The following is a 53,866-nucleotide window of genomic DNA, read 5'->3' as shown; positions in this document are numbered from 1 at the left end:
CGGCGTCGATCGCGTGCACCGAGTCCGTCATGGCCGGGCCGTCCGGGTCGGTGCGCTGTGCGTAGTAGTCGAGGGTGCCGGCCGCGGCGCCCTCGGGCATCCGCCACTCCAGCGGGTACATCAGCAGGACCGTGTCGGCCTGCTTGATGGTGCTGCCCTTGTAGCCGTCGTACTGCTGGAAGACCTTGCGCTTCGCGTCGTACGGGATGCGGACGCGGTCGGCGATCGACGTCCAGGCGGCGGGGGCCCGCTCGCCGAGGAGCTCGGCGGCGCGGGTGGCGTGGCGCAGCGCGGTGACGGCGCCGGCGTTGGTGAACACCGCGTCGTCGACACCGTTGCTGTACTCGTCGGGTCCCGCCGTGTCCTTGATGGAGTAGCTGCCGTCCTTGTTGCGGCTGACGCGGTCCGCCCAGAACTCGGCGATGCCCTTCATGACCGGCCAGCCGCGCTCGCGCAGCCACTGGTCGTCCTTGGTGGCGAGGTAGTACTGCCAGGTGGCCAGGGAGATGTCGGACTGCAGGTGGATCTGGGTGCGGCAGTGCGGCGGGTCGACGCTGTGGCACTCCTTGGCCAGGTCGCCCGAACTTCCGCTGTTCCAGGGGTAGAAGAGCCCCTTGTAGCCGAGCTCTCGGGCGTTCGCGCGGGCCCCGGTGCGCGTCCGGTAGCGGTAGTCGACGACGGACTTGGCGAGTTCGGGGCGGGTGGCGAGCAGCCCCGGGTACATCCAGGTCTCGGCGTCCCAGAAGACGAGACCGGCGTAGTTGTCGCTGGTCAGCCCGGCCGGGGCGATGCTGTTCGCGGCGCCGGCGCGGGTGCTGGAGTACAGCCCGTACTGCGCGGACCGTACCCATGACTGCATGTCCCGCCGGCCGTGCACCTCGATGTCACTGCGCCACAGCCGCGCCCAGGCGGCGGTGTGGGAGCGCAGCAACCCCGCCCAGCCACGGTCGGCGGCGCGCCGCGAGGTGGCGGTGGCGTCCCGGCGCGGCGAGCGTGAGGTGAGGGCGGTGTCGACGCCCACGTACTTCGTGAAGTCGTACGACCGTCCGCGCTGGACCGGCAGGTCGAGGGACTGGCGGACCGTCAACTTCGCTGCGTCACCTGCCCTTTGGTGCTTTACGCCGTGGGTTCCGGCTTCGGCGCGGAGCGTGGAGGCCACGGCGCCGTCGACCTTCGTGCCGTCCGTACGGAAGGCGACGTCCATGCTCGTCCCGGCCGGTCGGCCACCACGACGCTCGGTGGTGCGGTCGCCGCCGCCGGTCTGCCGGATGCGCCGCGCGCCGCGGCCGTCCAACACGTCCGCAACGGTCGCCTTGCCGCTCCAGTGCGGCGTCATGCTCATGCGTACGGCGCCCGCGTGCGGGTGGGCGCGGTCGGCGAGCACCTCGTACACGAGGTCGGTGCGGCGGCCGTCGGCGGCGGTCCACGTCAGGGAGGTCCGGACGACGCCGCAGTGGAGGAAGAGTGTCTGCCGGTAGTGGGAGATGCGGCCGGACGGTGTCGAAGAGTTGAAGGTATCGCCGTGCGCGCCGCCGGTGCTGACATTGAGCGCGGACCAGGTGGGCAGCGCGGCGACGGCCTGACGGTCCTTCGCTGTCTGCTTGTTGTGCGCGTACAGGCCCGACACGAAGGAGCCGTCGTAGCGCGGGGTGAACAGCGGCCAGCCCGTCTTGATCTTGCTGTCGGCGTAGCCGGCGCCGTTGGGCGGTACGCGCTGGCCCAGGTAGCCGTTGCCGACGAAGGCGTCATGGGTCTCTGTGGCATCCGGGCTGGTGGTGCCGAGCGTCCAGCCGTCGCTCTTGCGGCAGTTCGTGTCCGTGGGGGTGGCGGCGGCCGGGCTCGCGGTGGCGATGTCCTGTGCCGCCTGCGAGGCCGCGGGCGGCACAGCGGCGACGAGCGCTCCGGCCAGGAGGACCGCGGTCAGTCGGGCGGCACGCGGCCGTGCGCCGAGGGAGTACGTCATTGTTCTCCGTCACTCTGGTTCGCCTGTGAGGGTCCAGGGACCATAAATTTCCTGAACGATCCACGTCAATAGATGCACAGTATCGATCAAGTCCCGAACACAAAGCAGCCCCCAGGTGGGCGAGCGGTCGGCATCCCGGCCCGCAGCACCCTGGGGAGAAAACACCCCGGGCATGGCAAAAAGGGAGGGAATACCCGTGCACGGGTATTCCCTCCCTGCGCCTTCAGCGGCCCGTCAGGGGGCGCTCAGCGCGGCGACGGCTCGGGCGTCGGCGTCAGTGGCTCGGACCCTGCTTCCGGTCGCGCCAGTTCTCGCCCTTCGCGTCACGGCCACGCTCGCCCTTGGCGCGGTCGTACTCGATCTGCTCCTTGCGCACCTGGTCGGAGACCTCACGGGTCTCGGTGACCTTCTCGGTCTCCAGGCGGACCCGCTCGACCGGCACCGCTTCCTTGCGTACCACCGGCTTCTCGGCGTGCAGGGTGACCTCGGCCTCTTCCTCGCCGATCCTGGCGCGCGTGCCGTCACCCTCGCGGATGGGCTCGCGGACGACGCGCACCTCCTCGTGCGAGACGGGCACGGACGTCGTCACGTCCTCGGTCACGACCACCTTGCGGAGCCGGGCCTGGCCGACGGTCTCCTCTTCGGTGCCGACGCGCAGCCGCTCCTCGGAGCGCACCATCTCGTCGCGCTTGCGGTCGCGGTCTTCGGCTCCGGCACGCGTCGCGAACTCGCGTCCGGCACCCGCGCCCGCACCGGCGCCGGCCATGTCGCCTCGCCCGCGACCGGTACCGGGCCGCATGCCGCCACCCATGCCACCGACGGCGTCCGCGGGGCGCTCGAGACCGTAGTGACGGTAGAGCTCGTGCTCCTGCTCCGGCTCGAGGTGCTGGTCGGCGTCCACGCGCGGGGCGTCCTTGACGGCTTCCTTGGTGGTCGCGACGTGCAGCTGGTCCTCCTGGCGACGGGCGCCGGCGAGCGGGACGAAGCTCTGCTTCATCCCGAAGAGACCGGTCTTGACGGTCACCCACTCGGGACGGCCGCTGCGGTCGTCGAGGTAGATCTGCTCGACACTGCCGATCTTTTCGCCGGTCTGGTCATAGGCCGTCAGGCCCGCAAGCCCGTCGGGATTGGTGAAGGCCTCGCCCTGCGTCATGGGTGATCACTCCCTTGGAGCGCGCGACGGGCAGAATCGACTCTCGCCACGGACGACGCACGCCTCCCCTCCATCGCGCGCCGACCCGCTGCACTCCGCAACCAGGAGAGTCACGGAACGTGTGCGGATCGCCCGGCGAGGGGCGTTCGGCGGCGCGGTTACGGCGATCGAGGCGATCTGGGCCGCTCCCCCGCCCGCTAGCCCATTCGGGTCACCCGGAGAGGGCACCTCGACCGGGGTTGGGGTGTCGGGCGGGATGGGCCGGGGCGGTACGGAGCGGAGCGGAACCGTAGCCGGACGGGTGAAGGCCGGGGACGCCTGCCGCTGGGGCACGCCCGCAGGCTAGGTTGAGCGGCATGAGCAACCTTGACCGTCAGGCGGTTCCCTCGCTGTGCGGCGGACGCGGATTCGTCGTCGCCGAACCCGTACGCGAGCTGCTGAGCCCCCGCCGCGTCCAGCTCGGCGCGTCGACCGAGGTCCGCCGGCTCCTCCCGAACCTCGGGCGTCGCATGATCGGGGCGTGGGCCTTCGTCGACCACTACGGCCCCGACGACATCGCCGACGAACCGGGGATGCAGGTGCCGCCGCATCCGCACATGGGGCTGCAGACGGTCAGCTGGCTGCATGACGGCGAGGTGCTGCACCGCGACTCCACAGGCAGCCTGCAGACGATCCGGCCGCGCGAGCTCGGCCTCATGACGTCGGGCCGGGCGATCTCGCACTCCGAGGAGTCACCGAAGTCGCACGCCCGCTTCCTGCACGGCGCCCAGCTGTGGGTGGCGCTGCCGGACGAACACCGGCACACGGAGCCGAAGTTCGAGCACCACGCCGACCTGCCGACGGTCACCGCCCCCGGCCTTGAGGCGACCGTGCTCCTCGGCGCCCTCGACGGCGCGGCGTCGCCCGGCTCCACGTACTCACCGATCGTCGGCGCCGACCTCGCCCTGACGGCGGGCACGGAGACCCGCCTGCCGCTCGTCCCCGACTTCGAGTACGGGGTCCTGTCGATGTCGGGCGAGGCGCACGTCGACGGTGTGCCCCTACTGCCGGGATCGATGCTCTACCTCGGCTGCGGACGCGACGAGTTGGCCTTGCGGGCGGTGTCCGACGCGGGCCTCATGCTCCTCGGCGGCGAACCCTTCGAGGAGGAATTGATCATGTGGTGGAACTTCGTTGCCCGCTCCCGGGACGAGATCGTACAGGCTCGCGAAGCCTGGATGAAGGGGTCTCGATTCGGCGAGGTGAAGGACTACGACGGGGCGCCTCTACCCGCACCGAAGCTGCCCGACCTCCCTCTCAAACCACGTGGAAGGACGCGCTGACCTGGGAAGAGACGGCCCGTCGGACCAAGAACCAACGAGGCTCCGACTGTTCACGCCATGCCGAAGGTATCGGTCGCCATGGACGCCAGAGCGCGTGCCTGAGCCCGTCCCGGGTGGGCTTGCAGGTTCCCAGGCTGTGAGCATCTGTAGGCAGCTTTGACTGGACGAATGCTGACCTGATGCTGACTTTCCTGACTGGCCGTCAAGTGCTGTCGGAGGTCGGGCCTCAACCTGGATGACGTGAAGCAGAGGAGAAAACGCACGCCCCCCTCGCGACTCTGGCTGCGCCGGAAGCCGATCACCCCAGGGACACAGTCTTGAGGGCGGGAGCACATCGGCCATTGTGGGAATCCGACATCGCTTGACGCAGTGACCGCCACTTCCGGCCCCGGGAGGCCACTTTCAGGCACGACGCCGGTATCGAGCGCGACCACGAAGTCGATCCCGATCCTCGCGGCCGCGCCTGCGACGCGGGCAGCGACTAGCCTGGAGCGTCCCGGCCGCCGCCGAGCAGGCCGTGGACGCTTTCGCCGAGGGCTATAAGCGCGCTCAGCGCGTGGCGATCCGGCAAGAGATCTCCGCGTGCCGGGAGTTCATCGACGATCTGCTCTACGGCCGCAGCGATCTCGGCCTGCTCGCCGGGCGGGCCGAACGCTTCGGACTACGGTTGTCCCATACACACGCGGTAGCCGTCGCCCACGGCGGGACGGCGTACGACGAGACCCGCGCCGTGCTACGTGAGGTCGAGAGCGCCCTGCTCGGTTGGTTCGGTGACCGCAACATTCTGCTGGCCGCCAAGGACGGCCGGCTCATCTGCATCGCCCCGGGTGACCAGAGTGAAATCTTGGCCTTCTTCGCTAAGCAGTCATACGCCGCCACGGAGGGCGGACAGATCGCCATCAGCCGCCCGAAGGGTAGTCGCCGACGTAGGCCACGACGGACACGAACCCTGGCTTGCATCCGTGCCGGTCCAATCACTCGCCGAACCCGGTAACTCGGCAGGTGCAGCGCCGTGGCACGCACCGACCTTACACGTCGAGCAGCTTGCCGCGGCTGGCGTCCAGCTCGTTATGCGTGCGGAGATCCGTGGCGAATGCCGACGCCATACTGAAGCCCTCCAAGCAGCAGTGTGTGCAGACCGCATATCTGCGCCGGTACTTGCTCAGCGGCAGCCCCGCAGCGGGCAGCGACCCGAGCGACCGGGCTCCAGAGAGAGCCTTTCCTCCATGAACTGGTGCGACTTCCCGCGAGCACGGATCGCTGTCAAGTGGGCCTTCCTCAGAGAATGTGCCAACGCATGCTCAGGTCTTCGTCTTCAAGGCCGTGTACGCGGCGCAGCACTTCGTGGACGCTTTCCGGAGCATGGTGCACTTTGCGCGCGTTCGTTGTGATCATGCGCAATTCGCGGAGGTCCCGCATGCAACGTCCACGCCGCGATCAACTATGGCCCGGAGCATGTCGCGTGCCCGTCGGTCCAGCTCGGTGACGTGGCGACCTCCGCGTTGTCGGACCGGTGAGAGATCGCTCTGGATGCGGACTACGACGTCATGCGTCCGGCCGAACTGGACACCCGCCATGGCGTCGAGCGCTTCGCTCCAGGTTGCGCATGCCTCATCGAGGTTCCCTCGCTGCACCTGGACGGCGCCGTGGTGTGTGGTGAGGCACCATGGCGTGGCGCGCGACGGACTGGGGTCAGCACAGTCTCGGTCCTCCTGGCGGCGCTACATCAGATCGTGGCCGTCCACGGCTGGCCGCGTTGTATGGACGCTGTTATGTCGTCAGGCGTTACACCGCAAGCCGATGGTGCTCTCGCCCCAGAGACGAGCAGCGGCTCCTACTTAAGGGCGAGGAGCCGCGAGGTCTGTCTCGTGGCGTTAGGGTTGCGGTGCCGGGGATAGGTCCCTGGCTGCGATCCGCGCCAGGTGATGAGCCAGTACGGACGGCGCCTCGGGGTTGAGCCGCAGCAGGGCGACCATGCCGGTCACGATGACGTCGCAGACTTCCGCCTCTACGTCCTCCCATGTGTGGCTGGATCCCTTGCGGGGGTTCTGCCCCATGGCGCCGATCACCGCCTCGGCTACCTCTCCTGTCTCCTCCTGGATCTTGAGCAGTTGGAGGAGGAGCCGCTGCTCGCGCGGCAGTTTGGAGTGCTCTTCGAGACGGTTTACCAGGCCCTCGATCGTCGGCCACGGATCAAGCATGTGAGTCCTCGCTATCTGTAGGGCGGGGCATCTTGGGATCGCACGTCCTCGATGCGCGATATCTGCCCATCCCGCAGGTGGAGCACCGCTCCGATCTCCGCGGCTTGGAGGCCGAGGAACGCCCTCAACTTCCCTTTGCGTGCGAGGGAGGAGAGCGCATGTCGTTTGGGCAGCACGAGCATGTCCGCGCGCGGGTCGCGGTAGACCAGTGCGCATGCCTCGCGTGGGGTCAGCGGCTCTGTGATGACGACGTAGGTGATGACCCTTCTGCGCCGCATCTGTACTTCGTCCACCACGACTCGCCGTTGGATGGGGAGTTCGTCCGCCAGTCCGGTGAGTACGGCCTGCCCGGCGGCCTCGGGGCTCTGGCCGTTCTCGACAGCCCCCGTCGGCAGGGCAATCGTGCCGTCTTGGAACCAAGGAAGCACGAGGTCGGAGTTGCCTACGAGGGCAAGCACGGAGACGCCGATGATCGGCGGCCGCCAGTTCTCATACGGCGCCCGGCGCCGCGCTGATGGGGCGGCGAACGGTGCGATTGCCGTCACGGGAATTCGCCCCCCAGCCACTGCCTGGACTATGGCGTTGAGGTGGTGCGGGTTCCCGGTCCCGGGGATGGACGCGGTGTGCGGTCCGCGGGCGAGCAGCCAGGACAGTGCGGACCTCAGCCCGTGTCCCATCGTTGCGGCGCCGGCGTCGAGCGGCCGGTAGGGGACGTACGGGATCTCATGGGCGAGGCAGAGTTCCAGGATGGGGTCGTATCGATCGTTGATGTTGAGGACGTTCTGCACGGCGCCGATGGGGACTTCCTTCTGGGCGAGAAGGAGGTCTTCGGGGGTGACCTTGGAGACGCCGATGGAGCCGATCTTGCCCTCGTCGCGGAGCCCGGCCAGGGTGCCGAGCTGGTCGGCGAGGGACACCGCTGGGTCGATGCGGTGCAGGTAGCACAGCTCCAAGCGCTCGACGTTCAGGCGGCGCAGGCTCGCTTCGATGCTGGCGCGCAGGTACACGGGGTGGCCGTGCGGCGCCCACATGCCGGCGGCGGGGCGGACGAAGCCGACCTTGGAGGCAATGAGGAGTTGGCCGGGGTAGGGGTAGAGAGCGTCCTTGATCAGGTGCTCGACGGTGTGAGGACCGTAGGCGTCAGCGGTGTCGATGTGAGTGATGCCGTGGGTGTGGACGGCCTGACGCAGGACCGTGAGGGCTTGATCGCGGTCGACGGGGTCCCCCCAGGTGCCGGGGCAGGTCAGGCGCATGGTCCCGAGCCCGAGGCGGGGGACAGTTCTCCCGACGATCTCGATGCTGCCGCCGGGCGGGCTGGTGGTCATACCGGCGCCTCCGTGCAGCAGAGCCGAAGGGCGAGTTCGATGGCGTGGGCCTGGTTGCCGTCGCTGCTGGTGACGCGGGTGTGCGGCAGGTGTTCCTCGCGCAGGAGCGCATGGGTGTGCTTCTCGACCAACCGCCGGTATCGGTCGTCGTAGTCGTGCTTGGGCCGGACCGGCACGTCGGGGTCGAGGATGGTGGCGAGCAGAAGGTCGTAGGGGATGTTGGCGGCGGCGAGCCGGTGCAGGGCCTCACGGTCGGTGCGCGCGATGGGTTGGCCGCGCCACTCCACGGCAGCCCGGTGGTAGGCGAGCGCGTCCCAGCAGGCGCGGTCCGCGAGGACGACGCGCGTGGGGGCGGTGGTGTCCAGGCTCGCGGAGGCGGCGACCTCGTCGGCGATGCCGCGGGCGAGGACCCAGCGGGTGGACTCCACCGTGTGGTGCTGCATCTTGGGCAGGGGAACGCAGGCGGCACGGCGGCCTAGACCGCCGGTGCGCGCGACGGGGATGTCCCGGCTGCGCAGTTCCATCTCGATGCGGCGCATCAGCAGTGTTTTGCCGGTGGAGTGGGTACCCATCACGCCGATGCGGATGAGGTTCGGTTGCGTCACCACAGGGTGGGCTCCTGTTCGGGTTCGGGAGCGCCGGGCAGGCCGGGTGGGACGGCAGCGGCCACGAGCTGTTCCCAGCTCTCGTACCGCGCGGCCATCGTGATGAGGAGCTGGGCGGTCGCGTAGGCGTCAAAGGTGGCGCGGTGGCGCTGCCCGGGTGCCTGGCTCAGGTCCGGCGTCATGTATTTGATCAAGGCGTCGAGGGTGTACTTGGGCAGGTCCGGGTAGGTGGCCTTGGCCAGTCGGAGGGTGTCGATGACCCCGGCCGGCTGCCACTGCGGCAGGTGTGCGGACAGGACGCGGTAGTCGACGTGCGCGTTGTGGGCGGCGATCCATGCCGTGCCGAGCAGTTCGTGGACTGCGCTGCCGATCTCCTCCCAGCCCGGTTGATCGGCGAGGACCTGGTTGGTGAGGCCGTGCACGCGGGCGGCGAACGGCGTGACGGGCCGCTTCGGCTTGGTCAGCCACGCGCCGGCGGTGCTCTTGTCGGGCTGTCCCTCGCGCACGGGGAGCGCGGCTACCTCGACCAGGTCGGGCGGGTTGGTGCCGTTGCCCTCGACATCGACAACGAACAGCGCGGGCCAGGAGGAGAAGTTCATGCGGTCTGTGTTCCGTCCTCCGCCTTCCAGCCGATGTCGGCGCGGCCGTGCTGGCGGTAGTGGTGGGGCTTGGCTCGGTCGTGGCACTGGTAGCCGAACCCGTGCTGGAGGTAGTAGCGCGGCGGCTCGTCCAGTCCCTCAACGACGATGGCACGCTCAGTGACATCGATCGGGCCGGTCGCGCCGAGTCCGCGGGCCTCCTGCGTGACGGCGTTCGCGTCCGGCCGGACCCAGGCCGCCTTGCACTTCGCGATCTGTTCCGGAGGGCAGATGTCGCACAGTTCACGGATGCCGTAGTGACCGTTGTAGTCAGCTTCCCCGTGCGCGTACGCGACACCGCAGGAGGTCTTGCGGAACAGCGCTCCCCACGAGGTGTCCTCCTCGAAGGCGCCGAGTATCCGCTGCTCGGCGGCCTCGGGCATGATCTTGCGCCGGGCGGTGTCCTCGTAGGGCATTTCCAGACCGTGGGCCTCGTAGTACGCGGCGATCTCCTGGCGGAAGAACAGGCCGGTGAAGACGGTGGCGTGCGCGTACTGGGAAAGCTCCTTGGCACGGGCAATGTCAGCCGCGGAGTCGTTCAGGCCCGGCACGATGGGACGCCAGTACAGGACGGTGCGGTACCGCTCGGCGTTCTCGTAGAGGGTGCGCAGGCTCGCGGCGGCGATGTTGCTGTCCACCGGCTCTATCCGGTTGTCCTGGATGTGCGAGTGGGTCACCAGCACCGTCAGCCGCAGGTTGGTGAAGCTGTTGAGGAGGGCGCAGTCGTCGGCGTCGACGCGCCACCGGGTGATGATCAGGACATGGTTGGTCAGCCCCTGCTCGTCGAGCTGGCGCAGCACGTTGAACACGTGGAGTTTTACGGCGGGCAGCATCGGGTCCGTGGCCCGGTTCAGGAGCTGGATCGGGGTCTGGTGCGGGCGGAAGTAGCGGTGCCCGACGAGGCGGCGTACGGCGTCCTCGTCACTCATCAGCCGGCGGGGGACCTTCATGTCGAAGTTCTGGAAGAGGTGGCGCACGCAGTACCCGCAGTCGAGCGGGCAGCCGACGATCCAGTTCAGCGAGAGTCCCGACTTGCGGTACTCGATCACGTCGGCGAGTTCCTGCTTCAGACCACCGACCGTCTCGGGGGTGAGGATCGGCAGTGCGCGACGGGCTCCGATGGTGGGAGTGCTCATCAGGGTCTCCAGGTGGGGTCAGGCGTCTGCGGGCGTGCCCTGTGTCGGCAGTTTCGGAGAGAGGAGGTCGCGGCGGCCGGCGCCGTACCAGGTGCCGAAGTCGCGCCGCGCGGCGTCCGCGTCGTCGGAGGTGTGGACGAGGTTGTGCACCAGGCGCTTCTCGGCGAGCGCTGCGCGGAGGCTGTCGTCGCCGAGGTCGCCGCGGATCGTGCCGGGCGCGGCCTTGGTGGGGTCGAAGTGGCCGAGAAGGTCGCGGAGCTTGGTGTGCACGCCCGGCTCTCCGTAGGCGAGCGCAACGGTGACCCGGCGGAAGGCGTACTCCTGGTCCAGGCAGGCCGGGATGTTGCGGTCGGGGTACCAGTCGCGGTCCACCAGGAGATCCCAGTAGTGGACGTGAGCCTGCCACGGCTGGGCGGTCACCTCATGCCGGTTGACGATGGTGACACCGGCCGCGGAGATGCGCTTCAAGACGGCATCGGCCAAGCCGCGTTCGACGGCGTCGGGCTTGCACAGGATGACCGAGCACCGGTTGAAGTCGGAGACCGCCAGTGCTCGGCCGGGGCCGTACCAGGTGCCGAAGTCGCGCCGCGCGGCGTCCGCGTCGTCGGAGGTGTGGACGAGGTTGCGCACCAGGCGCTTCTCGGCGCGCGCTACGGAGAGGCTGTCGTCGCCGAGGTCGCCGCGGACCGTGCCGGGCACGGCCATGGTGGGGTCGGTGTGGCCGATCAGACACCGAAGGCGGGCATGGACGTCCGGCCCTCCGTGCGCGAGCGCCACCGTGACGGTCCTCCCGGCGTAGGCATCGTGGAGCCGCCTGGGCACGTCGGCGGGAAGCCGCCCGGGGTTGGCCAGCAGGTCCCGGTAGGCGACGTGGGCTTGCCACGCCTCGGCGACCAGGTCCGTACGAGCCTGCACGGCGATCCCCGCGAGCTCGATGCGCTCCAGGACGATGTCGACCAGGCCGCGTTCGACGGCGTCGGGCTTGCACAGGATGACGGCCCAGCGCGTGAAGTCGACGCCCTCGACCACGTCACCGGACGGCGGCTTGCGGCTCATCGGTTACTCACCTCTGCCGCTGCCGCGCACGAGGCCCACTTGCGTCCCACGAGCCAGCGCAGGCCCGGCAGGAGCGCATCCAGCACGTCACGGCTGACCGTGTCGGTCCCGTCGTGCTGGATCTGCCGGTACAGCTCGAACAGCAACAGCACCTGCTGCCAGTACGCCTCGAAGCCAAGGTGCCTGATCTCATCAGCGCTGTACCGCGCCGTGTTGGTGCGCAGCAGCTCTTCGTGCTCCAAGACCCGCCGGATGGTGTCAGGCCCGGTCGCCTGCGGCATCACCGGGAAGGCGAACTGTGGGCGAGTGCGACGCAGCTCCGCCTCGTTCAGCACCCTCTTGACACGTTCGACGTTGCACTCGTTGACGTGCGCGGAGCCGATCGTGTGGGTGTAGTGGCCCAGGCGCACGCCGAGTTGGACGGCGGCGAACTCCTGGATCATCGTGAAGGAGAACACATCGGACAGCAGCCCGCAGTCGAGGTCGTTGGCGCGCATGTTGCACACCATGTGCAGGTATCCCTCCCGCACGAACAGGTGCAGGCCGGCCAGGCACGCCATGTCCCGGTTGTCGGCGGTGGCGTGCTCGGAGGCCGAGAAGACCGGGAGGTAGCCGCGCTTGCTGTCGGCCTCGGTGCGCAGCAGCTCCAGGACCCGGTCGAACGGCGGCACCGTGTCGCCGGCAGCGGGGTTGAAGAGGGCGTCTCCGTAGGCGGAGCCACCGAGATTGACTCCGTCGGGAGAGCTGGAGCGCATCGACGGCGCGTAGTAGCCGATCATCGCCAGGTCCCGGCGGCCGGCCAGATACCAGAGCGCTTCGGCGAAGTGGAAGACCGGGTTGGCCTTTCGCGCGGCGATGTAGGGCAGCCTCTGGCGCGGGTTGGGCAGCTGGAACGCGACGCCGATGACCTCGCGAGCAGCGTTCCCCCGAGCCTCGATGCGGTGCTCGGGGCTCTCGCAGGCCAGACGCAGCAGGTCGACGTATGCGCCCTCGACGGTGCGGTAGGTCGGTGCAGTGAGCATCATCTTTCCAATCCGGTGGAGGAGAGGTGACGTACGGCTTGGACACGCCCGAGTGGTGGTGCCCACCCCCCGCCCTGTGCTGTGGGCAGGAGCGCCAGACAGCAGGGAGACGGGCGGGTTAGGCAGTGGCGCCGTTCGAGGACACCACCAGGGAGGCAAGCACGGGGTGTGGGAGGGGTGATGGGAGGTGGCCGACCGCCGCCTCGCACCCCTGAAGGGCGGCGGTCGGGGCGCTCGCGCATCTAACCGGGTTGCGAGAGCGCCTCTTCCTCCCCACGGTGTGGTCTCGGGCCGCTCCCGCACGGGGGCACGGTGGGCACGAGACCGGAAGGAAGCCCAGTCTGGGAAGCGTCAGGCCCCTACGGTGCCGCTGGCCGGCGCCGCAGTCTGCAACAGGCCGTACTGACGGGCCCTGGTCACCACGTGGGGCCGTGTCCGAGCATTGAGGGTCTCCTTCAACTGGCGGAGATGCAAGGTGACGTGTCCGAGCGACATCCGAGTCTCGGTGGCCATCACCCGCTTCCTCGTGTTCAGCGCAAGCAGCCGGATCAGCCGCTGCTGCTCGGGCGGCAAGTCGACCGTGCCGCTTTCACGAGCAGGGGGCTGGAGCAGTCCCAAGTCGTAGGAGCGAGACACGAGTGAAACCTGTCCCCCGGCGCCCACCTTCTTCTTCGCCGTGCCTATGTAGTGCCGGACCGTGTTCGGTGATCGCTCCAGGCGACATGCGATCTCACGGTCGGTTTTGCCCTCGGCGAGCTCTTGTACCACCTGTCTCTCGCGGTGGGTGAACGAGACGGTCATGACGGCGGTCACCTCTGTCCTCTCTCTTGCGATGCTGGATGAAGGGCCGCTCAACGAGCTGGGTGTGTGCTCTCCGGCTCACCGAGCGGCTGTCTTGGGCGGGCTGGCGCTGTTACAGGTCGTCGAGGCTGACCACCGTGAACGCCCGCAGGGCGCACGAGTTGCTCGGCCACCATCCAGTCCAGGTCGGCGTGGCCGTAGGGCACCGGCGGCGCCGTCGCACGCCAAGACCTGGATGGCGCGATCAGCCGTGTACTGATAAGGCGTGCCGATGACGCCGTACAGGGGCGCGCTCTGCGTGAGCAGTGCGACGTACCCGTGCTGGGCGAGGTGGGGGAACCTCTGCGGCGCCGTTCGAGGCAGAATGGCGGCTGGGCTGTGCGGATCGCGGCGCTGGGCTCGTGCCCGCACTCCTCGGTGGAGTGAAGGAACAGCAGCCGGCCGTCGGGCATCGCTGCGGGCTTGCCGCAGACCTGGCACAGCAGCTTCGACATCGTCTCGCGCAACCGGACCGGGTCGATCATCTTCCAGGGCGGCGCACCGGTCAGCAGCCCGTGCTCGTCGAACGACTACGAGACCCGTGCCCACAGGACACCCTGTGCGTCTCGGTCCTTCCACCTTTCGTCCGCACGGCTGATGCGGTTGCTCCCGGCGCTGCTGAAGGAAGCGCGTAAGGCGAGGAAGGACTCGTCCACCTCGCCCTCGCGGCCCGTGATGTACGGGATCGTCGCCCGCGGCCGCGAGGGTACTGCCCCCATTACTGTTTCTGCCTTGCGGTCCAGCCGGTGCGACAGGGCCAACCTCTCGGCGACTAGCAGGATGCCGGAGCTGCCGGGCGGGCGCGCGCCGCCGCGCGAAGCGCAGCCGTGGGCGCAATTCCCGGGGGCGGCCGCTGCCGGCGTCGTGGTCGGCGGCGTCGAAGTCGGCGCTGGGGGGCTTGTACACAGACATGCGGTGCTGTTCCTTTCGGGCATGCTCAGACAACGGGCCGCTCGGGGAAGGTCACCGAGCAGGAGGCCGGGGACGTGGTCGGCGCCCGGGTGTGCTGGGCCGCCGTGTACTGGTCGATGGCGCCTTCGCTGTAGCCGTAGAAGCGGCCCAAATCCGCATCGTTGTGGCCCGGCCGGAGGGATGGGGGGTGCGCGCCCCACTCCACGACGTAGCCGTCGTCCGGGTGGGCTGACCACCGCACCCGCGGGAGAGGAAAGCCGGGCTGTCCGCGCAGCGCGTTTCGGACAGCGAGCCCGAAGCACAGGCAGGGCACGGGGTAGTAGCCACCGCGGCGGCTACCTCCGATGGGAACAGCCAGCAGCGGCATGCGGACCATGCAGACCGCCAGGCTCTCCTCCACCAGCTCCGGCTCAGCGAGTCGTTGCGCGTAGTACGTGAAGTCGTATGCTTCGCGCGCCTCCATCAGAACCGCGGTCACGGGCGGATGGTCCTTGGCGTCGGGCGTATGCATCATTCGGTGTCCCGGAGGCCCGTGCCGAGTGCTTTCAGCAGGTCGAGAGTGGACCGTGCTTTCATGGCGCGCCGTCTCCCATCAGGTCGAGCACGTCGACGATGGCCAGGGCGAAGCGGATGATGTACCGGTGGGCGTTCCGGGGTTGTGGTCGCTCGGCGCGCAGTTCGGTGAGGAGGTACATCTCATCGACGGGGTATGGCGTGACCGTGTACGGCACGAGCTGGATGAGGGAGAGCGTCGTCTGGCGGAACCGGGCGGCGAGTCCTTCGATTTCCTCTGGAGTGGGGCGCGCGTGTTCACCGAGCACGGCCTCTAAGTCGCCGTACAGCGCCGGCGCGTCGAGGCTGATCTGAGAGCGGCGCAATGCGACAAGCAGCGGCCCCATCTCGTCGGGCGCGGTGGTGTACCGGCGGCTCATCAGCTCCGCGCAGACGCGTGCGGCGGTCATCGTGGCCACCCCTCAGCGGTGGCGAGGGTGCACCACGTCGCCATGCCGTCGGGGCTCACGCCCCACTTGGTCGCGAAGGTGTCCACGAGGTACATCCCGCGGCCGTGCTCCTCCTCCACAGACGCCTTATGCACCTGTGGCGTACTGACCGTGCCGTCGGTCACCACGATAGCGATCGACTCCGTGGTGATGATCAGACGGAACCCGAGGACGATGCCGTACCGCAACGCGTTGGTGGCCAGCTCGCTGATCACCAGCATCGCGCTCTCGACAAGGACGGGGGCAATGCCCCAGACGTTCAGCTTGGCCATGCCGATCCGGCGGCAGCGTCCGACCCACACAGCCTCGGGCCTGGGGACGTCTGCGTACGGGGCCCGGCGGTCGAGCTGGATGACGAAACCCACGTCGTCGAGGACATCGTTCGCGTCCAGGGGGAGGTAGTCAGGAAGACGGTTGGTCGCGGTGCCCATCAGTTCCCGCCTCCGGTGATCTCCGCTGTTGACGACGAGCTGAGCGCCCAAGGGGCGAGGGGCCTCCTTCCTATTCGCCGGTCTCCACGCCTCCTGAAGCGTCGGCTTTGTGGCTTTGAAGGTGACGTCGGTGATGGGCTTCATGGGTGAACTTCCCATCTGCTCAGTGCCGGGGACCCTGCTAGGTGTTGAACCGATTTCCGAGGCGTGGTCGCCAACGGCATCCAGACGGTTGAGCGTTGGCGTTGGTAGTCCCGCCTGCGGGGTTCGGGGTGTAAGGGTTGTCAGAAGGGCAGGCGGCAACAACCGTGACTCGAGCGCGTTTTACGGGTGCGCCGTCCGTTTCACGGTTTCGCGCTTCGGGACCGTGAAGAAGTCACGGATTCTCAACGCAGCGTTGCGGTCTGCTCACTACGCTCGTGACGGGTGACCGCGTACGGAGAAGGGCCCGCTCATGAACCAGCGTTCGGTATCGCACAACCCGTCGTGCGCCAAACGCATCCGCGACACACGGTCCGAGGCGGGATACGGGCTGTCCCAGATCGCTTTGGAGATTCACCAATGCTGCCACGTCAGTTTGCTCCGCGCCCAGCGGCTTGCGCGCGGGTGGGCCCAGACCGAAGCCGTTGAACACTTACGCGCATTGGCGGAAGACCTGGGGCTGACCGCGCCACGTACCGATGCCGACCAACTGCGGCTGTGGGAGATGGGCATGCACCAGCCGCGACAGGGAGCGATCTCCTTGCTGTGCCGTCTGTACGACTGCTCGGCCCATGACCTTGGCTTCGCTGTTCCGGCAGGTGGCGCCTGGACGCCGGAACGGCAGCCCGAGAGGGCCGGCACACCGGTCGATCTGATCGACCGTCGGATTGAGGCTGCCCGCCGTTCCATAGACCGGACTCTGGCGCTGGGCAGTGTCACCGCAGCGCAGATGGACTTGCTCGACGAACGCATCCTCGATGTCCGGCGGCAGTACCTCTACGCCCCGCCCGCGAAGATGCTCACCGAACTGCTCGATGAGTTGGAGGAAGTCAAGAACTTGGCGGTCGACCGGCAGCCTGCCGCGGTGCAAGTCCGGCTGTCGGAGATGACGGCGGTTCTCGCCACGCTGATCGCCGATGCCCTGATGAAGCTGGGGCGCCTCTCACCGTCTCGCGCCTGGTACGACACTGCACAGAGCGCGGCCGACGACAGTGGCAACATCGAACTCAGGGCCCGGGTCCGCGCCCAGCGCGCCATGCTGCCGTACTACTACGGGCCCCTGGAAGGCGCCGTCACCCTGGGCCGGGAAGCTCGTCTGCTCTCGCGGGGCCGACAGACCGCGACAGCCGCCTTCGCGACCGCGGCAGAAGCCAGAGCCCTGGCACGTCAAGGGAATGCCGCCGCAGCGGAGGCAGCCATCGCCGCCGCCCAGCGCTTGTACGACCGCTGTGACCCCGGCGACCAAGACGATGCGTTCAGCTTCCCTGAGCGGCGGATGCTGCTGTACCTCAGCGGCGCCTTCACCGCTCTGGGCCGCAGCAGCCAGGCCCGCCGAGTGCAGGAAGAAGCACTCGCCATGTACCCGGCCCGCACGGGAATCGACCCTGCCCTCCTTCAATTGGAGGCGGCGATCTGCTTGGCACACGACCGCAGTCCGGCCGAGGCATGCCAACTCGCCGGCACCACCTACCTCCGGGTACCAGCCGGCCACCGCACCCACATCCTGGAGGAGCGGGCCCGGGGCGTCCTGGAAGTGCTCCCACCAGGAATACGCCGAGGTCGCGCCGCACGCGAACTCTCCGAAATCCTCGCGCTGCCCAAGGGACGCGCGTGACAGCGCCAGGGATCGTCGGTCAGCCTGAACCCCATGACAGCTCCAGCACCGGCACCCGGCGGCTTCGACGAATTCGAACTGCGCCACATCGTCAAGCACACCTGCGAGGTAGCAGACCTCGACGGGTCGAACGCACGCCTCCTGCGCGGACACACTAACGCCGTCATCCTGCTACCCGAGGCCGCCGCAGTGGTCAAGGTCGCCCGCCGCGGCACCCCGGCCGGCAAAGTGCAACGCACCACCCGCTTCGTACGCTGGCTGATGGACCGCGGCTTCCCCACCGTGCCGCTGCACCCTGGACCGGAACAACCTCTCCTGGTGGACGGACACGCCGTCACCATCTGGACCTACCTTCCGCAGCCAGACCACCCGGTCAGCGCCGCACAGATCGCCAAACCCCTCTTCCACCTCCACTACCTGCCCACGCCACCCGTCGAGCTGCCAGAACACGACAACGTCCGTGCGATCCGCAAGTCCATCGCCGCGATCACCGCCTTCCCCACAGCGACTCTGCGGTTCCTCACCGAACGCGTCGACCGGCTCGAAGCCGAACTCGCCGAAGTGGACTTCGCTTTGCCGACCGGCCCCTTGCAAGGCGACCCTCAGCACCGCAACGCCCTGCATCATGGCGGTGAAGCAGTGCTGTGTGACTGGGACACCGTGGCGTATGGCCACCCGGAGTGGGACCTGGTCACCATCGAAGTCCACTGCCGACGCTTCGGTTACGGCGCGGAGCACTACCAGGAATTCGCCACGGCCTACGAGTACGACGTCACTGCGTTGGCCGGTTTCCCGACCCTGCGTGACCTACGCGAATTGCGGATGATCACCACGAACGCACGCAAGGTGCACCACGCTCCGGAAAGCATCCACGAAGTGCTGCGCCGCGTAGACGGCCTCGGAACCGCAGACTTGGACATGCGCTGGCACATCCTCTGACGGGAGTGTGAGCGTTCATGCGGTTGGTTCAGGCCGCGATTCCGTGAATCCGGCTCATGCTGGGAGCGAGATTCGGTGCGGAGGAGGCGGAACGTGGCTCAGCCGTACAGGTGTGTCCGGCCGCCAGCAACCGACCTGCCGCATCGGCGGTGCCCTGCCACTCGAGCCGGGCTCGTCGGACATGGCGGCGCCGACCGGGATGAGAGCTGCCGCGGAGCTGCGCCCCGGCCGGTGAGCGGACGGTGCGGGCCCGGTCTACCGGTTCGCGGCTTCGCGAGAGGTGATCGGGTTCGTGCGGCCGACCGCGCGGCCCATCGCGTTGCGCACCGCGAGGCCCGGCCGGGTGCGGGGCACCATGAGTAGGGAAACCAGCACCCGGTCGGCGAAGGTCGGGTCGTACTTCGGGCCAGCACCGGCCGCCCGCCGCGGCACGGAACCTCGCCGCTCACGCAGTGCCGACTCGCCCCGCGCCACCGAGGCGGGACCCTCGCATCGTTGCGGGTCAGGCTTTCGCAGGAGTGCTTGCTGGCGGGCGCATCATGAAGACATCGATCGGGTCCTGGGCTTCCACGACGAATCCGTGGCGCTCGTAGAGTCGACGGGCAGCACTGCCCTGCAAGACATTCAAGCCCACGGTCATGCCCTGCGCGTCCGTTCGCTTCAGTGCCGTGCGCAACACAGCGGATCCGAGCCCTCGACCCTGACAGTGCGGAGCAAGGTAGAAGTGCTCCAACCACTGCCTGCCTTCGGCGGGACGGACCGTGACGCAACCTGTCAGTTCACCGTCGATCATGATGATCGACGTGTGCTGCGGGGAGAAGGAGTCCCGCAGCCGCTGCCGTACCCGGTGCTCGTCGTAGCGCCCAAGGCGTTCCAAGTCCGCACGCATGACCGTGGCCCGCAACTCCGCGATCACCTCGATGTCCGCTGCCACCGCAGAACGCAACACCCAGCCCGCGGCGTCCGCCGATGTTGTGGTCCGCGCGGACACTGCCATGTCCGATTGCCTACCGCTCCCCATCACCCCGGCATCCATGGCCGGAGTATCTCAGTCCGCCTCCTCCGAACAGGCATGGGCATCTCCGCCCGGACCACCCGATCCCAGCGCGACCACAACCGCGGATCAGGTCGTAAGCAGCCGAGCAGGGCTGGGTGGGGGGAGAGAACGGTTGTGGCGGCGGCGAGTTGTGCAGGCATGGAGACCATGGACACGATGATCACAACCACCGACAGCCGGAGGAACGGGCCGGAAGGAGAACAGCCTGTATCAGCTCCCGGCTGGGGCGAACTGCCGTATCCGCAGATGACAGAGCACCGTTGTCCTAGGAATCGCTGTAGCGAGCGATGAACTCCTTCTCTGCTTCGCTCAGGCGCCGCGGTCTGCCGTTGTCGAGGTCATAGGCGGCGAGGGTGGTCGTGCCCTCCGCGTATAGCTGATCGACATCTCGGATCTCATACGCCAGCTCGAAGGAGACCGCCCGACTCTGTGTCACCCAAACGTGCACGTCGACCGGGTCCTCGCGATAGTGCAAAGGAGCTCGGAAGTCGATGCCGGCGCGGCTCACGACGAATGCGTTCTGGCGACGGCCTAGCTCGTCGGCGGCCAATACTTCCTGGAACATCCTCGTGCGCGCTTCTTCCATGAACCGGAGGAACAAGGCGTTGTTGACGTGTCCGTACGCGTCGGCGTCAGCCCAGCGCAGTGGGCATGGGTAGGTGTATTTGTGCACGACGGTGTTCCTTCTCCTCGTGGGGGCTGCACTCGGCGTAGTCATGAGCGCCGGCCGCAATGGATCAGGCGGATAGCCTTCTGGCGAGGGCTCCTTGGTGATTTTGCTCTACCGGTTCGGCTGATCGCTGTCGGTCGACGGCAGCTCCGCCCGGATTTCACGGAGGAGGCTCACCCATGTTTCCGCCTCATTGAAGTAGCGGGCCATCGTCGTAGCAGCGTCTTCGGGGTGATGCGGCAACGATGCCCGGAGTACGGATTTCGCTTCAGCTCGAACCTGATCATCGAAATCGTCCCAGGAGAGCCGGGCGAGCACCGTGAGCGGGGAGACTTCGGTAGCCCCCCAGCGTTCGGGAGCTTCCTCGACTGCCCAGGTGACTTTGCGGTTTGAGGGCGAGAGGAACAGCTGCGCGTCGGGGCCCATCCGGCGGCTGAGCGCAGGCAGGGAGACAGCGTCCTGGCCCACCCGGGCCGCGGCCTGCTCCGGGCTGCTGACCAGGACACGGGCGGTGCGGAGGTCTGCTTCACGAAGACGGTCGGCTTCGGCCAGACGCCCCTGCGCCCGGTCTATCCCCTGCGCGAGGTTGTGCGTCTCATCGGCCCAGGCATCACGGATGCCGCCGAGCGCGTCGTGCGTGGCGTCCGGTTTCACTTCGGCGCCGGCTTCGACCCACGTCATGACGACGAGCCGGCAGTCGGGCATGATCGCTGGGTAGGCGACATGGCTGACGATCTCGATCGTCCGGTAGTCGAGCGTCGGCACGGTGGCGAGGAACACGTGCCCGTCGCGGTGCTCGACGAAGTCGGTGTCCGACTCCCAGATACGGAGAACCTCGGGGTTCTTCTTGACGTCCTTGATCAGTTGTTGCAGGTCGGGATCGTCCCCGTGGGTGGTCTCGGCGAAGCGGAGCATCCGCACGAAGACCGTGGCGTGCTTGTGCCAGTCGTGGTAGGTCGCGCGCCCCTCGGCCGTGGTCAGCGCCCACCGGATCAGATTGGCCTTCGGCTCCATCACCCACGGCCAGGTCTCGGCCATCGCCTGGTTGTAAGCCAGGACGTTCCAGTTCCTGTCGCTGAGGTATGTGGGACTGGGCATCTGCTGGTCAATGAGCAGCCGCAGCGCGGGACCAACCTCGGGCTGCCCCTCGGCCGACCGCAGGTAGGTGCCGACGTTGTGGAGCAACAGCGCGCGGCGCTCTTCGGAGTCGAGTTGCAGTAGATCGACGAGGGCGTCGCACTGTTCCTGGGTAAAGCGCGGCGTGGCGCCCGATTCGATGCCGCGCAACTTGCGCTCACTGATTCCCAAGGTGCGGGCGGCGCGAGGCTGTGTGACCCCGGCGACCTTCCTCCACCGCTTGAGCATCGCGCCGAAGCCTATGAACTGACCAGCAGGGGCGGGGCGCGCAGACACGAGTTCCGCCTCTGCGGCACCGGTGCCGCCCGTGTCGAGGTGCTGCCGTGCGCTTATGTCGGAGGTCTCCTCTTCCGCAGCGCCGTTGCTGTCGGACTGGTCCGGTTCCTTCGCGACCATTGAGTTCCTCCCTCACCCTTTCGGACGGGAGACGCGCCTGATTTTGGGCATGCAAAAGGGGGGACAGCTCGATAGCCGACCCCCGCCCTGTCGTCTCCCCACTCACGACCATACGCAAAGATTTTGGCGGTCTTGACCACGTGTGGCCTCGCCCACATACCCCCGGAACGCATAGTTTATTCATGAACGGAACTTGGCGATATCCGAGAGATGTTCACTCGCAAATCGGGCATCTCGACGGCAGATCACGATCGCTCCGCGAAACCGGCAAAAGTTTGCCGGTTTTCGTTCAGTGCTTCCGGGGCCGGTCTAGACCAGCTCGTACCGCCGGCCGCACGACATAGTGGATTACCTCATTCCGCCTACGCCGCAAGCGACTTACGGTCCCGTAGGTGAATCAGTGGTCTCACAACAGCTGCCTGAAGTATGCGGTTAAATCGGGCAAAAGATCATCGTTGACGCCCCTCATGCAGCTTGGCTTAAATCCTTTTGACCAGCTGGTTCAACACGTTGTGGCACGAGGCGCAGGGGGGGTCGCAGTGCAGATCATCTCCGGGAGGCTCGGGGCGATCCGACAGCTGCCTGTGTCGCGGCCCGCGGCCTCGACCCGCAGGCGCCGGTGCCGGCGCCCTCCCTCTGCGACTTGTACCGCCACCTTTAGTTAAGTCTGGATCTTGCGGCGGCACCCGCATATGTTCGTCGTCCCTCGCCGGGCTGCCGTCCGGCGTATGACGCGAGAAGGAGCGGCATGCGGTTCACGCGGGGCATCCGGGCCGGGCCGGGTAGCCCGGAAAACAGCGGCGGCGCCTGAGAGGTGCAACTCCCAGACGCCGACCGCCAAATGGAACTCCTGCCCGTGCAAGGGCCGGAGATTTACCCACCTTCACCGCACCGGGTCAATTCCCAAACACGCCCCGGAGCGGCTTCCACTTCAGAGGAGAGTGTTGCATGCGCGCTGCCCTGCGCAAAAGGTCGGTCCGCCCGGCCAGCGCGGCAGGCTGCCCCCTGTCCACCCCCCGGGACCGCGTGCTGGTCGAGCGGGGCCCGCTGCAGGGTCGCGTCGGAGGTGGGGTCCGATGGCACGCATCCGTACGATCAAGCCCGAGGCGTTCGAGTCGGAGGACCTGGCCTCGGTCAGCCTTACCGCCGAGCGCACCTTCTTCGGACTCCTGACGCAGGCCGACGACTCCGGCCGGCACCGCGACCACCCCGCCATCATCGCCGGGCGACTGTGGGCCCTGCGTCCGGAGCACACCGCCACCCACGTCGCGCGCGACCTGGACGAGCTGGCCTCCGCCGGGCTGGTGTGCCGCTACACCGGATGCGACGGTCGGACCTGGTTGCACATCGTGACCTGGGACCAGCACCAGAAGATCAACAAGGCGACCGCTTCCCGCCTGCCGCGCTGCCCCAGCCACCACACCCGACAGCACTGCGGCAAGTGCCAGGGCGCGGCCTGCCCCAGCACTCGCGCCGAAGCATCGCCGTCGGAGGTGCTGGCTCCTCCCGGAGAACTCCCGGAGGGCTCCCGGAGTCCCCAGGGAGGGCTCCGCAGCCCTGTCACCCGCGCCGTCGGCACTCCGGAGCGTGCTCTGGAGCCCGACACGGCCACGGTCGGTGCCCCCGTGGATGCCGACTCGACACCAGCGGATAAAACGGCAGGTCAGACGGCACTTTCGGAGGACTCCCAGAGGGCTACGGGAGGACTACGGGAGGAGTCACGCCCTGGATCTAGGATCTTGGATCCTGGATCATTCCTTACGGGGCGCGAGGCGCCCGCGCCCGACGCCTCACCGGAGAAGGTCTCGGCCAAGCATCTGGTGGGCGAGTACGTCCGAGGCTGCAACCGCCGCCCTCCGGAGGACTTCCTCGGCCATTTGGGCCGGAAGATCAACACTCTGCTCGACGAGCGGTTCGAGGCCGACGACATCCGCGCCGCGCTCGACAAACTGCGGGCCAAGGGGCTCAATCCCAGCGTCCTGCCGAGCCTGGTGAACGAGGTCGTCAACGCGACGCCCCAGTCAGCCGCCGCCCCGCCGTCCGCCTCCGGCGCGGGGCCCTGGGCCAGCACCGGCAGCTCGTACACGCCGTATCTCAATCCCACCGCCGAGCCGACGACGTTTGGAGGCCACCTGTGACCCGCGCCCGCTACGCCGGCCCGCAGCCCGCGATCTCCGAACGGCTGCGTGAGCGCTTGGAGGCCAAACTCGCCGAGCGCGGCCTGGACCTGGACCGGGCACTGCCAAACACTCCGGAGCCGATCCCGGCCCTGGAAGCCGCCCAGGCGCGCATCCCGGTCGACTACCGCGCCGCCGTGCCCGAGCACCCGGACGTCGCTGCGTGGGTCCGCTCCATCGCCGACAACGCCGTGGCGCCAAACGCCGAGGGCGTCAATCCCCACTACGGCACCGCCGGGCGCACACAGATCACGCACGGACCCAGCCTGCTGCTGTGGGGCTCCACCGGCGCCGGCAAGACACACGAGGCGTTCGGCGCGATCCGCGCCCTGACCGCCGCCGGATGCGGGGTGCACTGGCACGCCACCACCGCCGCCGACCTGTACGCCGAGCTGCGGCCGCGCGCCGGGGCGGATCCTGAGTACCTGCTGCGGCGGATCATGCGGGTCCCGCTGCTGCTGCTCGACGACCTCGGCGCGGCCAAGCCGAGCGAGTGGACCGAGGAGATCACCTTCCGGCTGGTCAACTGGCGTTGCCAGAACCGGCTGCCGACGATCTTCACCAGCAACATGCCGCCCGTGCGCTCTGACCGGATGCCCGCGCGCCAGGCAGTGCTGCGCGACAAGGTCGGAGACCGAGTGCTCTCCCGCCTGTCCGGCATGTGCACCGCCGTCGAGTTCACCGGACCTGATCGCCGCTTCCAGCGCCGCTGACCCGCCCTTGCGCCGCCGATCCCGCCGTGCGGCCCTGTCCGCCGCACCCTGTCCCGCCTCGCCGCGCACCGCCGCACCGCGCTGCCGGCCTTCCCGCGAGGCGATCTCGGAGACTTCCTTGCGCTACAAGACCACGAACGACTCCCCCGCACCGGACCTGCGGGGAATCGCCGACCACAGCTGGCACGCCAGAGGGGCCTGCCACGGCATGGACCCGGCCCGCGCCGACAAGCTGTTCTTCCACACACCCCGGGACCAGCAGGCCATCGCCAAGGCGAAGCGGACCTGCTCGTCCTGCCCGGTGAAGAAGGACTGCTTCAACTACGCGATCGACAACCAAGTCCGATACGGCATCTGGGGCGGCCTGACCGACAAGGAGCGCCAGCCCTGGCTGGCCAACCTGAGCAAGCGCCTGGACTACGGCCGCGTACGCGCCGCCCTCCAGGGCCGGGACGTCCACCTCAGCACTGCGGAGCGCAGCACGGTCATCCACCACGCCTACCTGCGCGGCTGGAGCCCGGAGCGCGTGGCCTACCTGCTGAGTGCCGACCTGGACTGGATCCGCGACCTGATGCGCGAGGCCGCCTACGTCGTCGAGGACCGGGACCGCTACTGGGGCCTCGACGATGCGGACGACGCCGATGGCGAGCGCCCGCAGGGCGGGGAGAGCACCGCGTCGGACGGCCCCCGTCGACTGCAGACCCATGCCCTGATCGCCTCGCTCGGAAAGGCCGCATGACCCGCCCCAGCGCTGCACACCCCGCCGTCGCGCCCGTCGGAGTCTGGGACCGCCTCGCCGTCGTGGTCCTGGGCCTGGCCGGATGCGCTCTGAGTTACGACGCCCTGCAGCAGATGGCCGTCGCCATCCACATCCGCGGATTCCTCACGTACCTCTTCCCGCTCGTGGTCGATGGCTTCATCGCCTACGGAGTGCGCGCCCTGCTGGTCCTCTCCGAGGCTCCGCTGCGTGCCCGCCTCTACGTCTGGGTGCTCTTCGGCACCGCGACCGCCGCGAGCATCTGGGCCAACGCCCTGCATGCGGTACCGCCTCAACCAGCAGACCACCCACTCGGGTCTGCGCCTGAGCGACACCGTCGTCGCGATCCTCTCCACCTTGGCCCCGCTCGCCCTGGCCGGTGCGGTCCATCTGTACATCCTCATCACCCGCTACCACCCGGCGGACCGCACGGCGGTCCGGCTCGAGGAGACGTCCTCCGCGGACCACGCGTGGGCGGACCACGAGCACGGACCGGCTGAGGAAGCCGGTCCGGCGAGCGCGGACCAGGGCGCCCCGGCGGACCAAATGCCGGACCGCGAGCACCCGCGGGCTACCGACGACTCAGCGCGGACCACGGACCAACCGGCCGACTCCACCCCCGCGCACCACGACGCCACGGCCGCGGACCAGCAGACCAACCCGGCACCGGACCACGACCCGGACCACAACGGTCCTGCTGCGGGCCAGCCCGCAGACCAACCGGCGGACCCGGGCGAGGGCGGCGCCACGGGCGGAGGGCAGGGGACGCGGACCACGAGCCACCCCGCCCCAGCCCCGGGCCCTCGGACCAAGCCCGTGGACCAGGACGAAGTCCCGTGGGAAGCGAAGGTCGCCGTCGCGCGCAAAGCCGCCCTCGCAGAAGGCCGGATGACCCGCCGGGCCATCCGACCGCACCTGCGCAACGCCAACATCACCGTCAGCAACGAGCTGTTCAGCGACCTCCAGGCCGCCCTGTACGCGGACCCGACACTCGCACACCTGCCCCGCGACACAAGGAGAGCCCGATGAAGACCTGCGCGCGCTTCGAGCGCATCAATAGCGGCTACGAGCGGGACATCACGTACCTGCGCAACCACTCCCAGCGCAGCGCGGGCACCACGGCAGCCAAGACAAGCGCGACCAATGCCCTCGCCGCGAAGTCGCGCATGGCCAAAGCCCTCGGCCGGCACTTCGAGCGCTGCCCCATATGCGGATGACTGAGCCATACCAGCAGGTCAACCCCTAACCGACGCAGTGGCTCGGCCTGATGCCGGCCACCGCCTCCACCTTGGAGGACCCGCCATCCGCTCACCCAACTCCCGTACGTCCGTCCCGACCGCCGCCGAAGCGAGCGCCTGGGCCGAGGTCCTGGTCCTCCGCCGCCTCCTGCACGCCGCTGTCCCGGCCCCGAACGGTCAGTGGCTCGTGCAGAGCGCGTCCGAGGCGCCCGTCCGCGTCCTGGAGGGGCCCGCCGCCGTGATCGATCTCGCCGCCCAGATCCAGCACCACACCCGCACCACGAGGAACCACACCCGATGACTCAGCAGCACGAACCCCATCTCACCCCCGCGGACGAACCCGGCACCAACTCGCTATCACGGGGAGCAAGTTGGGGCGGAAGCGTAGCTTCCGCCGACTCCGCCCCGAAAGGGGCGGGAGCGGGCCTGCACCAGGGGGCGCAGGTCCGGCAGGCTTCGACCGAGGGCGGACCGAAGCCTGGGGGAAAAGACGAAGCGAACCGCCGCCGTCGCCGCTCGTCCGCCACACCGCGCGCCCGTCAGCGTCCGCGCCAGCCGCGCGAGAAGAAGCGCCTGCACCAGCCCAATGCCCGTTTCAACGATGAAGAGTTCGCGCTGATCAAGTCCGCCGCCGCCCAGTCGAATCTGTCCGTCGCCGGCTTCCTCGCCCGCTCCGCCCTGCGCGCCGCCCGCGACCGTGACCGCACCGCCGCCGAGATAGCCGACGACCGCGAAGTGATCAGCGCCTTGTTCGACTCCCGCCGCCGTCTCGGCTGGGCGGGCAGCAACCTCAACCAGGCCGTCAAGGCACTCAATTCCGGCGCTCCGGCACCGCAACTCGTGGAGGCCGTCGCCGCCGTCCGCGCGGCGGCCGACCGCGTCCAAGAGGCCACCGCTCAGCTCATCGCCCGCCAGCAGAACCCGGCATGATTCCCAGCATCAACGACCCTGGCGAGAACACTGCCGGTCTCCTCTACTACTTGTACGGCCCCGGACGCGCCGAGGAGCACGCCGACCCGCACCTCGTCGCGTCCTTCGACGGTATGGCGCCCGATCCCGGCCGCACCGCCGAATTCCATCGCGCCATCAAAGAGCTGGCAGCTCTTATCGACCAGCCCGTCGAGGCCCTCCCTCCGCACTCCCGCCCCGCCCTGCCCGTGTGGCACACCTCTGTGCGTGCCGCTCCCGGCGACCGCATCCTGTCCGACGACGAATGGGCGGGCATCGCCCGCCGGGTTGTCGCCGCCACCGGCATCGATCCCGGCGACGGGGAACCCGGCTGCCGCTGGGCGGCCGTACGGCACGCGGACGACCACATCCACATCGTCGCCACCCGCGTGTGCGAGGACGGAAGCCGCCCGGACGACTTCCGTTCCGGTATGCGCGCTCAGGCCGAATGCCGTCTCATCGAGAAGGAGTTGGGCCTGACCCTGGTCAACGCGGGAGACGGCACTGCCGCCAAACGCCCCACCAGCGCAGAACGCCACAAGGCCGAGCGCCAGGGCCGGGAGCAGACCGCCCGCGAGGAACTACGTGAGACGGTCCGCCGCGCCGTGGCCGGCGCCCAGAACGAGGAGGAGTTCTTCGACCGGCTGGCCGCGGCCGGCCTACTCATCCGCAAGCGCCAAGCACCCTCCGGTGACCTCCTGGGCTACACGGTGGCGCTGGTTGATGACCGCAATGAGGACGACGAGCCGGTCTTCTTCGCCGGCTCCACGCTCGCCCCCGACCTCTCCCTGCCCCGCATCCGCGAACGCTGGTCCGCCACGCAGCAAGACCCATCTGCCGACGACCTCGCTGGCACGCCTCACGGTCCGGCACAGGCTCGGCGGCGCGCGGCGGCCGCTGCCTGGCAGACGGTCCTGATCATCGACCACGGCAACGACCAACAGGTCGCCGCATCCATCGCGGCGGCCGGGGAAGTCCTCGATGCCCTCGCCAAGACCGCCGCCGCCCATACCCGCAAACAACTCCGTGACGCGGCACGGACTTTCGAGCGGGCCTCCCGCTCCCACGTACAGGCCGAGCGCAGCCACGACCGCGCGCTGCGCCAGGCCGCCCGCGACCTCGTCTACGGCGGACCCGCCCTGGGGCGCGGAGAGGACGGCGCCGCCACCGCCATGGTGATCGACATGGTCGCCTTCCTTGTCATCGCCGCGGCCCACTGGCACGACAGAAAAAACCACGCCCAGCAAGCCGCTGCCGCCCGCCAGGCCGCCGAACACCTGCGCGCGGCCTACCAGTCCGCCGCACAGCATCCGATGGCCGTGCTGCGCCACCGTGGCCGCCGCCTCTCCCAGCCGCTTCAGCGCCGCCAGGTGGCCCATCTGCGCCAGGCGGTTCCGGAGCTGGCCGAACAGATCCTCGCCGAGCCCGGCTGGCATGCGCTCGCCGCCACCCTCGCCGACGTCGAGGCCGCCGGCCACGAGCCCGCCGCCCTGCTCGCCGCGGTCGTAGCACGACGCGAACTCGATACCGCCGAGTCGGTGAGCGACGTCTTGGTCTGGCGGCTGCGTCGCTTGACCGACCTGCCCGCCGACGCCTCCGCCATGCCCGAGCCGGGCACCGCCACGCCGCAGAGCGCCCGGCGGGCGAAGCGGCCTTCCAGCGGGCGCAACACCCCGCCCAGAAAGGCAAGGTAATTACTGAATCTGCAAGTTGCAGCAGGTCAGAGACCTAGTGCACTCTCCGTGTGCCGATCAACGACGAAGAGGGGACAGATGTTTCGACGACGTGCTGACCGCGAGTTCCGTGACGCCCAGCTCACCGGCCAGGCCCTGCTGGAGATGCACGCGACCTGGACGGCGCCCGACTTCGTCAGCCCGGCCGCCGAGCCGACGCCGACCGCGCAGGACAGCACGGGCGTCCAGGAGGTGCCCGACTTCCTGCCGCCGGACCTTCGCGTGCCCTCACGCCACGAGGTCGAGGGACTGATGATGCGCTGGGAGCAGCCGCTCGTCATCGACGGCGAGGTGCGCGAGTGCCCGCAGTGCGGCGCGTACCGGGACTGGATCGTCTTCAGCCTGCGCGACGACACGATCTGGCTGCGCTGCCGCGCCGGCCACAACACTGCGGAGCCGCGTCTGGACCCGGCCTGGTACAACCGCAACTCCGGTCCCGTGGACCACTTCCACCCCACCCTGGACGACGGCCTGCGCCACCTGGGCCACTGACCACCCGTAACCCCCCTCCCGCCGACAGCGGATCGCGTGTCGGCCCAAGTCAGACCGTCCGCTCGCACACCCAGGGGTTTCGCATGCGTCACCACACCACGACCGCCCTCGCTCTGACCACACTCGCCGCACTCGCCCTATCCGCTTGCTCGGCAGGCAGCTCCGGCACCTCGCCGTCGGCGGCCTCCGCGCCCCGCGGTGGAAGCGACGCCGTCGGCGCCAAGCCGCTGTCCTCGGCCGCGCTGAGCAGGCGGCTCCTGGCCGAGAAGGACCTGGGCGGGGGCTACGTACGTAAAGCCGAGAGCACTCAGCACAACGACGACGTCACGGTGATCGGCTGCCCCGCCCTCGACGAGCTCGGCGGGGACGCGGCGACCGGCCAGAGCCTCGACTTCCCGAGCAAGGCGAAGGCCGCGTTCACCTACAGCGGCAGCAGCAACTCCGAGGTGAGCGAGGAGCTCTACAGCAACACCGCCAGGAAGCTGTCCGACGGCGTCGGCCGCATCTTCGACGCGATGGCCTCCTGCCCCAAGTACCAAGTCGTCTCGGGTAGCACTGCCATCGACATGACCACTGAGACAGCCACCGCACCCGACCTCGGGGACGAGCGATGGAGTCATCTGCTGACCTACGCGGTTGGCGGGCAGCGTACCGTCGTCAAGCAGACAGCAGTCCGCGCCGGGAACATCGTGGTGATCGTCTCCGGCTCGCCAGCCCTCGTCGACGCCCATCTCGACAAGGCGCTGAACAAGGCACGTGCCTAGGGGTGAAATCCTTACCCACCGTGGAATACGTGGAAGGGCGTTCTCACTTGTCCAGTTCGCATAACTCCGCCTCCGATGCACCACCCATTCTTTGGCTGGGTGGTGGGACTGCTGCGCTGTTTGGCTTGTTCGCCTGGGTACTCACCGGCAATCCGCAGTGGTGGCTGGTGGGCGTCATCTGCGGGGTGTGCGTGAGTCTCGTCGCGTTCGGCGTACGCACCATCTTCCGCAATCACGAGGTCGGTCTGCGCACCGACCGCACCACGTGAGGCAGCACTCAACTGTGCCCCTGCCACTTCCGGCAGGGGCACTGTCATTTCTTCAGGCGTTGCTGAGCGGTTGCATTCTCCCCCACGCGTACCACCACCGACCGCATGCGAGAAGATATCGATCATGAGTGAGTGGGGCGTAGCGCTAATCGCGGCAGGATCAGCGATTGCAGGCAGTGTCGTAACCGGCTGGCTCACGCGCAGTGCCGGACTTCGCCAAGCATCCGCTGCACAGCTGGCCGGCGAGGCACAGGCTGCTGCGGCACGGCACGCTGGGGAGAAGCAGGCCGAGGCCGTCCTCAAGACGGTGCAGCAGACACTGGAAGCGCAGGCCAGGAATCAGCAGATCGACGCTAAGCGCGAGGTGTATGTGGCCTTCCTCCAAGCCGCCCATGCGCTCGTCGAAGACCGCAAGCGAGATCAGGGTTCCCTGGACGAAACGCTTCTGGCTGAGGCGGAGCGGGCTTATCAAGTTTTGTGGTTGGAGGGCACCGACAATGTCACGGCGCATGCGCAGTTCCTGATGCATGCGATCAACGACTCCCTGAGCGACCCTTCGGTGGGTGCGGCGGATCTCGACCGTCACCTGTCCCACTACGTCACCGTGGCACAGCTCCACCTTCGAGAGCCGTGGTACTGGATGGGGAGAAGCCGCAATTCCTGGATCGCAGGCGGAACAACCGCGCCATCCGCCCCAACCCCCTGACCCCCACCATCTTCGTCTCGGAGTGCGAAGCAGCCCCTGCACCTCCGCAGAAGGGGAGAGTCAACCAGCGCGGACGGCGAAGGCCCGGCAGACCAAAGGGTCTGCCGGGCCTAGCCAGCCCTGCTGGTCAGCCGCGGTGGACGATGGTGAGTCGCTTCTCCGCGCTCTGTGGCAGCCGGTGGCGTGCCACCGGGGCCGGAGAGGCGAGCGAGGCGGCGAAGGCCGCTACCAGCTCGTGCGGAACGCTCGGGCTGAAGTTCGCACACCATAGATAGGGGGCGCCGAACGTGGGCTCGGCCCATGCCTGCCAACCCATCAGGTCCTCCCGCAGATCGGCGTCGGCGATCAGGTCCGGCAGCATCTCGAGCGAGATGTGCGAGGCGAAGCCGGGGTCCGTAGCGGCGGTGCGGGGGCGGTCCACGTCACGGATCCAACCCCGGGCGCTCAGCGCCGTGACCACCGCCTTTGGCTCCTCGAAGCCCATACCGGGCACCGCGCTGGCGTCGAGCGCGACGAGGAAGTCGTGAAGTGCCTCGTGCGGGACGCCGGTGGTGAAGTACGCGTTCCACTGCACCAGGGCGCTGTCGGCATCCGGACGGGCGGAGATCTGCAGGGCCACGCGCAGGCCGCCAAGTGTGAACGGGCTGCTGGCCAGGATCCATTCGGCTGCGCGCAGCTCGTCGGGGCTCACATAAAGCAGGGTGTCGCGGGAGGTCGGCCACATGCGCCACCCCAGGTCGGTGAGGGTGTCCCCGATGCGCTCGGCGAGGACGTCGTCATCGCCGGCCAGATGGCGCGGGGTGACCCAGCGCACGGCGTCCGGCGACGCGGGGTGAGAGGGATTTGCGGGATGGTGCGGGTACAGGGGCGCCTCCGTGGGCTCGGGGGTGGTTCACTGCCCGCCGCTGGGGCGGGTGCCGCGCCGACGGCGCGGCGGGGCCTCGGTCGGTTCGTGCCAGGTCAGCGCGACCGCGACGTCGGGCAACAGGGGGCCGAACTGTTCGACTTCGTCCTCGTCCGGCTCGGTGAGGAGCAGCACGGGACGATCCTTCTCGTCGCGGGCGGCGGCAACGGGGCCCGCGCGGTGGGCCATCGGGAAGTCGGGGTTGAGGGCGAACCGCACGACGGCGTCGCGGTCGCAGGCCGACAGCTGGTCGAGCAGGTCACCGACGGTCGTCTCGGGCAGCGCGCCGAGCGGCTCGGCGTCCTTGGCCTCGGCGATGAACACCACCGGTCGGCCGGCGTCGTCACGGGTGGGGACCACGCCGCCCAGGCGGCGGCCCGTGCGGGCGAAGGGGTTGATCCACAGGCGGACCACCACGTCGCGGTCGCTGGCGGACAGGCGGTCGAGCAGATCGCCGACGGTCAACTCCGGGGCCAAGACGCATCTCCTTGCAATAGCGGGCGCCCCCGCAGGGGCCGAGGGCAGGGTACGTGCCGTACGTGAGCAGCGGCTCCGATCCGCGCGGGACCTCCGGTCGGTTCACAGAGGCCAGGAGGTGGCCAGGACGCGCTGGACCGTGGCCGCGACGATCTCCGCCGGCGTTTCGGTGTCGAATCGGATCCGGTAGCCAGGGACCTTGGCGGTGCCGGTGACGGTGAGGGTCCAGCCGTCACCGTCGGTGCCGGGGCGGCCGAGGGGGAACCATCCGAGGTAGAAGCGGCCGTCCTTACTGCTGACGTGGACGTCGGCGCGGTCGTCCACGACGAGGTGGAAGAACTCGGCCTTGAACAGATCGGTGACCATCGTCGGCTGGCCGGGGCCCAGCTGCCACGAACGCAGCTGCAAGGCTTCGGTGGTGGTGGAGAATCCGGGGGCGGACGCGTCCACGGTCACGGGCATCACCTCTCTGACCTGGGGTTTCGGGGAAGGTCGTCTACGTTGACATGCCCCTGGCGGCTTCCACCAGTCCTTTCGCGATCTTTCCTGTCTGCCCCCGGCGAACTGCTGGCCGTTGTCATTGTGGGATCTCAGATCCCGTGGCCGAATCTCGGGGGAAGTGGCCAGGCCGTGTCCGAACGGCCATGGATGTGAGACTGCCTGGTCAGCCTGTTCACTCATTGGAGTGAGACAGACGTGGCCGAGAGCTCTTACGGACAGTCTCCTGGCTGGAGGGTCGGTCGGCATCCGGCCCGCACTGGGGGCGTCATGGACAGTGCCGCGATCACTCTCAGTATTCGCCGTATGGATGGTGCCGTCGACGAGGTCCGGGACCGGTCGTCAGCTTTGCTCGATCTGCGGTTGGCCGCACCGTGGCGGACCTCCACCGGGCTGTCCTCGGCGGCGACTTCTCCATCGCCCGCCTCGCGCACACCCTGAACACGACCACGGCCCACACGGCCTACCTGCTCTCGCAGCACCCGGTCGACTGGAGCCCGCCGCGGTTTCGCCACACCCAGTACACCGCCACCCACATCGGCCAGTGGCGCACCTGGTACGAAGACGACCACTACTCCCTCCAGGACATCGCAGACCTCGAAGGAACGAGCCTGGCCCCGGTCCGCCTCGCGCTGCTCAAATACGACTTCCGCCCCGAACCGCCGTGCCTCAACCAGGCCGACCGAGCAGAAGGGTGCGACGGTGGGCAGACTGCTAAGGAACTAGCCGCTCGCCGTGCCCTTCCAAGCGACCGGGACAGCCCTGCTAGGTCAGGCTTTCTTGGTGGAGGCAGGGGCCGAGGGGCAGACACCGCCGTATCGAACAGCAAGTGAAGTCAGCACAGTTGAGGAAAGAAGCGACTACCGGCGCGCGCGTTCCGTCGCCTTGCGTGTCCCGACGGCCGACGCCACGATGCTGTTCCTGATTCAGGGAAGCAGCAGGAGTTTGCCGGTCGTTGCGCGGGACTCGATGTCGCGGTGGGCCTGGGCTGCGGCGTGGAGTGGGTAGTGGTGGCCGATTCCAGGGGCGAGGTTCTTGTTCCGTACCAGGTCGAAGAGGTCGGCGCTGTGGCGCAGGAGTGCTTCGCGGGTGGGGATGTGGTCCCGGAAGACCGGATAGGAGATCTTGATACTGCGGGGCAGTTCCCGCATGTTGACCACCGGGGCCGCGCCCAGGACGGCCCCGTAGTACAGCAGCAGTCCATGCCTGCGCAGCACGCTCATGGAGGCGCGGAAGGTGGTCTCGCCGCCGCCGTCGAAGACGACATCGACGCCCTCGCCGTCGGTCAGGTCCAGCACCGGCTCCACGAACGCGGCGCCGGTGGAGAGCACGATGTGGTCGGCGCCGGCATGGCGGGCGGTGTCGGCCTTCTGTGCGCCGGACACGATGCCGATGACGGTGCCGCCGCGGGCCTTGATGAGCTGGGTCAGTTTCTGCCCGAGCCCGCCGGCCGCCGCGTGCACCACGGCGGTCTGGCCGGGCTGGATGTCGGCGGCCTCGGTGACGAAGTGGTGAGCGGTGATGCCCTGCATCATCAGGCTCGCGGCCGCGTCGTCGGGGATGTCGTCGGGCACCGGCACGGCGTCGGCCGCGGGCAGCACGATCTGCTCGGCGTAGGAACCGTAGGCGTACACCCAGGCGACCCGGTCGCCGACGGCGAACTCGTTCACGTCCGGGCCCAGCGCGCTGACGCGGCCGGCGCCCTCCACGCCGGGCACGAAGGGGAGTTCCCCGGTGGCCGCGCCGAGTCGGCGGGCCCCGGTGTCCATGAAGTTCACCCCGGCCGCGGTGATGTCCACGCGGATCTCGCCCGGTCCTGGTTCGGGGGTGGGGAGGTCGGAGACGTGCAGCTGCTCGGGTCCGCCGAGTTCTTCCACAACGATGGCGCGCATGTCGGGCACCCTTCCTTCTTTCGGATGCCGTCCACTGTCCCTCGCATAAAATGGACCAGCAAGTCCAATCCTGGAGCCTGGGGAGGCACCCGTGACCATCGGCGCAGACGGAACGGATCGATTGACCCGCAAGGGCAGGGAGACCCGGCGGCGCATCGTCGAGGGCGCGGCCGAGGAGATCCGCGAGCGGGGTGCCGCCGACACAACCCTCGACGACATCCGCGCCCGCACCGCGACCAGCAAGAGCCAGATCTTCCACTACTTCCCCGGCGGGAAGGAGGAGCTGCTCCTCGCGGTGGCCGCCCGCGAGGCGGACCGCGTCCTGGAGGACCAGGAGCCCCACCTCTCCGACTTGCGCACATGGTCGGCCTGGCGGGACTGGCGCGACGCGGTGCTGCGGCGTTACGAGCAGCAGGGGGTCAACTGCCCGCTGGGGGTGCTGATCACTGAACTGGGCCGCACCACTCCGGCCGCGCAGCAACTGACGGGCCAGTTGATCAGCACGTGGCAGGCGGCCCTGCGCGCGGGCGTCCTGGCCATGCAGGAGGCTGGCGAGATCGACCGCCGCTTGGATGCCGACCGGACGGCGGCCGCACTCGTCGCCGCGGTACAGGGCGGGGTGACCATCCTGATGGCCACCGGCGGCATCACACACCTCGAAGCGGCTCTCGATACAACGCTGTCCCTGTTGCGGGCCGGTGCTCCGGATGGGCAGTGACCCGGCACGTGAGAGGCCTCTCATCCTCATACGCACTTTTTTGTCAGTACTTCCAGTGACAAGTCACGCCGCCGTACGGTGCGTTCATGACGTACAACGCAACCCGGCAGAACGCCGGACCCTCTCTTGAGCAGCGCCTTCAGTACCTGGAGGACCGCATTGAGATCCAGGACCTGATGGTGCGCTACGGCCTCGGCCAGGACCTGCACGAAGACGGTGACAACGACGTCCTGGAGCAGTGGGACTCGGTGTTCGCACCCGAGGCCCGCGTCGACTACTCGGTGGCCGGCGGCCCGCAGCTCAAGGACACAGGGATCTCGTCGAGGTGATGCACGCCCCCGACGGATCGATGAATGGGCTGCTCAAGTGGCAGCATTTCCAGGGATTTTCCACTGTCGACATCGATGGCGACCACGCGGTCGCCCGTACCCAGCACCTGCACACGCACAAGGGCGACACCGACGGTATCGATGGCGACCACGCGGTCGCCCGTACCCAGCACCTGCACACGCACAAGGGCGACACCGACGGTCAGGGCTGGAACCTCATCCAGACGGGCTTCTTCGTCGACCGGCTGGAGCAGCGTCCGGAGGGATGGCGCATCAGCCACCGCACCCTGGAGATCATCTGGATGGACACCTTCCCCACGGCGTGACGGGACGCATCAGCTCCCCGAGCCGGAAGGCCGGTCCTCGCCCGCGGGGGAAGGGGCGTCGCTTCGCGACTGTGCCGCCCAGTCGTGCAGGGCGTAGAGCGCCGTCGCCAACTCCGCGCCGGCCGGCGTCAGCTCGTACTCCACATGGGGCGGCACCTCGTCGTAGACGATGCGGCGCACGACGCCGTCGCTCTCCAGCGCGCGCAGCTGCTGGACGAGCATCTTCTGCGTCACCTCCGGGATGGCCCGCTCGAGGTCGGAGAAGCGGCGGGGCCGGCGGACCAGGAGGTGATGGATGATCAGCAGTTTCCATCGGCCGCGCAGGATCCCCAGGGCGTGCTCGACCCGGCTGATGGAGCACACCGAGGCCCGCGAATCGGCGGGGCGGGAGTCAAGGGTCATGGTGCTGGGAACCGTTCTCGGCGGAGGATTCCTGTGAGGAGTGGCGAGTCGTCAGGGCGGCCACCAGGCGCTCGTTGGCCTCCTGGGGTGTCATGCCCCAGTCCCACTCGGTCTTGTGCAGGCGCAGGGAAACGACACCGTGCCAGGCCGACCACAGCAAGAGCGCCGCGGTGAACGGGGCCTGTGGATCGACTCGACGGGCGAGTTCCACGATGCGCTGCTGCAGGCGCGGCCCGTGTTCGGCGCGGGTCGCCGGAAGCTCGTCGTCGCTCTCGAACAGCAGCTGATACGCGCCGGGGTGCTCCAGCGCCCAGGTGATGTAGGCGTCGCCTGCGACGACCAGCCGGTCGGTGTCGTCGGGTGCGCTGTCCAGCGCCGCTTCGACCGTGCAGATCAAGGAGGTGTACTCGGCGTCGAGTACGGCCGAGCGCAGGTCTGCCTCCGAGGGGAAGTGCCAGTAGACCGCGGACGGGGCGACCTGGCAGGCCCGCGCGATCGAGCGCAGGGACGGCACGGCGACGGGCTGCGGTTGCGCCAGCATCTCCACCGCGGCTGCGACGAGCTCGCCGCGCAGATCGCGGCGAGCTCTGGCGTTGGCTCCTTCTCGGTATCTGCTCACCACCCCATTGAACACCTGTTCACTGTAGGCTTCAATGAACAGGTGTTCAGGAAGGTGGATACGGCGATGCTCACGCTCATGACAGTGATCCGCAAGCGGCCCGAGGTCTCCACGGGGGACTTCCGCCGCTTCATGGAGCACGAATACGGACCGACCTACGCGGCGCTGCCCCAGGTGAGGGAGTACGTGCAGTACTACCTCACCGACGCGGTGAGCGACGGCGCGGAAGAACCCATCGACGCGATCGTGCGGATCAGCTTCGACTCGCAGTCCGCGATGCGCGAGGCGCTCGCGACACCGGAGTACCAGCGGGCACACGAGCTGCGCGGGGCCTATATGCGGGAGGCGTCCACCAGTATCCACTCGGCGGTCCTGGACCGGCAGGTGCAGCTGGTCTGACGGGAGACGCCTCGATCACGCGGCGCCGGTGATCAGGTCTTGCGACAGGTCCCACAGGCGCCGCGCGCCCGCCGGGTCGACGGCGTAGCGGGCGACGCCGTGCAGGGTGCCGGAGCGTCGGTCGACGATCTCGGTCTCGTTGCAGTCGACGAAGTAGCGTCCGCCGATGCCGTCGAGCAGCGGCGAGGTGGCCAGGAGCGCTGACGTGGCGGCGCCCTGTTCCACGGTCTTGATCAGCTCGGCGGGGACGCGGCCGCTGCCCCGGCCGCCGGTATGCCGCTGCAGGTTGGTGTAGATGGCGCCCGGCATCAGGGCGTTGGCGGTGATGTTGTCGCCGGCCCAGCGTCGGGTCGCCTCCACCGCGAACAGGACGTTGGCCGTCTTGGACTGTCCGTAGGCCAGCCACGGGTCGTAGGGGCGGAAGGCGAAGTTGACGTCGTCCCACACGACCGGTGACTGCTGGTGGCCGGTGGAACTCACCACGACGATGCGGGCATTGCCGTCGGCGGCCAGCGCGCCGTGCAGGCCAGTGGCGAGGGCGAAATGGCCGAGGTGGTTGGTGGCGAACTGCCATTCCCAGCCCTGCTCGGTGTACTGCTCGGGGCAGGCCATGACGCCCGCGTTGTTCACCAGGACGTGCAGCGGGCCCTGCCAGGCGGTGGTGAAGGCCGTGATGGACGCGGGGTCGGCCAGGTCGAGGTACATGGCCCGCACGTCCTGGTTGCCGGTCGATCCGGTGATGTCCTTGGCGACGCGTTCGCCCGCCGCCACGTCCCGCACGGCGAGGGTGACGGCCGCGCCGGTGGCCGCCAGGGCGCGGGCCGTCTCCGCCCCGATGCCGGAGGAGGCGCCGGTGACGACCGCGCGGCGGCCGGAGAGATCGATACCTGACACGACCTCGCCGGCGGTGCTGGCAAAGCCGAACGGGGTAGTGAGGGCACTCATGAGGGGGCTCCTTGCTGAAAAGGCTGGATGGTGAAGCGGCCAGGGGCGCTGCGGGCGGGCGGAAGCCGGTGCGGTCAGGGCACGAGCAACGCGTGCTGCTCGACCGGTGGCGTGCCGTCGTGCCAGGGCAGGACCTTGCCGAAGCGCACCAGCTCGCCGTAGAGCTCCGGGGCGATGTGCTCGGCGAAGACCAGATCGAGGACGGCCTCAGCGGCCCGGGCGGGTGACTGGGCCTGGCTGTAGTCGCTGAACCACGGGCGCGAGGTCGCTGTGTCGACCATGCCGGGGCAGACGGCGGCGACGAGCGTGCCGTCTGCCAGGTCCCTGGCGCGGCGTTCGGCGGCGACGGCGCGCACGGCGGCGACCTGGGCCACCTTCGAGGGCACGTTCAGCCACAGCGGCCAGCCGGCCTCCTGCGCGGTCTTGTGGTGGATGGCGCTGCGCCACGACTCCACGGCGTACTCGACCTGGTCCAGGCTCGCGCCGTCGAACAGGTGGTGCAGGCGGCCGTCGAGGTGGCCCAGCGTCCCCAGGCTGCTGGCCACGACGAGCAGGCGGCCTCCGGGACGCAGCACCGGGCCGAAGGAGCGCAGCATCGCGTGCGTGGCGGTGTTGGAGACGTCGATGAACTCATCGGCCCGCTCGGACTGCGACTCCTCGGGGAGCATTCGGGCGACCGCGTTGGAGATGACGACGTCCACCCCTCCGTGGCGGACCCGCAGATCCTCGGCGAGACGGGCGATGGCGTCGGTGTCCGTGACATCCAGGACCCGCCCCTCGACCCGGGCCCGGGTGGCGGGCAGCTGGGCGACGTCCCGGGCGGCGTCCGCCACCCGCTGCTGACTGCGACCGGTGAGCAGGACCAGGTCCTGCGGATCCACGCGGGCCGCAAGACCCTCTGCGAAGGCCCGGCCGAGCCCCTGGTTGGCGCCCGTGACGAGGGCGATGCGTGAAGTGGTCATGCCTCCACGCTAGGAACCCGTTATCCATGAGTCCAACGAAAGTTTGGAACAGCTAGCATGCGTAAACATCATGTACTTCACCGAGGTGTCACTGACTGCGTTGCGCGTCCTGCGGGCCGTGGCCGAACAGGGAACCTTCACCGCGGCCGCGGCGTCGCTCGGCTACACCCAGTCCGCCGTCTCCCGGCAGATCGCCGCGATCGAGCGCGCGGCAGGCACCGAACTGCTGGAGCGGCGGCGCGACGGGGCCCGGCTCACGCCCGCCGGCCGCGTCGTCATGCGCCGCGCGACGGTCGTGCTCGACGAGATCGCCGCGACCGCCAGGGAACTGTCGGGCCTGCCGGAGCAGACCGGGACGGTCCGGCTGGGGTGGGTGCCTAGCGCCGGTGCCGTGCTGGTACCCCGAGCCCTTGCCGCACTGCGTGAAAGCGATCCCGGACTGGAGGTCGTCGGCCGCGAGGGCGGCACTCCGGCCCTGGTCCGCGCGCTGCGGGCGGGCAGCCTGGACCTGGCCCTGCTCGCCTCGGCGCCACCGTTCCGCGCGCCGGACACCGAGTCGCCCCCACTGGCACTGCAGACACTCACCGAACGCCCGCTGCGTCTCGCGGTGCCCGCCACGCACCCCCTCGCCCGCGGCACCTATGTCGACGTCACCGATCTGCGGGGACAGCGCTGGATCACCGGGTCCTCATCAGGAGAGGACCGCCTGATGGGCGTGTGGCCGGGCCTGGACGAGCGCCCCGAGATCGTCCACACCGCCCGCGACTGGCTGGCCAAACTCCACCTCGTCGCCGCAGGGTGCGGACTGACCACCCTCCCCGCCTCGCTCGTCTCCGCGGTGCCCCCCGGCGTGCGGGTCCTCCCTGTCCGCGGCGGCCCGCAAGAACAGCGGCGCCTGCTCCTTGCCCGCCTGCCTGACCCACCGACGCCGGCCGTGACACGGATGGCCGCCGTCCTTCGCGCGACGGCACTCGAGGCTCACACGCCCCATCCCCCTGCTTGAGCAGTGCCGTGCTGCGCCGGCCCGGACCCGCACCACTCAGGACGTCTCGATCAGCTCCAGCAGATTGCCCTCCGGGTCGGCGACGTACGCGTAGCGCATGCCTTCACTGGCGCCGGGCGCGGGTCGGGAGACCGCAGCAGCCCCGCATTCCTGCGTCAGGCGGGCGAACGTGTCGTCGAGATCCGGGACTTGAAGTGCCAGGTGAGTGAAGGTCTGCACGGCGGTGGCGGCAAAGGCATCGGTGTGCGAGACGGGACGCGAGCCGGACCGTTCGACGAACTCGACCCGCAGGCCCGCCGCATCACTCAGAACGACGGTACGCACTCCCGCCTCGGGCATCTCCAAACGCTCTTCCACCTGCGTGAGACCGAACGCGTCGGCGTACCAAGATTCCTGCGCGGCAAGGTCCGCGACCGAGAGGCTGACGTGGTGAAACCGGGCAGCAGACATGATGACCTCCATGGTTAATGCCATTTACCTGGTAAGCGATGTTAACCTATCGAGCATGGCTCCCCCCGCTTCTCGACGTCCCGTCGGCCACCATCACGGCGACCTGCGCAACTCCCTCCTGCGGGCGTCCTTGGAGCTGGTCGGCGAGAAAGGTCCACACGGCTTCACCCTCGCCGAAGCGAGCCGCCGGGCCGGAGTGAGCGTTGCGGCGCCGTACAAGCACTTCGCCGACCGGGACGCACTGCTGGCGGAACTCGCCACACAGGGCTACCGCGAGCAACTTCATCGCTTCGCCACGGCCGTGAACGGCATCGAGGACCCCGCTGAACAGCTGGCGTCCTTCGCGGCGGCGTACGTCAGATTCGCCGCCGAGGAACCTGCTCTGTTCGATGTGACCTTCAATGCCGGCCTCGAAAAGTCCAGGTTCGCCGAACTGGCCACGGCGGGCGACGAGGTGGCCCGCCTCCTGCTACCGGTGGCCCGGCAAGTCGCCTCCACCCCTGAGACCGCATTCGACCTACTGCTCAGGGTCGCTGCTGCCGCGCACGGCCTCGCGGTTTTCCTGCGGCAGGGCCTGTTCGGTGTGGGAGACGCGGCCCTCTCGGACACCGAGGAGAAGGCCGCCCGCACGGCGCGGGCTATCACGCGACAAGGCGCCGGCTCGTAATCACCTGAGTGGTGAACTCTGGCGCGCAGCCTCAGGCCCGAGAAAGGCCACGTTCGTGAGATTGATCCACTGGGACACGGAGTAAGACACAGCCTGAAGCCGCAGGTCACAACATCGCTAAGAGACACGGCCGTTGAGATCCCACAGATCGTGTGGTTTGCAGATACTTCCCAAGCTGGGGGTGGTGCATCGTGGACGATCCCGCCGTAGAAGTCAGCGTTCACCTCTCCGACGGCAAGCTCATGGAGGACCTGTCGTGGCCATGTCGATGATCAAGTATTTCCCCAGCAAGAGTGGTTTGGTCGAATCCTCCTGATTGGCCATGGGTAGCGCGGAGGCCGGGACTGATGGACCTGGTCGTCGCGGAGCCGGTCGAGTCCGATGTCTCGTTGTTCGGAAGGCTGATGAGCAGCCCGGATGGCGAGGAGAACACTCATCGTGGTCGACATCACCGAGATTTACATCCACTGGCACGCAGGCCGGCCGAAGAGCGCGCTGGCCGCGTCGCTGGGTGTCGATCGCAAGACGATCCGGAAGTACCTGGCGCCGGCGAAAGCAGCCGGGGTCATCCCGGGCGGCCCGCCGATGAGCGAAGCCGACTGGGCGAAGCTGATCAAGGAGTGGTTCCCGGGGCTGGCAGACAAGCGGCTGCGGCAGGTGACGGCCGCTTCCGACGCACCAGCACACCGCCATCCGCGTCCACCAGTGGCGCACCTGGTACGAACAAGACCAACTGCCCCTGCAGACCATCGCCGACCGCGAAGAGACCAGCCTGGCCACCGCCCGTCCCGCCCTCCTGAGAACCGGCACCCGGTTCCGCCCCGCTGGGTCCTACCCGGGCCAGCCGCGGAGGAACTGAGCGCTCGGCTACAAGCGCGTAATGCGGGGTCGAGGGTGTTGTGGGTGACGCTGGTGGACCTTGGGGCACTACCAGCACGCCACGGGCGTCACACCGGCGGGGTACTGGAGCCGGTTCTGCATCGCGGCACGAGCCGGCCCGGCAGGAGGACCTGTGACCGGTCGGCCGGCGAGGATCTGCTCCGCTCCCTGCCGGTAGCTCGTGACCTGGAATTCGGGAAAGCGGGCCGCGAACTTGGAGCTGTCGAAGATGTTGTCGTCGCGGTAGCGGGCGAGCAGCTCGTACATCTCTACGAGCGGCTTGACGAAGCGGCGTCCCAGGCGGAAGGCGAGCATCGGCAGCACCATGTAGCCGATCTTTCGGCCGGTGACCTCGCCGACGATCTCGATGAGCTGGGCGTAGGACGGCCGGTCCGAGTCGACCGGCAGGTGCCACGTCTGGCCGTAGGCATCCGGCGTGTTGCCGAGCACGGCGAAAGCGCGGCTCGCGTCTGGGGTCCAGACCAGGGAACGCGTGGCATGGGCGTCGACCGGGACGAACGGCCGCTTGTGCGCCTTGATCCGGTCGAACACCAACAAGTTCGTGTAGCTCTTCGTCCGGCCCGGGCCGTAGAACTCGAGTTACGCGATGCGCTGCCTCGCCAAGTCTGCGTCGGTTAGATGCGTGGACCGAGGAACAGGCCACCGCTCGCGTCAAGGATCTGTCCAGTGACCCAGCGGGCGGCATCGGAGGCGAGGAAGGCGACCACGTCGGCTACGTCGTCGGGCGCGCCCAGCCTGCTGAGTGCCGTCATGCCGGAGATCTGTTCGGTGAGGCCCGGCACGTCGAAGACAGCTCCGTTGCTCGCTGTCCTGGTGGCCCCAGGAGCAACTGCGTTCACCGTTATCCCCCGAGGGCCGAGTTGGCTTGCGAGGGTCTTGGTCATGGTCTCGATCGCGCCCTTCGTCATGGCGAAGGATGTCTGGGACGAGTTGGCCATCCGGGTTGCCACCGAGGAGATCGAGATGATCCGGCCGCCCTCACGCAACAGAGGCAGTGCACGCTCGATGATGAAGTACGGTGCCCGCACGTTCACGGCGAACAAGTGGTCGAACTCCGCTCGCGTCGTGACGCCGAGCGCGCCGGCTGGTGCGGCCGCCGCGTTGTTGATGACGATGTCGAGCGGCCGACCGTCCAAGCCGGTCTCCACGCCGGCGAAGAGTGTCTCGACGTCGTCGTCCGCGCCCAGTTCGGCTCGGACGGCAAAGCCGGTCCCGCCAGCGTGTTCCATCGCGTCGAGCGTTGCCGCGGCCCCGGCCTCGTCCGTGCCGAAGTGCACGATGACCGTGGCTCCTTCGGCCGCCATCCGAGTCGCGATTGCCTGCCCGATGCCGCGCGACGCGCCCGTCACCAGAGCCGTTCTACCCATTAGATCGCCCACGGCTCCACCCATCTGATTGTTAGTTACTAACATGATGCTAGTGTCTAGCACATGAGTGAGCGGCAACCAACCCTGCGGGAACGACAGCGCTCCGAGACCCGGCGCCTGATCCAGGCGCACGCGGTCCGCCTGTTCACCGACCACGGCTACGACTCGGTGACGGTGGCCGACGTCGCTGAGGCCGCCGGCGTCTCCTCAATGACCGTGTATCGGCACTTCCCCACCAAGGAGGACCTCGTCCTCATCGACCAGCCCGCCCAGCTCATCGCCGAGCACGTCGCAGCGTCGTCCCCAACGCAGCCCCTGGTGCGCCGCGTCGGCAGCGCGCTCATCGACGCGGCCACGATCTCGACCGGCGGCAACGGAGACGAACAGGCAGCGAACGAACGGTTCCTGCTGGACTGTCTCCGGCTCATGGTGTCGACGCCTGCGCTACGGGCCCGGCACCTGGACAGCCAGTACGCGCTGCAACAGGCCATCGTCGATGCCCTCGGGGATGACGCGACCGATCCCGACGCCGCGTTCCGCGCCCAGGCGGCGACCAGCGCCTGCATCGCCGCCATGCACACGGCGCTGACACGCTGGGTCGAAGACGACGGACACACCAAACTGCGCGACCTGATCGCAGGGGCACTCACCGCGTCCTTCGGCGATGACGCCGTCGCCACCCTTGGGAAGGACTGAAGCGCCACGGACCAGGCGCTGTCATCCCTCTTGGCCATCGAACACAGCGTGGTGTCGGTACCTCCCAAAGTGGCGAACAAGCACTGTCACCACTCGTGAACAAACCCACCTCCACGATGCGAGGTCCTGGTGCCGTGTCAGGCAACGTTCGTGCGGCAATTCCCTCGTCGTCATGTTCTGGGGGACCCCGTGGCTCGTGATGCTTGCGCGAGGAGTGCCGGGAGTTGGCGCATGTCATTAAAAATCGTTGTGTTGGGTCCTTCAAGCCACTGCGCGGGTGTGAGTCCGCCGGTGTATCCCAGGGCGCGCATGCGGGCTTCTTGGGCCGCTTGGATCCCGTATTTGCTGTCCTCGATGACGATGCAGGCGGACGGGTGGACCCCCATCTGTTCGGCGGCGTGCAGGAATAGGTCGGGGGCCGGTTTGCCGTGGGCGACCTCGCTGGCGCTGAAGATGCGACCCTCGAAGTACGGGTAGATGCCGGTGCGGCCCAGAGTGTGGCGCATCGTGTCGTGGGTCCCGCTGGAGGCGACGCAGCTGGAAAGCGTGAGGGTGTCCAGGACGTCGAGGATGCCGTCGACGGGGGCGAGTTCGGCATCGACGGCGGCGAGGTGGAGTTCGTTGAACCGCTCCAGCCAACGTGTGGCCCGGCGCGATCCCAGCTGGGCGGTGATGCACTCTGCGTTGGACGCGAGCGATCGGCCGATGAACTTGTCGATCACCTCGTTCTCGGTCAGTGGCCAGCCCAACTCGGCGCCCACAGCGGCATGAACGCGTACGGCGATGCGTTCGCCGTCGATCAGCACGCCGTCGCAGTCGAAGATGACAAGTTCAATAGGAGTGATCATCAGGGCAGCGTAGGAACGGGTGGCCTCCGGTGTCAGCGGCTCTGCTTCCAGGGCAAAGAACGCGGCTCCCGTGCCGTCCTGACCCGCACGGCCGCGGTCGCCGGACGCGGCCGGCTCGCGGGCCGCTCAACCCGTTCGCACTACGGGCACGGCGTCGTGAAGCCCTGGTTTCTGGTCGACCTGGATCGTCCGGGTATCGATCGGTAGCAGCGACGGGACTCTGGTGGTAATCAGGTGTACGCAGTGCGTGCCGCCATTGAGGAATGGGGCAAGCAGTGCCTCCGCCTCCCGCACCCCACAGCTAAGTGGTGGGTGATCCCACCGTGGCCCTGTCGCCGCCCACCGCGTCCTCGGCCCGCCGCCGCTCCTCCCGGTCCACAATCCACACCTTCACCGAGGTCGGCGCGGGCGGATCAGGAGGTGTGGGCGCCTGCGTCCGGCTTCCCCGTGCTGCGACGAAACCTCCCGCCGCGCCCAACACCCCGAAGGTAATCCAGCCACCTGGCGATCATTAGTCGGATACGAAGCCCTGCAGGGCGACGACTACGCCGACAACGCCAGCATCTGCGAGCCGCTCTCCCCTCGATAGTTGCCGCCGCTTCCAGCCCCCCGTGAACACCGCCGTAGCGCCTGGGTGAAACCGTCAACACCGGTGGTGTTAACCAAACTTGACCGCTATCCAACCCATCTACTCAGCGGCGCGAATCTGTGACGGTCTGGCGGAGACTTCCAGTTGGGACTCATTCCGCTAACTCGGCACCCGACCCTGGCGGCGGCCGCCGGTTCCTGTGTCGGCCGCGGGTGATTCTGACTATCGGAGTTGTCCATTCGAGCGTGCGCAGTCACAGCCACGCGAAGGTGAGCCGAAGCACGATAGATGTCACACAGGCAGGATTGTTGCTACCTGGGCTGCTGGCAGAACCTAGGGTGACGGGATGAGCGACGATCCCGTGATACTGCGTCCAGTGCTCGAGGAGGACCTGTCGGTACTCGAGCGGTTTCTGACAGATCCGGAGGCGACTGGGCCGTTCCAATGGCTGGGCTGGTCAGACCCAGGGCGCTGGCGACGCCGCTGGGCGCAGGATGGTCTGCTGAACGATGACGGCGGCCATCTGATGGTGATGACTGGCACCAGCCGGCTGGGTTTCGTGGCATGGCGGAAGGTCATGACCTCTCGGAGCTCGTACTGCTGGAATATCGGGGCCCAGTTGCTGCCGAACGGTCGGGGCCATGGTGTCGGCACGCAGGCGCAGCGGTTGCTGGTGCGCTATCTGTTCGCGCACACTCCTGTGGTCAGACTCGAGGCGGACACTGAGACGGAGAACATCGCCGAGCAACGCGCTCTGGAGAAGTCCGGCTTCGCTCGTGAGGGCGTGCTGCGCAGCGCCGTGTTCCGGGACGGGCAGTGGCGCGACGTCGTGCGCTATAGCGTGCTCCGCGACGAAATCGTCTTGGACAAGCCTCTGGAAGGGCCCCCGGCGCCAGCGGCGGGCAACTGACCTGACCCGGGGCCGGCCGAGTGCCCCAGAGGCGATGCGCGGCCGGCGACAGTAACCCTGCCGATCCCGCGACTGGTGACAAGCAGAGTGCCGCTTCGGTGACAACTACCGTGCCTCGAGCCCTCTCCCGAACCCGCAGCAACTTTGCTCTCCTTGGTGCCAACTATCGTGCTTCGGCACACAGCCTTCCGGCTGGGTCGTGCGCCCCGATCCTCAACGCCGTGGCGGCATGCTCGTGCATGATGCCGCGTGTCGCCACGCGACTGGCGGGGGGACGGGAGTGGGGTTGTCTTGAGGCCCTGGATGCACTGATACACCCCAGGCCGAAAGCCTGCCACGACGGCGCTGCTGCCGAAATCCTGCTCTCTGCAATGGAATTAGGGCCGAGACACGGTGGACCGCCGCTCTGAGCGACGCGGAGCAGATCCTCAGCCGGGCACCAGGCCCGCTCGACGTCTAAGCGGGGACATGACGAAGCCCCCGGAATCGCTAGGCGGATTCCGGGGCCGCATCAGGGTCGTGTATCCGCTGAGGCGCTCCGTTTGGATCACTGGGCAGAGCACGGAAGAGTGCTTGGGGCCACGCTCATTATTGGTGCCACGGCGTGATGTTGTGTCACGCGGGCGGGAGCGCTGGGTCCCAGGTGGCCCGAGCACCAGCGGTGTCCGCCTGGTGCCGATCCACGAACTCGATCAGGGTACGGGCGAATACTTCGGGCAGTTCGAAGGGCAGTGCATGCCCGCTGTCCAGCACCAGGTAGCGAGCACCGGCGATTGCGTTGGCCAACTCCTTTTGGTGGTGTGGAGGAACGATCAGGTCCTGGGCCCCGGACACGACCAGGGTGGGCGCCTGTATCCGGGCCAGTGCCGCGGTGATGTTCACCCGTGTGTTCAGCTCGGATTGGCGGGCCATGCCTTCTGCGTCGAACAGTTCATTGAAGCCGGCTACGCCCTGCTCGAAGTCCTCTGTCCGGCGCTTGGTGAGCGTCCTGGCGCCGATCGCTGTGACCTGCAGCACCCGCGAGAGCAGGTCCTTGTCCGCGCGTAGCAGCCGCTGCCACAGGTCGAATTGGAACTGTTGCCACGGGTCGGTCACCGCCCAGCCCGCATGCAGGAAGAGGGAACGCACCCGTTGTGGGCTCTCTCCGGCGACAGCGGCTGCGACCGTTGCCCCCAGGGAGTGCCCGGCCAGGTGGAAGGTGTCCAGGCCCGCCGCATCCACGGCGCCCAGCACTTGGGCGACGAGGTCGCCGATGCTCAGCGGCGAGCCGGTGTCGGTGGTGGCGCCCGAGCCGGACAAGGTCGGGGCAACGATGGTGTAGCGGTTCTGGAGGGCATCGATCACCGGGCCCCAGTTGCCCTCGGGTGTGGCGCCGGTCCCGTGCACCAGCACAAGGGCCGGGCCCGACCCAACGACCAGACAGTTGACGGCACTGTCACCACCGGAGATTGGGACATGAACGGTCTTGTAGGGCACGGCGGTTGAGCCTTTCAGTCACAGGCGGTCGAGACGCTGAAGGCCCGGGTGTCGGCGATTCAGGCTCGACCGAGGCGCAGAGGAAACCGGCCGGTTGCCGACCCCTCGCACCGAGCGTGGACACGGAGCAATTGATGCATGCGCACTTTGCGCGCGATTGCAATAATTGCAGACGCTCTCTATTTGCACAATGGGATAGGTAAATTCGATGGGATCAGCCAGTCGTTGATCTGGGCATGCCGTTGACGGAAGCGCAGCGGGAACGGATCGATCCGTTACGTCCGAACCGGCCACTGAAGCGGGGTGGGCCGGTGGCACCGGGAGGTGATCGATGCGATCGCCCGGAAGTTCCGAACCGGATCGCAGAGGGTTCACCTGCCCGAGAGTTATGACAACTGGAGTGACGTCTACAACCGGCTGGGTACCGTTCTCGACGGCGAGGCCGTCATCTGGCGCGACGGCCGGACCGACTTCGGAGCCGTCCGCTCCCGCGCCTCCGCCCGCGGCCGACGCCTCGCCGACCTGGTGCACCGGTACCCCGCCTCGTACGCGGCGTTCGACTGCCTCATGCTCGCCGGCCAGGACCTCCGCCCCCGGCCGTACACCGAGCGGCGGGCCGCGCTCCTCGATGTCCTCGCCGGGGTGCAGCCGCCGCTCCAGGCCGTGCCCGCCACCGACGACCGCGAGGTGGCGCTCGTGTGGTTCGAACAGCTGCACGCGCAGGGCATCGAGGGAATCGTCGCCAAGCACGCTACGGGCCCGTATCGGGCGGCGAGGCACTGGAAGAAGATCAGGCACTCCGAGACGGCTGACGCGGTAGTGGTCGGCTACGTCGGCCCCGCAGGCCGCCCGCGCCGCGCGGCCGTACTGCTGTCTGACGGCCGGTGCGTGCTCTCTCGAGCGCTCACACCCCCAATCGCGGCCGAGCTCGCGCGCTACGCCGCAGCGGCCGGGCCCGGTCCGCAGGCGCGGACGGATGACGGAGAGGCGTACACAACGACGGGCAGCGGCCTGGTGGTTGAGGTCGAGGCCGGCACGACGCGGCACGCGACGGTGGCGGTCACACGGGTGAGGTGAACCGAGTTATCCACAGGCGCACCCGTTCTCGTGGGTCGCGTTCTACCGTGGCGCCCCTGCGGATCACAAGGGGGCGCCAGGTGCAGGGTGGAGCTGACGGACCGGGCCGACGCCGTGCTGACGATGCTGCCGGACGACGTGCACGAAGAGGTGCTCGTCCTGATCGACGCCATGGCTGACGCCCCGGACACTCAGCCGGCCGGGCCGGTCGTGGCGTTCGGGGCGTCGAGCTGGGTTACGTGCCCAGCTGCGGGCAGCGGCGTTGCGGTGCTTGATGTCGGATGGCTTAGCTGACCGGTTGCAGCCGACGGGTAACGCCGCTAAATAGGACCGGTCGGCGTGGCTTACAGAAACCCCGAGGCGCCTCGACACCCGGACCGGAGTGGACAGCGTTGGGAGGTGAGCTGGAGTTGGTCATTTAATCCAGGCGCTCGCCGAGTTTCGCCGACTGCCGTTCCGCATTTTTCGTGTGCCACCACTCGAACAAGCGGATGCGAAACTCTGTCGCCACGCTCCGAACCAGATCGTAAGGTGGCGCACCGTCGAATAGGGCCATTGCAGTCCGGTCGCTCTCCAGGCGTACCCGCCACCGCTGCCCATACGCGGTCAGCTCAACGACGAGAGTAAAGGATCGGACACCTTCAACCACGTCGAGTGCAGTCACCTCGATCACGGCGTCTGCATCATCCAAGCGCCCCATGAGGTGCGGGGTGAGCTGGTTGCGAACCTCGTCGGCTGACGGCATGGGCACCCTTTCCTAGCAGGCGGAAGCGAGACCCGCTGGCTTGTATGCGGAGATGACCCCCTGCGGCTTGATGCTGGGATCGGCCCCGTACTTGCCGGGGTTGGTGATTACCTTGAACAGGATTCGCGGAGGGCAGGCGGCCTGCTTGCGCACGTAGGTGCGCTCCCCGGGGCTGTCCACCAGGATGGTACCGCTCCAAATCGTTTGGCTGATCTTTTTGTTGAAGTTACTGCTCCAACGGCCGCGCGCAACCAGGTGCTTATAGCCCCACGAGGTGGTGCCACAGCGAAGGGGCACCATGGTGGGGCCACGGTAGTACTTCTTCACGATGTGCTTCTTGGGTTTTCCTGTACAGGCGTTAGACGCGACACCGGCGACGGTCTCCGGGCCGGCAGCGGCAGCGGCTGGCTCCATTGCCAGCGGCAGGGCCAAACAGGCCGCAACGGCACTGACTGACATCATGTTTGCGAATTTCAACGAATTCCCCCTCCGTGGTCATTACTGCATGAATATGAATATCAGCAGTGGGTCACGAGGTCGTCCCTGAAGTGCAGCCTTGACGCAAAAACGATCATGACTCGTCCGGCGCGCCACCACACCGCAAAGTCTTGACGCGCATAGCCGCAGCATTTTCAGGAGAAAGTGACCCGCCATCCTTCGGCGGTAGGGGCGTCCTTCAGCAAGTCAGTCATGCCGCGACAGTCCCGTCCCCCGTCCACACCCGTCCGCACCCCGTGCAGTGCGCGAGGGGCTGCCGGCCTTCGCCACCGTGGACGTTGATTGCACCGCCGCAGGCGCATCGCTGCTCCAGGGTGCGGCGCTGCGCGGCGATGTCGAGGGCCCGCTCCACCCGCCCTGCCGCGCCCGCGGCGACCGTGGCGATGCGCCGCTCCTCCCGTTCCGGGAGCGCCGTGAACGGGCCCGGCGCGCGGGTGATGCGGGCGAGGAGCCACAGCGCGGCGTACGGCGCCGTGCGGCGGCCGGTGTACCGCCACCGTCGCGGGTCGAGTGCGTCCCCCCGCGCGAGCACGTCTCTGCGGGCCCGGTCGGCGGCCGGCCACCCCCGCGGCGCGTAGCCCATGGGCGAGCGCTGGACGATGGCCGCGGTCTGGTCTGCGGTCTCGACGAGGGCGGCCTCGACCGCGCGCATGGTGTCGAGGATGTGGAGGCGGACGGGGGCGGGGCGTTCGCCGAGCTGGTCGCTGGCGCGTTCCAGGGAGCGGAGGTGGGCGGCCTGGTGGCGGTCGTACTCCAGCTGGTCGGCGTCGAGTTGGTCTAGGCGGGCGAGGTAGCCGCGGAGGCCGAGCCCGAACGCGCCGATCTGCGGGGGCTGTCCGGCGGCTTCGTGGAGGTCGTGCCAGCGGAGGGCGATGGTGCGGAGGTGGGTGGCGGTGGTGGTCATCGTGGGTGCTCCTGTGGTGCGCGGGAGGTACGGTGATCAGCACCTGAGGGGCGTCCTGGTCTGGGGAGACTGAGAGGGCGCCCCTTCGTCGTGTTCAGCGGTGGCGGCCGGTGAGGAGGTAGGTGGCGCAGGCGAGGCCTATGCCTGCGCACAGGCCCGCCATGAACCAGTCGAGGCCGTTCAACGTCGCCTCCTTGCGGGCCCGTACGGCGACTGCCAGGCGGGCCGTTCGCGGTGGCGGGTGAGCTTGCCGTCGCCCCCGACGTATCCCGCCTCGCGCATCATCTGGAACGCGCGCGCAACCTGCTCCAGCGCCGGGAGGGCGGCCTCCGCGTACGCGCGCACGAGCGCGGCCATGGCGTCCTGGAACTCGCGGATCCGGTCTGTGACGGCGCGGGCGATCTCGGACTCGTCGTAGATCACGACGTTCGTGATGCCGTGGAGGGGCTGCCACTCGCCGGTGTAGTCGAGAAGTTCGACGCGGGTGGGTTCCATGATCACTGCTCCTTCGGCGGCTTCGTCCCACACGAAGTCACAGCGGGTGCAGCAGCGTTCGAGGCGCTCGGGCATGCCGACTCCTACGAACTCACCGGAGCGTGGTTCTCCCCGTGGCTTGTACTCGGTGAACGCTTCGGTGTAGCTGCACTTCGCGCACTTCGTGGTGCCGCCTGAGAACGGCGGCAGCGGCTCGGTCATCGGTTCCTCGCGATCTCACAGTGTCCGGTTTGGGTGTGTGAGTCGGCGCACTCGGGCCCGCAGCGCTTCATCAACTCAGCGGCGCGCGCGGCGATGCCGGCGTACTTCTCGTCGGTGGTGTGGCCGTCCCACTGCGCGCGCGGGTCGTCTGGCTCGACGCGCTCGACGGCGGCGAACAGGCCAGCGTCGCGCGGCGCGATGTGCCAGGAGCACTGTCGGCCGCCGATGGTGACGTAGGCGATCCACCATCCGGGCTCGTCGAGATCGAGGACGGGCGTGATGACGGCGCCGGTGGTCATGGCGGCGAGGAGGGCGACGAGGTGCTCGCGGTACGCGCCATCCCGCTCCCGCTCGACGTCCTCGATCTTCATCAGGGCCGCAGCGTACTTCCGTACGGCCTGCTGCGTGCGCGCGGCTACGAGGTCGTTGGGGGCCTGCTGCTCCATGGTCATGCCTCCGTGGCGGGCTGTTCGGTGACGGTGGTGATCCGCTCCATGAGCCGGTGCTCCCATCCCGGTTGCATCTGGCGTCGGGCGGCGAGGCGCTCCAAAGGCCTTGGGCTTGGACTCCCAGCTGGCGTTGACGCCCGTCGCGCGCCGCCAGGGCTGGCCAGGGGCGGGGCGGGACTGGATGAAGTAGGGTGCTCACCGCACGGATGACCCAGGCCGACGCCGACAAGGACCTGCAGTGTGCTGCGGCGGTGGACTCCACGATCGTGCGAGCTCACTAGCACGCCGCCGGGGCCCGCAAAAAAGGGGGCCCGGTCGGCTAGCCGGACGACCACGCCATCTGCCGGTTACACGACTGTCGCAGGCCGACACCAGAGGTCTGCACCTCAGGCCATGTTCATGCTGGCCGTAGCGACGCACCTCAAGCGTGGCGTGCAGATGCGTGATCAGCTCTTCACCTGCGCTCGTTCTGCTGGCGCTCGACGGCGGCCTTCACGAGGCCGGCGAAGAGCGGGTGCGGGCGGGTCGGACGGGAGCGCAGCTCCGGGTGGGCCTGGGTGGCGACCAGGTAGGGGTGCACCTCGCGCGGGTACTCGACGTACTCCACGAGCTTGCCGTCCGGGGAGACGCCGGAGAACTGGATGCCGGCCTTCTTCTCCAGGTCCGCGCGGTAGGCGTTGTTCACCTCGTAGCGGTGGCGGTG

Annotated in this window: 59 protein-coding genes and 4 pseudogenes (1 of these 63 cut by a window edge); 27 read left to right on the top strand and 36 right to left on the bottom strand. The window is 68.4% G+C overall.

Going from position 1 to position 53,866, the window contains the following annotated elements:
* Both ACZ6CV_RS36545 and ACZ6CV_RS36540 read right to left on the bottom strand, forming a co-directional pair.
* A protein-coding gene (locus ACZ6CV_RS36545; RefSeq protein ID WP_469256146.1) for a discoidin domain-containing protein crosses the window boundary here: on the bottom strand, positions 1–1,963 show its 5' portion. It extends 791 nt beyond the left edge of the window; 1,963 of the gene's 2,754 nt are visible here — the first part of the coding sequence; its start codon is at positions 1,961–1,963; its stop codon lies beyond the left edge, outside the window.
* A gap of 274 nt (positions 1,964–2,237) precedes the next feature.
* A complete protein-coding gene (locus ACZ6CV_RS36540) occupies positions 2,238–3,116 on the bottom strand; it encodes a DUF2382 domain-containing protein (protein WP_469256145.1) in 879 nt (292 codons plus the stop codon).
* 356 nt (positions 3,117–3,472) lie between these two features.
* Between ACZ6CV_RS36540 and ACZ6CV_RS36535 the strand changes: the two genes are divergently transcribed.
* Positions 3,473–4,438 (top strand): pirin family protein, encoded by a 966-nt coding sequence (locus ACZ6CV_RS36535; RefSeq protein ID WP_469256143.1) that lies wholly within the window; start codon positions 3,473–3,475, stop codon positions 4,436–4,438.
* A gap of 490 nt (positions 4,439–4,928) precedes the next feature.
* Positions 4,929–5,351: pseudogene (locus ACZ6CV_RS36530) on the top strand (CdaR family protein); the annotation flags it as partial.
* Positions 5,352–5,829: 478 nt separating this feature from the next.
* Here ACZ6CV_RS36530 and ACZ6CV_RS36525 read toward each other — a convergent pair.
* The 12 genes and pseudogenes from ACZ6CV_RS36525 to ACZ6CV_RS36470 all read right to left on the bottom strand — a co-directional run.
* Positions 5,830–6,084: pseudogene (locus ACZ6CV_RS36525) on the bottom strand (hypothetical protein); the annotation flags it as partial.
* A 228-nt stretch (positions 6,085–6,312) separates the two neighbouring features.
* The gene (locus ACZ6CV_RS36520) at positions 6,313–6,639 is read right to left on the bottom strand and encodes a MazG-like family protein (RefSeq protein WP_469256141.1); all 327 of its coding nucleotides are present in this window, start codon (positions 6,637–6,639) and stop codon (positions 6,313–6,315) included.
* Positions 6,640–6,650: 11 nt separating this feature from the next.
* On the bottom strand, positions 6,651–7,964 hold the full coding sequence (locus ACZ6CV_RS36515) for an aldo/keto reductase (RefSeq protein WP_469256139.1): 1,314 nt from the start codon (positions 7,962–7,964) through the stop codon (positions 6,651–6,653).
* Positions 7,961–8,569, bottom strand: coding sequence for a DEAD/DEAH box helicase family protein (locus tag ACZ6CV_RS36510; RefSeq protein WP_469256137.1), 609 nt, complete (start codon positions 8,567–8,569; stop codon positions 7,961–7,963). The genes ACZ6CV_RS36515 and ACZ6CV_RS36510 overlap by 4 nt, the downstream gene beginning before the upstream one ends.
* Positions 8,566–9,168 carry a 3'-5' exonuclease gene (locus ACZ6CV_RS36505; protein WP_469256135.1) on the bottom strand — a complete coding sequence of 201 codons (603 nt, stop codon included), beginning with the start codon at positions 9,166–9,168 and terminating at the stop codon, positions 8,566–8,568. Before ACZ6CV_RS36505 ends, ACZ6CV_RS36510 begins: the two co-directional genes overlap by 4 nt.
* Positions 9,165–10,343, bottom strand: coding sequence for a radical SAM protein (locus ACZ6CV_RS36500; RefSeq protein ID WP_469256133.1), 1,179 nt, complete (start codon positions 10,341–10,343; stop codon positions 9,165–9,167). Before ACZ6CV_RS36500 ends, ACZ6CV_RS36505 begins: the two co-directional genes overlap by 4 nt.
* Positions 10,344–10,361: 18 nt before the next feature.
* Positions 10,362–11,399, bottom strand: coding sequence for a nucleoside-diphosphate kinase (locus tag ACZ6CV_RS36495; RefSeq protein WP_469256131.1), 1,038 nt, complete (start codon positions 11,397–11,399; stop codon positions 10,362–10,364).
* On the bottom strand, positions 11,396–12,424 hold the full coding sequence (locus ACZ6CV_RS36490; protein ID WP_469256130.1) for a thymidylate synthase: 1,029 nt from the start codon (positions 12,422–12,424) through the stop codon (positions 11,396–11,398). The genes ACZ6CV_RS36495 and ACZ6CV_RS36490 overlap by 4 nt, the downstream gene beginning before the upstream one ends.
* Before the next feature lie 348 nt (positions 12,425–12,772).
* Entirely contained in the window at positions 12,773–13,222 is a 450-nt protein-coding gene (locus ACZ6CV_RS36485) for a response regulator transcription factor (RefSeq protein WP_469256128.1), read from the bottom strand.
* A 976-nt stretch (positions 13,223–14,198) separates the two neighbouring features.
* Complete coding sequence (locus ACZ6CV_RS36480; protein WP_469256126.1) at positions 14,199–14,651, bottom strand: DUF6302 family protein; 453 nt, start codon at positions 14,649–14,651, stop codon at positions 14,199–14,201.
* Between the two features lie 94 nt (positions 14,652–14,745).
* Positions 14,746–15,135 carry a DUF6415 family natural product biosynthesis protein gene (locus ACZ6CV_RS36475; RefSeq protein ID WP_469256096.1) on the bottom strand — a complete coding sequence of 130 codons (390 nt, stop codon included), beginning with the start codon at positions 15,133–15,135 and terminating at the stop codon, positions 14,746–14,748.
* Positions 15,132–15,749 carry an ATP-binding protein gene (locus ACZ6CV_RS36470; protein ID WP_469256081.1) on the bottom strand — a complete coding sequence of 206 codons (618 nt, stop codon included), beginning with the start codon at positions 15,747–15,749 and terminating at the stop codon, positions 15,132–15,134. The genes ACZ6CV_RS36475 and ACZ6CV_RS36470 overlap by 4 nt, the downstream gene beginning before the upstream one ends.
* Positions 15,750–16,059: 310 nt before the next feature.
* Here ACZ6CV_RS36470 and ACZ6CV_RS36465 point away from each other — a divergent pair, with 310 nt between their 5' ends.
* Positions 16,060–17,421, top strand: coding sequence for an XRE family transcriptional regulator (locus tag ACZ6CV_RS36465; protein ID WP_469256080.1), 1,362 nt, complete (start codon positions 16,060–16,062; stop codon positions 17,419–17,421).
* Between the two features lie 33 nt (positions 17,422–17,454).
* A complete protein-coding gene (locus ACZ6CV_RS36460; protein ID WP_469256078.1) occupies positions 17,455–18,360 on the top strand; it encodes a phosphotransferase in 906 nt (301 codons plus the stop codon).
* A gap of 502 nt (positions 18,361–18,862) precedes the next feature.
* Here ACZ6CV_RS36460 and ACZ6CV_RS36455 read toward each other — a convergent pair.
* From ACZ6CV_RS36455 to ACZ6CV_RS36445, 3 genes are all read right to left on the bottom strand, one after another.
* On the bottom strand, positions 18,863–19,357 hold the full coding sequence (locus ACZ6CV_RS36455) for a GNAT family N-acetyltransferase (protein WP_469256077.1): 495 nt from the start codon (positions 19,355–19,357) through the stop codon (positions 18,863–18,865).
* Between the two features lie 325 nt (positions 19,358–19,682).
* Positions 19,683–20,090: an acyl-CoA thioesterase gene (locus tag ACZ6CV_RS36450; protein WP_469256076.1), complete on the bottom strand. Its 408-nt coding sequence runs from the start codon at positions 20,088–20,090 to the stop codon at positions 19,683–19,685.
* Positions 20,091–20,198: 108 nt separating this feature from the next.
* Positions 20,199–21,620, bottom strand: coding sequence for a helix-turn-helix transcriptional regulator (locus tag ACZ6CV_RS36445; RefSeq protein ID WP_469256075.1), 1,422 nt, complete (start codon positions 21,618–21,620; stop codon positions 20,199–20,201).
* Positions 21,621–22,696: 1,076 nt separating this feature from the next.
* Between ACZ6CV_RS36445 and ACZ6CV_RS36440 the strand changes: the two genes are divergently transcribed.
* The 12 genes and pseudogenes from ACZ6CV_RS36440 to ACZ6CV_RS36385 all read left to right on the top strand — a co-directional run bounded on the left by ACZ6CV_RS36440 (position 22,697) and on the right by ACZ6CV_RS36385 (position 31,417).
* Positions 22,697–23,758 (top strand): hypothetical protein, encoded by a 1,062-nt coding sequence (locus ACZ6CV_RS36440; RefSeq protein ID WP_469256074.1) that lies wholly within the window; start codon positions 22,697–22,699, stop codon positions 23,756–23,758.
* Positions 23,755–24,510, top strand: a complete 756-nt coding sequence (locus tag ACZ6CV_RS36435) for an ATP-binding protein (RefSeq protein WP_469256073.1) — start codon at positions 23,755–23,757, stop codon at positions 24,508–24,510. The genes ACZ6CV_RS36440 and ACZ6CV_RS36435 overlap by 4 nt, the downstream gene beginning before the upstream one ends.
* 118 nt (positions 24,511–24,628) lie before the next feature.
* Positions 24,629–25,249: a WhiB family transcriptional regulator gene (locus ACZ6CV_RS36430; protein WP_469256072.1), complete on the top strand. Its 621-nt coding sequence runs from the start codon at positions 24,629–24,631 to the stop codon at positions 25,247–25,249.
* Positions 25,246–26,296: pseudogene (locus ACZ6CV_RS36425) on the top strand (DUF2637 domain-containing protein). The gene ACZ6CV_RS36430 and the pseudogene ACZ6CV_RS36425 overlap by 4 nt, the downstream one beginning before the upstream one ends.
* A complete protein-coding gene (locus ACZ6CV_RS36420; protein ID WP_469256071.1) occupies positions 26,293–26,484 on the top strand; it encodes a hypothetical protein in 192 nt (63 codons plus the stop codon). The pseudogene ACZ6CV_RS36425 and the gene ACZ6CV_RS36420 overlap by 4 nt, the downstream one beginning before the upstream one ends.
* Positions 26,485–26,521: 37 nt before the next feature.
* The gene (locus tag ACZ6CV_RS36415) at positions 26,522–26,806 is read left to right on the top strand and encodes a hypothetical protein (RefSeq protein WP_469256070.1); all 285 of its coding nucleotides are present in this window, start codon (positions 26,522–26,524) and stop codon (positions 26,804–26,806) included.
* Entirely contained in the window at positions 26,803–27,435 is a 633-nt protein-coding gene (locus ACZ6CV_RS36410; protein WP_469256069.1) for a plasmid mobilization protein, read from the top strand. Before ACZ6CV_RS36415 ends, ACZ6CV_RS36410 begins: the two co-directional genes overlap by 4 nt.
* Positions 27,432–29,147: a relaxase/mobilization nuclease domain-containing protein gene (locus tag ACZ6CV_RS36405; RefSeq protein WP_469256068.1), complete on the top strand. Its 1,716-nt coding sequence runs from the start codon at positions 27,432–27,434 to the stop codon at positions 29,145–29,147. The genes ACZ6CV_RS36410 and ACZ6CV_RS36405 overlap by 4 nt, the downstream gene beginning before the upstream one ends.
* Before the next feature lie 78 nt (positions 29,148–29,225).
* Positions 29,226–29,678 (top strand): hypothetical protein, encoded by a 453-nt coding sequence (locus tag ACZ6CV_RS36400; protein ID WP_469256067.1) that lies wholly within the window; start codon positions 29,226–29,228, stop codon positions 29,676–29,678.
* Positions 29,679–29,761: 83 nt separating this feature from the next.
* Positions 29,762–30,442 carry a hypothetical protein gene (locus ACZ6CV_RS36395; RefSeq protein ID WP_469256066.1) on the top strand — a complete coding sequence of 227 codons (681 nt, stop codon included), beginning with the start codon at positions 29,762–29,764 and terminating at the stop codon, positions 30,440–30,442.
* Positions 30,443–30,567: 125 nt separating this feature from the next.
* Positions 30,568–30,711, top strand: a complete 144-nt coding sequence (locus ACZ6CV_RS36390; protein ID WP_469256064.1) for a hypothetical protein — start codon at positions 30,568–30,570, stop codon at positions 30,709–30,711.
* Between the two features lie 124 nt (positions 30,712–30,835).
* A complete protein-coding gene (locus ACZ6CV_RS36385; RefSeq protein WP_469256062.1) occupies positions 30,836–31,417 on the top strand; it encodes a hypothetical protein in 582 nt (193 codons plus the stop codon).
* A gap of 127 nt (positions 31,418–31,544) precedes the next feature.
* Here ACZ6CV_RS36385 and ACZ6CV_RS36380 read toward each other — a convergent pair whose 3' ends face one another.
* The 3 genes from ACZ6CV_RS36380 to ACZ6CV_RS36370 all read right to left on the bottom strand — a co-directional run bounded on the left by ACZ6CV_RS36380 (position 31,545) and on the right by ACZ6CV_RS36370 (position 33,260).
* The gene (locus ACZ6CV_RS36380; RefSeq protein WP_469256060.1) at positions 31,545–32,231 is read right to left on the bottom strand and encodes an SPDY domain-containing protein; all 687 of its coding nucleotides are present in this window, start codon (positions 32,229–32,231) and stop codon (positions 31,545–31,547) included.
* A 78-nt stretch (positions 32,232–32,309) separates the two neighbouring features.
* Positions 32,310–32,798 carry a hypothetical protein gene (locus tag ACZ6CV_RS36375; protein ID WP_469256058.1) on the bottom strand — a complete coding sequence of 163 codons (489 nt, stop codon included), beginning with the start codon at positions 32,796–32,798 and terminating at the stop codon, positions 32,310–32,312.
* A gap of 102 nt (positions 32,799–32,900) precedes the next feature.
* Positions 32,901–33,260: an SPDY domain-containing protein gene (locus tag ACZ6CV_RS36370; protein ID WP_469256056.1), complete on the bottom strand. Its 360-nt coding sequence runs from the start codon at positions 33,258–33,260 to the stop codon at positions 32,901–32,903.
* A 410-nt stretch (positions 33,261–33,670) separates the two neighbouring features.
* Here ACZ6CV_RS36370 and ACZ6CV_RS36365 point away from each other — a divergent pair, with 410 nt between their 5' ends.
* Positions 33,671–34,129 carry a hypothetical protein gene (locus ACZ6CV_RS36365; protein WP_469256055.1) on the top strand — a complete coding sequence of 153 codons (459 nt, stop codon included), beginning with the start codon at positions 33,671–33,673 and terminating at the stop codon, positions 34,127–34,129.
* Positions 34,130–34,222: 93 nt separating this feature from the next.
* Here the strand turns inward: ACZ6CV_RS36365 and ACZ6CV_RS36360 are convergent, their stop codons facing one another.
* The gene (locus tag ACZ6CV_RS36360) at positions 34,223–35,188 is read right to left on the bottom strand and encodes a quinone oxidoreductase family protein (RefSeq protein WP_469256053.1); all 966 of its coding nucleotides are present in this window, start codon (positions 35,186–35,188) and stop codon (positions 34,223–34,225) included.
* Between the two features lie 91 nt (positions 35,189–35,279).
* Between ACZ6CV_RS36360 and ACZ6CV_RS36355 the strand changes: the two genes are divergently transcribed.
* The 3 genes from ACZ6CV_RS36355 to ACZ6CV_RS36345 all read left to right on the top strand — a co-directional run bounded on the left by ACZ6CV_RS36355 (position 35,280) and on the right by ACZ6CV_RS36345 (position 36,561).
* Positions 35,280–35,906 carry a TetR/AcrR family transcriptional regulator gene (locus ACZ6CV_RS36355; RefSeq protein ID WP_450340697.1) on the top strand — a complete coding sequence of 209 codons (627 nt, stop codon included), beginning with the start codon at positions 35,280–35,282 and terminating at the stop codon, positions 35,904–35,906.
* A gap of 86 nt (positions 35,907–35,992) precedes the next feature.
* Positions 35,993–36,235, top strand: a complete 243-nt coding sequence (locus ACZ6CV_RS36350) for a nuclear transport factor 2 family protein (protein WP_469256051.1) — start codon at positions 35,993–35,995, stop codon at positions 36,233–36,235.
* Entirely contained in the window at positions 36,235–36,561 is a 327-nt protein-coding gene (locus ACZ6CV_RS36345) for a nuclear transport factor 2 family protein (RefSeq protein ID WP_469256049.1), read from the top strand. Before ACZ6CV_RS36350 ends, ACZ6CV_RS36345 begins: the two co-directional genes overlap by 1 nt.
* Positions 36,562–36,570: 9 nt before the next feature.
* Here the strand turns inward: ACZ6CV_RS36345 and ACZ6CV_RS36340 are convergent, their stop codons facing one another.
* Both ACZ6CV_RS36340 and ACZ6CV_RS36335 read right to left on the bottom strand, forming a co-directional pair.
* On the bottom strand, positions 36,571–36,963 hold the full coding sequence (locus ACZ6CV_RS36340) for a winged helix-turn-helix transcriptional regulator (RefSeq protein ID WP_469256045.1): 393 nt from the start codon (positions 36,961–36,963) through the stop codon (positions 36,571–36,573).
* On the bottom strand, positions 36,953–37,582 hold the full coding sequence (locus tag ACZ6CV_RS36335) for a TetR/AcrR family transcriptional regulator (RefSeq protein ID WP_469256044.1): 630 nt from the start codon (positions 37,580–37,582) through the stop codon (positions 36,953–36,955). The genes ACZ6CV_RS36340 and ACZ6CV_RS36335 overlap by 11 nt, the downstream gene beginning before the upstream one ends.
* 78 nt (positions 37,583–37,660) lie before the next feature.
* On the opposite strand from ACZ6CV_RS36335, the gene ACZ6CV_RS36330 reads away from it, so the two are divergent.
* Positions 37,661–37,981, top strand: a complete 321-nt coding sequence (locus ACZ6CV_RS36330) for an EthD domain-containing protein (RefSeq protein WP_469256042.1) — start codon at positions 37,661–37,663, stop codon at positions 37,979–37,981.
* A 15-nt stretch (positions 37,982–37,996) separates the two neighbouring features.
* On the opposite strand, the gene ACZ6CV_RS36325 is transcribed toward ACZ6CV_RS36330, so the two are convergent.
* Positions 37,997–38,926 carry an SDR family NAD(P)-dependent oxidoreductase gene (locus tag ACZ6CV_RS36325; protein ID WP_469256040.1) on the bottom strand — a complete coding sequence of 310 codons (930 nt, stop codon included), beginning with the start codon at positions 38,924–38,926 and terminating at the stop codon, positions 37,997–37,999.
* Positions 38,927–39,000: 74 nt separating this feature from the next.
* The gene (locus tag ACZ6CV_RS36320; protein ID WP_469256039.1) at positions 39,001–39,888 is read right to left on the bottom strand and encodes an SDR family NAD(P)-dependent oxidoreductase; all 888 of its coding nucleotides are present in this window, start codon (positions 39,886–39,888) and stop codon (positions 39,001–39,003) included.
* A gap of 70 nt (positions 39,889–39,958) precedes the next feature.
* Here ACZ6CV_RS36320 and ACZ6CV_RS36315 point away from each other — a divergent pair, with 70 nt between their 5' ends.
* Positions 39,959–40,891, top strand: a complete 933-nt coding sequence (locus ACZ6CV_RS36315; RefSeq protein WP_469256037.1) for a LysR family transcriptional regulator — start codon at positions 39,959–39,961, stop codon at positions 40,889–40,891.
* 36 nt (positions 40,892–40,927) lie between these two features.
* Here the strand turns inward: ACZ6CV_RS36315 and ACZ6CV_RS36310 are convergent, their stop codons facing one another.
* A complete protein-coding gene (locus ACZ6CV_RS36310) occupies positions 40,928–41,341 on the bottom strand; it encodes a VOC family protein (protein ID WP_469256035.1) in 414 nt (137 codons plus the stop codon).
* Positions 41,342–41,396: 55 nt separating this feature from the next.
* Here ACZ6CV_RS36310 and ACZ6CV_RS36305 point away from each other — a divergent pair, with 55 nt between their 5' ends.
* Positions 41,397–42,008, top strand: a complete 612-nt coding sequence (locus tag ACZ6CV_RS36305; protein WP_450340706.1) for a TetR/AcrR family transcriptional regulator — start codon at positions 41,397–41,399, stop codon at positions 42,006–42,008.
* A 1,026-nt stretch (positions 42,009–43,034) separates the two neighbouring features.
* Here the strand turns inward: ACZ6CV_RS36305 and ACZ6CV_RS36300 are convergent.
* A pseudogene (locus ACZ6CV_RS36300) lies at positions 43,035–43,484 on the bottom strand (Rossmann-fold NAD(P)-binding domain-containing protein); the annotation flags it as partial.
* Positions 43,485–43,522: 38 nt separating this feature from the next.
* Positions 43,523–44,287: an SDR family NAD(P)-dependent oxidoreductase gene (locus ACZ6CV_RS36295; protein ID WP_469256149.1), complete on the bottom strand. Its 765-nt coding sequence runs from the start codon at positions 44,285–44,287 to the stop codon at positions 43,523–43,525.
* A gap of 51 nt (positions 44,288–44,338) precedes the next feature.
* Here ACZ6CV_RS36295 and ACZ6CV_RS36290 point away from each other — a divergent pair, with 51 nt between their 5' ends.
* Positions 44,339–44,971 (top strand): TetR/AcrR family transcriptional regulator, encoded by a 633-nt coding sequence (locus ACZ6CV_RS36290; RefSeq protein ID WP_469256032.1) that lies wholly within the window; start codon positions 44,339–44,341, stop codon positions 44,969–44,971.
* Positions 44,972–45,141: 170 nt separating this feature from the next.
* Here ACZ6CV_RS36290 and ACZ6CV_RS36285 read toward each other — a convergent pair whose 3' ends face one another.
* Entirely contained in the window at positions 45,142–45,819 is a 678-nt protein-coding gene (locus ACZ6CV_RS36285) for an HAD family hydrolase (protein WP_469256030.1), read from the bottom strand.
* 935 nt (positions 45,820–46,754) lie between these two features.
* Here ACZ6CV_RS36285 and ACZ6CV_RS36280 point away from each other — a divergent pair.
* Positions 46,755–47,318: a GNAT family N-acetyltransferase gene (locus ACZ6CV_RS36280; protein WP_469256029.1), complete on the top strand. Its 564-nt coding sequence runs from the start codon at positions 46,755–46,757 to the stop codon at positions 47,316–47,318.
* A 615-nt stretch (positions 47,319–47,933) separates the two neighbouring features.
* Here ACZ6CV_RS36280 and ACZ6CV_RS36275 read toward each other — a convergent pair.
* Complete coding sequence (locus ACZ6CV_RS36275; protein WP_469256027.1) at positions 47,934–48,794, bottom strand: alpha/beta fold hydrolase; 861 nt, start codon at positions 48,792–48,794, stop codon at positions 47,934–47,936.
* Positions 48,795–49,118: 324 nt separating this feature from the next.
* Here ACZ6CV_RS36275 and ACZ6CV_RS36270 point away from each other — a divergent pair, with 324 nt between their 5' ends.
* Both ACZ6CV_RS36270 and ACZ6CV_RS36265 read left to right on the top strand, forming a co-directional pair.
* A complete protein-coding gene (locus ACZ6CV_RS36270) occupies positions 49,119–49,871 on the top strand; it encodes an ATP-dependent DNA ligase (protein ID WP_469256025.1) in 753 nt (250 codons plus the stop codon).
* Positions 49,872–49,958: 87 nt separating this feature from the next.
* On the top strand, positions 49,959–50,165 hold the full coding sequence (locus ACZ6CV_RS36265; protein ID WP_469256023.1) for a hypothetical protein: 207 nt from the start codon (positions 49,959–49,961) through the stop codon (positions 50,163–50,165).
* Between the two features lie 124 nt (positions 50,166–50,289).
* On the opposite strand, the gene ACZ6CV_RS36260 is transcribed toward ACZ6CV_RS36265, so the two are convergent.
* The 6 genes from ACZ6CV_RS36260 to ACZ6CV_RS36235 form a co-directional block, all read right to left on the bottom strand.
* On the bottom strand, positions 50,290–50,616 hold the full coding sequence (locus ACZ6CV_RS36260) for a hypothetical protein (protein ID WP_469256022.1): 327 nt from the start codon (positions 50,614–50,616) through the stop codon (positions 50,290–50,292).
* Between the two features lie 12 nt (positions 50,617–50,628).
* A complete protein-coding gene (locus ACZ6CV_RS36255) occupies positions 50,629–51,078 on the bottom strand; it encodes a hypothetical protein (protein ID WP_469256021.1) in 450 nt (149 codons plus the stop codon).
* Positions 51,079–51,304: 226 nt separating this feature from the next.
* A complete protein-coding gene (locus tag ACZ6CV_RS36250; RefSeq protein ID WP_469256020.1) occupies positions 51,305–52,018 on the bottom strand; it encodes a hypothetical protein in 714 nt (237 codons plus the stop codon).
* Between the two features lie 180 nt (positions 52,019–52,198).
* A complete protein-coding gene (locus ACZ6CV_RS36245; RefSeq protein ID WP_469256019.1) occupies positions 52,199–52,714 on the bottom strand; it encodes a hypothetical protein in 516 nt (171 codons plus the stop codon).
* Positions 52,711–53,166, bottom strand: a complete 456-nt coding sequence (locus ACZ6CV_RS36240) for a hypothetical protein (RefSeq protein ID WP_469256018.1) — start codon at positions 53,164–53,166, stop codon at positions 52,711–52,713. The genes ACZ6CV_RS36245 and ACZ6CV_RS36240 overlap by 4 nt, the downstream gene beginning before the upstream one ends.
* 451 nt (positions 53,167–53,617) lie before the next feature.
* Positions 53,618–53,866, bottom strand: a 249-nt coding sequence (locus tag ACZ6CV_RS36235) for a glutamine amidotransferase-related protein (RefSeq protein ID WP_469256017.1), incomplete at its 5' end; no start/stop codon positions are given.

The sequence above is a fragment of the Streptomyces sp. NPDC041713 genome, from assembly GCF_055591085.1.
Note: the sequence above shows the minus strand (reverse complement) of the source record. Positions and strands in the feature narration are given on the sequence as shown.

Coding starts and splice junctions, on each gene's coding strand:
- ACZ6CV_RS36540 (WP_469256145.1), bottom strand. CDS start 3,116: ATGACGCAGGGCGAGGCCTTCACCAATCCCGACGGGCTTGCGGGCCTG.
- ACZ6CV_RS36535 (WP_469256143.1), top strand. CDS start 3,473: ATGAGCAACCTTGACCGTCAGGCGGTTCCCTCGCTGTGCGGCGGACGC.
- ACZ6CV_RS36520 (WP_469256141.1), bottom strand. CDS start 6,639: ATGCTTGATCCGTGGCCGACGATCGAGGGCCTGGTAAACCGTCTCGAA.
- ACZ6CV_RS36515 (WP_469256139.1), bottom strand. CDS start 7,964: ATGACCACCAGCCCGCCCGGCGGCAGCATCGAGATCGTCGGGAGAACT.
- ACZ6CV_RS36505 (WP_469256135.1), bottom strand. CDS start 9,168: ATGAACTTCTCCTCCTGGCCCGCGCTGTTCGTTGTCGATGTCGAGGGC.
- ACZ6CV_RS36500 (WP_469256133.1), bottom strand. CDS start 10,343: ATGAGCACTCCCACCATCGGAGCCCGTCGCGCACTGCCGATCCTCACC.
- ACZ6CV_RS36495 (WP_469256131.1), bottom strand. CDS start 11,399: ATGAGCCGCAAGCCGCCGTCCGGTGACGTGGTCGAGGGCGTCGACTTC.
- ACZ6CV_RS36490 (WP_469256130.1), bottom strand. CDS start 12,424: ATGATGCTCACTGCACCGACCTACCGCACCGTCGAGGGCGCATACGTC.
- ACZ6CV_RS36485 (WP_469256128.1), bottom strand. CDS start 13,222: ATGACCGTCTCGTTCACCCACCGCGAGAGACAGGTGGTACAAGAGCTC.
- ACZ6CV_RS36475 (WP_469256096.1), bottom strand. CDS start 15,135: ATGACCGCCGCACGCGTCTGCGCGGAGCTGATGAGCCGCCGGTACACC.
- ACZ6CV_RS36470 (WP_469256081.1), bottom strand. CDS start 15,749: ATGAAGCCCATCACCGACGTCACCTTCAAAGCCACAAAGCCGACGCTT.
- ACZ6CV_RS36465 (WP_469256080.1), top strand. CDS start 16,060: ATGAACCAGCGTTCGGTATCGCACAACCCGTCGTGCGCCAAACGCATC.
- ACZ6CV_RS36460 (WP_469256078.1), top strand. CDS start 17,455: ATGACAGCTCCAGCACCGGCACCCGGCGGCTTCGACGAATTCGAACTG.
- ACZ6CV_RS36455 (WP_469256077.1), bottom strand. CDS start 19,357: ATGGCAGTGTCCGCGCGGACCACAACATCGGCGGACGCCGCGGGCTGG.
- ACZ6CV_RS36445 (WP_469256075.1), bottom strand. CDS start 21,620: ATGGTCGCGAAGGAACCGGACCAGTCCGACAGCAACGGCGCTGCGGAA.
- ACZ6CV_RS36440 (WP_469256074.1), top strand. CDS start 22,697: ATGGCACGCATCCGTACGATCAAGCCCGAGGCGTTCGAGTCGGAGGAC.
- ACZ6CV_RS36420 (WP_469256071.1), top strand. CDS start 26,293: ATGAAGACCTGCGCGCGCTTCGAGCGCATCAATAGCGGCTACGAGCGG.
- ACZ6CV_RS36410 (WP_469256069.1), top strand. CDS start 26,803: ATGACTCAGCAGCACGAACCCCATCTCACCCCCGCGGACGAACCCGGC.
- ACZ6CV_RS36405 (WP_469256068.1), top strand. CDS start 27,432: ATGATTCCCAGCATCAACGACCCTGGCGAGAACACTGCCGGTCTCCTC.
- ACZ6CV_RS36400 (WP_469256067.1), top strand. CDS start 29,226: ATGTTTCGACGACGTGCTGACCGCGAGTTCCGTGACGCCCAGCTCACC.
- ACZ6CV_RS36395 (WP_469256066.1), top strand. CDS start 29,762: ATGCGTCACCACACCACGACCGCCCTCGCTCTGACCACACTCGCCGCA.
- ACZ6CV_RS36385 (WP_469256062.1), top strand. CDS start 30,836: ATGAGTGAGTGGGGCGTAGCGCTAATCGCGGCAGGATCAGCGATTGCA.
- ACZ6CV_RS36370 (WP_469256056.1), bottom strand. CDS start 33,260: ATGCCCGTGACCGTGGACGCGTCCGCCCCCGGATTCTCCACCACCACC.
- ACZ6CV_RS36360 (WP_469256053.1), bottom strand. CDS start 35,188: ATGCGCGCCATCGTTGTGGAAGAACTCGGCGGACCCGAGCAGCTGCAC.
- ACZ6CV_RS36350 (WP_469256051.1), top strand. CDS start 35,993: ATGACGTACAACGCAACCCGGCAGAACGCCGGACCCTCTCTTGAGCAG.
- ACZ6CV_RS36345 (WP_469256049.1), top strand. CDS start 36,235: ATGCACGCCCCCGACGGATCGATGAATGGGCTGCTCAAGTGGCAGCAT.
- ACZ6CV_RS36340 (WP_469256045.1), bottom strand. CDS start 36,963: ATGACCCTTGACTCCCGCCCCGCCGATTCGCGGGCCTCGGTGTGCTCC.
- ACZ6CV_RS36330 (WP_469256042.1), top strand. CDS start 37,661: ATGACAGTGATCCGCAAGCGGCCCGAGGTCTCCACGGGGGACTTCCGC.
- ACZ6CV_RS36325 (WP_469256040.1), bottom strand. CDS start 38,926: ATGAGTGCCCTCACTACCCCGTTCGGCTTTGCCAGCACCGCCGGCGAG.
- ACZ6CV_RS36320 (WP_469256039.1), bottom strand. CDS start 39,888: ATGACCACTTCACGCATCGCCCTCGTCACGGGCGCCAACCAGGGGCTC.
- ACZ6CV_RS36315 (WP_469256037.1), top strand. CDS start 39,959: ATGTACTTCACCGAGGTGTCACTGACTGCGTTGCGCGTCCTGCGGGCC.
- ACZ6CV_RS36310 (WP_469256035.1), bottom strand. CDS start 41,341: ATGTCTGCTGCCCGGTTTCACCACGTCAGCCTCTCGGTCGCGGACCTT.
- ACZ6CV_RS36305 (WP_450340706.1), top strand. CDS start 41,397: ATGGCTCCCCCCGCTTCTCGACGTCCCGTCGGCCACCATCACGGCGAC.
- ACZ6CV_RS36290 (WP_469256032.1), top strand. CDS start 44,339: ATGAGTGAGCGGCAACCAACCCTGCGGGAACGACAGCGCTCCGAGACC.
- ACZ6CV_RS36285 (WP_469256030.1), bottom strand. CDS start 45,819: ATGATCACTCCTATTGAACTTGTCATCTTCGACTGCGACGGCGTGCTG.
- ACZ6CV_RS36280 (WP_469256029.1), top strand. CDS start 46,755: ATGAGCGACGATCCCGTGATACTGCGTCCAGTGCTCGAGGAGGACCTG.
- ACZ6CV_RS36260 (WP_469256022.1), bottom strand. CDS start 50,616: ATGCCGTCAGCCGACGAGGTTCGCAACCAGCTCACCCCGCACCTCATG.
- ACZ6CV_RS36255 (WP_469256021.1), bottom strand. CDS start 51,078: ATGATGTCAGTCAGTGCCGTTGCGGCCTGTTTGGCCCTGCCGCTGGCA.
- ACZ6CV_RS36250 (WP_469256020.1), bottom strand. CDS start 52,018: ATGACCACCACCGCCACCCACCTCCGCACCATCGCCCTCCGCTGGCAC.
- ACZ6CV_RS36245 (WP_469256019.1), bottom strand. CDS start 52,714: ATGACCGAGCCGCTGCCGCCGTTCTCAGGCGGCACCACGAAGTGCGCG.
- ACZ6CV_RS36240 (WP_469256018.1), bottom strand. CDS start 53,166: ATGACCATGGAGCAGCAGGCCCCCAACGACCTCGTAGCCGCGCGCACG.